Below are 53,532 nucleotides of genomic sequence, written 5' to 3'. Positions count from 1 at the left end.
TACGGTACGGGCTCACCCCAGACGCGTAGTGCTTGCCCGGCTTCTTCGTGAGAGGAACCGATCAAAACGGGACCAACCGACCTCAGCGGGTCGATCTCGATCATCAGCGGCCTCATGTCGCAGCCTCCCCATGCGCACGATGTACGGAGCAAACTTTTTCTGGGAAGGGTGTACGACACCACTAGCGGCTTTCAAGAGGGCTGCGTTCCGGGCGATGACAGAGCTTCCGATCAGGGCGAAAACCTCTTCCCCGACCCGAACGGTGGAAGATCATCCCGCATATATCCCGCAGGCCCTCGCCCTCTCCAACCATGATCCAGAAGTCGATCATGCCCTTCCATCCGTGGAAACTCTCCCACCTCGGCTCTTGACCCGCCCCCTCCGTCGTCCGAGACCATGTCGGCCATGTGGTTCTTCCGTTTCCTCGCCATCGGACTCCTCAGCGGGATCCCGATGATCCCGCTCCTGCACTCCCCGCGGGGTGACGGATTCGAGCACCTGCGCTTGAGCGCGATCATGACCCTGGAGTTCAGCTGGTTCCTGTTGGTCCCGATCTCGCTGGTGGTCGGAGCTTGGAAGACCTTCTCTTCCAGCGAGCGGCCCCGGCCGGCGCCTCCGGGCTTCGTCCTGGGAGGGATCACCTTCGCGTTCGGCGCCCTGGTCCTGCACCAGGCGATGGCGGCGTCACGATGGCTCAACGGTTCACCGTCCGGAGTCGGCGATCCGGACGGCGAGTACTTCATGGCAGCGTTCGCCGAACTTTCGGGTGTGGCGATCATGATCGTCGGCATAGTGATCCTGATCGGTCGGGCAGTCGCCATCATCGATTCCCGAGAGGCGAACACCCCGCCCGCCTTCTCATCCCGGCCACTGACAGGCCGACAGCTATGAGCACGCCCCTTGACGATCATCCCGGAGCCGGAGCGCCCCCGCCGGAGGCAATGGACGGCGAGGGGACGCGTCAGGCAGGCTTGATCGAAATCACGGTCGAGGCGCCGACAGCAGAACTCGGGTGAATGAATTGAGAAACCTGTTTGTATCGCTGGGCGAAGTACTTTCGTGGCTGTTCTCGCTGGCGGTGCTGTTCCTGGTGATCTACGGGGCGATACGGCTGGCGCTCAAGCATGATCGGAGGAGTCGGATTCCGCGTCCCCGGGATGTGGCGGATGCGGAGCTGCGGGAGCGGGTGGCGGCGGAGAGAGCGGCCCAGAAGGGCGAAGCGGAAGAGCGAGTGGCTCGCAGGCATGAGGCAGCAGGGTCCGACGGCATGTAGCGGCGGCGGGCCGCTGGTCGGTCGCCCTGGCGCTCGGCATCCGCCAGGGTGAGGCGCTCGGGCTCCGCTGGCAGTACGTCGATCTGGAAACCTGTGTGATCCGGGCGTGCTTCCAGATCCAGCGGGCCGAGTGGCGGCACGGCTGCGCCGATCCGCACCGGTGCGGCGAGAAGTGGCACCGCCGTCCCTGCAAGGAGAACTGCACGGAGTACGGGCACCTGCCCGGCTGCAAGCCGGACTGCGCGAAGCCGGGGCACAACCGCTACAAGCGGCCCTGCCTCAAGGACTGCACCGGCCACGCCGACAGTGGAAGACCATCCTCAAGCATGCCGGGGTGAGGGATGTCCGAGTCCACGACGCCCGGCACACCGCCGCGACGCTCCTCATCGAGCAGGGGGTGAACATCCGAGTCGCCCAGGAGGTTCTCGGCCACACGCGGGTCACCACGACCGAGCGCTACGCCCACGTGTCCACACCCCTGATGCGCGACGCCGGCGAGCGGCGCGCCTCGGCGCTGTGGGGAGACTCCTGAGCCCTCACTGGGCGCTCGTTGCAACTAGAACTGCAACTATGAGCCCTCTGGAGATCAGAAAAGGCCCTCTCCCCGAACGCGGGAGAGGGCCTCTGATCTGCGGAGGCTCGGGGATTTGAACCCCGGATGGGCGGTAAACCCAAACCGCATTAGCAGTGCGGCGCCATAGACCTGACTAGGCGAAGCCTCCTGGTAGCCGTGTGGCTCAGCACAGAGTACCGGCGATCGGGCAAGGCGGCAAAGCGATTGCCCAGCGCGTCGGCCACGCCCCTCCGGGAGGTTTATCCACCGCCTGTGGACAACTTCGTCCACACCTGTGGACAAAGCCGTGGACGTGCAGGTGGAGCTCAGGGTAAACCTGTGGATTCTCTATGTGTGAGACATGAAATCTCACCTGTCGAGCACACGAAGGCTCCTCGCCCGCCCGGGGAGGAGCCTTGCGTCGATCCCGGAGCTCAGGGATCCAGGAGATCAGGCGGCCGGGTTGGCCTCGCCCTCGATCTCGATCTTGATCTTCTTGCCGACGAGCACGCCACCGGTCTCCAGCGCCTGGTTCCAGGTCAGGCCGAACTCCTCACGGTCGATCTCGGTGGTGATGGAGAAGCCCCAGACCTCCTGGCCCCACGGGTTGGTGCCGGCGCCGCCGTACTCGACGGTGAGCTCGACCGGCTTGGTGACGTCGCGGATCGTCAGGTCGCCCGCCAGGGTGAACTCGTCCCCGGAGTGGCCGACGACGCGCGTGCTGCGGAAGGTCAGCTCGGGGAACTTATCGACGGCGAGGAAGTCGTCGCCGCGCAGGTGGCCGTCGCGGTCGGCCACGCCGGTGTTGATGCTCTCGGTCCTGATCGTGAGCTCGGCGGAGGACTCCAGGGGGTTCTCGGCGATCGTCACGGTGCCCGCGAAGTCGCCGAAGCCACCGCGGACCTTGCTCACCATCATGTGCTTGACGACGAAGCCGATGCTGGTGTGGGCGGCGTCGAGCGCGTAGGTGCCGGCGGCGGGGATCTGGAGGTTCTCCCAGGTGCGAGTGCTCATCGTGTTCTCCCGAGGGGTGCTTGCTGCGTGGACGTTTGCGTCAACATATTTCTACAGGAGGAATATTCCTCTCGTCAACTATCGTCCGATACAGTGTGAACGTGCTCCCTCTAGACGACCCCCGGCTGACCGCGATGGGCCTCCTCTCCGAGGTCTCCACCGGGCTGTCGGACAAGACGCTCCCCACCCTCGCGGCGGCGGGGCTCTCCGAGATCGACTTCGAGACCCTGATCCGCCTGGCGCGCTCTCCGGGGCAGCGCCTGCGGATGAGCGACCTGGCCGCGCAGACCACTCTGTCCACCAGCGGTGTGACCAGGGTCGTGGACCGGCTGGAACGCGAGGGCCTGGTCGCGAGGGAGGCGTGCGCCACGGACCGCCGGACGTCGTACGCGGTGATCACGGAGACGGGCCTGGCCCGTCTCGGCGACGTGCTGCCGCAGCACCTGGCGGACATCGAGGCCTGGCTCACCGGGCTGCTATCCCCGGACCGGCTCTCGGCCTTCCTCGACGCCCTCAGGACCATCCGCGACGCCGTACGGCCCTGCGCCACGGCGGGCGCCCAGGCCCCGCCCTCCGGAGAGGCCGGATCCTGCGAGCAGCCTCCCGGGCGGCCGCCCTCCCGGCGGCCCTCCGACGATCGCGGCCGATGACCCGGAACGCCCCGGGGCGGATCCCGACGACGGAGGGTCAGGACTGGGGCTCGAGCCGCCGCTCCTGGACCTCGAGGGCGCAGCGGAGCTTGGCCATGCCGCGCGAGACCGTGCTCTTGACCGTGCCGACGCTGACGCCCAGGGCCTTGGCGATCTCCGGCTCGGTCATGTCCTCGTAGTAACGCAGCACGATCGCGGCCCGCATCCGGGCGGGCAGCCCGTCGAGCGCCTGCTCCACCCGCTCGGGCAGCTGCCGCTGGACGCTGGGGGCGACCGGCTCGGGCACCTCCCCCGAGGGATACTCCTCCAGCCTGCGCCGCCGCCACCACGAGATGTTGATGTTGACCATCGCCCGGCGCACGTAACCGTCCAGGGCCGCGCGGTCCTCGATGCGCTCCCAGGCCAGGTAGGTCTTGGCCAGCGCCGCCTGGAGCAGGTCCTCGGCGTCGTTCGGGTTCCCGGTGACCCGGCGGGCGGCGCGCAGCAGCGCCGGTCCGCGAGCAATGACGTACTCGCGGAACTCGTCGTGGGTCCCCCCGGTCACCGCGATCACCCGTCCTGTGGTCAAGGTGTCTCCCGTGGCCAGAATCGCAGCCGGAGGGCCTGATCCGGCTGAACCGTAATCCAGGTTTCATCCCCTCGGCCGTAAAGATCGCACCAACCGCCCCACCGGCTGTCGAAAGACCGTTAGGCGCCGTTTTGCCCAGTCATGGGGGAGAGGCGTTCCACTGGGGAGGGAAATCCTGATACCTGGTCGGATACCTGACGGAATTATCAGGGGAAGCCGACAGCAGGACATCTCCCGGCATGTGACGCTGGCTGGACTTCCCGCCGAGAACAGGAGAACCACGATGCCCCAGCGGAGCGTCGACCGCCGCCGGGCGCTGGCCTCGGCCGCGCTCGGCCGCCCCCTCGCCGGCTCCGGCCCCGTTCCCGGCGACGGCGAGCTCCTGCACGCCGTCACCGGCACGGTCCTGGACGCCAGCCCGCACCTGATCATCATCGAGACCTCGGACGGCGAGGAGGAACGGCTCGTCGTCGCCCCCTGGGCGACCGCCTGGCGTGGGGACACCGTGGCCCCGGCCGACCTGCCCCCCGGCGCCAACGTGGTCATCAGGGCACTGAAGGCCGGCCGGGTCGTCGACCGGATCTGGGCCGACGCCACCCGGATCACCGGCGTGATCCAGGAGGTCGGTCCCGGCGCCCGGGACCGCACGGTCGAGCTCTACTGCGGGCCGCACCGGGGCATGCGGACCGTCGTCGTCCCCTACGCCGTCTCGGGGCGGCTGCGGGTCCGGCATCCGAAGTTCGAACCCGGCTACCTGTTCGACGCCGTCGGCGTCGTCGAGGACGGCGTGGCCCACGTCCGGCTGCCCACGACCTCGCAGCCGCCCTACCGGTGGACGTCCGTACCCGAACCGCCCCTCGCCTACGGCGGCGCGCAGCCGCACGTCTCGGGCACCGCGACCTGGTCCGACGGCTTCGACTTCGGCGAGCGGGGGGCCGCCTACCCGATGCTGGAGTCCTCCGACGCCGAGTGCGACGAGGTGGGGAGGTCCTGTGCGAGACTGCCGTACCTCGCCCTGGGGTCGGCGCTCGAGGTGCGCAACGTGTGCGCCGGCCGCACCTCGGTCGTACCGGTCGTGACGTGCGGCTGCCTCGCCGGCCGGTTCTGCGACCGGTGCCTGGAGTGCGGCACCTCCCCGCGCGGCCGGATCGCCGAACTGTCCCCGGCCTCCTTCGTGGAGCTCGGCGGGGAGCTGACCAAGGGTTGCTTCAACGCCCGGATCACTTTGGGATGACGTAGGTGACGACGCAGATGACAGAGACGCTGAGGACGATCGCCGCCGCCCAGCTCCCGGTGCTGAGCGTGCTGCTGGCCCTCGGTACGGTGGCCAAGATCCGGACCGCCCGGGGCGACAGGGGCCTGGGCGGGATGAGCGGGCTGGGGCCGGCCGTGCTGGTGCCCGAGCACTGGCGCGCGCCCGTGATGCTCGGTTGCGCGGCCGGGGAGGCGATCCTGGTGGGCGGGCTGATGGCCACCGGGCATCCCGTCTTCCGGTGGGGGACGACCGCGTTCTTCGCGGTGGCCACCTATGTCCTGTGGGAGTTGCGCCGCCGCCGCCCCGACGTGGGGTGCGGCTGCTTCGGCGAGGTCAGCGCGGTCCCGGTGGGCTTCCGCTCGTTCACCCGCACCGTGGTGCTGACGGCCATGGCGGTCGGGGCCGTGTGGGCCGGACCGGTGCCGGGGTGGTCCGTGCTGGCCGGGATCTCCTGGACCGAAGGGCTGGCGGTGGCCGGAGGGCTGCTGCTGGTCGCCGCGTTCTCCCCGGAGATCGAGGAGACCGCCGCCCGGTTCCGGCACCGCGCACCCTGCGAGGAGCGTCCGGCGGACGCCGCGACGGCCGCCGCCCGGCTCCGCTCCAGTACGGCCTGGCGGGCCTACGAGGGATCTCTGACCAGCGCGGAGCCGGCCGACAGCTGGCGGGAGCTCTGCTGGCGGTTCTTCGTCCATCCGGGCCGGGGCCCGGACGGGGAACCGGTGGACGTGGTCTTCGCCGTCTACCTGAGCGGCCGCAAGCCCGCGGTCAGGGTGGCGCTGGTCGGATCGGACGGGCGGGCGGTCGGGACCGTCCCGCCGCCGGAGCCGGTGACGACCGCTGACGGGGCCGGCGGCTCCCCCGCCCTCGCGGCACACGACCATTGATCTATATAAGGCTGTCTAGAGTCAAGGCTAGAGAACCGTAGAGAAAGCTAGGCCTACGGAACTGGGATCGGGTGGCCGGGACTCAGACCGGCTGGGAGCGCAGGAACCTGCCGAAGTGCGGGACGGTGAAAGCGATCAGCCCGCGTTCCGCGCTGTAGATCAGCCCCTTCTTGATGAGGCTGTCGCGGGCCGGGGAGAGGCTGGAGGGCTTGCGGCCGAGGATCTCCGCCACCTCGGCGGTCGCCACCGGCTCGTCCCCCATCGAGGCGATGGCGTGCATGTAGTCGCGCTCGGCCGGGGTGGCCCGTTCGTACCGGCTGCCGAAGAACCCGACGGCGAGCTCCTCCTCGGCCTCCGGCGCCGAGACCCTGACGTCCTCGGCGGTGATGGGGCTGCGCAGCGCCAGGTCCCAGGCGACCTTGCCGTAGGCCTGCACGAAGTAGGGGTAGCCGTCGGCCGCCTCGTAGAGCGCGTCCAGGGCCTCCCGGGTGAACTCCACCCCCTCGCTCTCGGCCGGGGCGATCAGGGCCAGATCGGCCGCCTCCCGGTCGAGCCGGTCGATCCTGGCGTAGCGGAAGAGCCGCTCGGAGTAGCTCTTGCTGGCCGACAGCACACCGGGCAGGTGCGGCAGCCCGGCACCGACCACGATCAGCGGCCCGCCGCTCTGGGACAGCTCGTGGCAGGCGGCGCAGAGCGCCGAGACGTCCGCGACCTGGACGTCCTGCATCTCGTCGATGAACAGGGCGATGCCGACACCCAGGTCCGTCGCGACCGCGGCGGCGTCGACGAACAGCTCGGTGAGGTCGATCTCCAGGTCACCGGAGTCGGCCCGGCCGCGCGCCGCGGGCACGTCGATCGCGGGCGACCAGTGCGAGGTGCCCTTGGCCGCGGACGCGTCGCGCATGGCGAAGGCCTTGAGCACGCCGAGGAACTCCTCGATGCGCTCGGGCGCCCGGTGCCGGGGGGCCAGCTCGCGGACCGCCATGTGGAGGGCGGCGGCCACCGGACGGCGGATCGACCTGTCGGGCCGGGCCTCGATCTTCCCGGTGCCCCACAGCCGCTGCATGGCCATCGACTTGAAGGTGTTGAGCAGGACGGTCTTGCCGACGCCGCGCAGCCCGGTGACGACCATGCTGCGCTCGGGACGGCCGCGGGCCACCCGCTCCAGCACGATCTCGAACTGCCGCAGCTCACGGTCGCGCCCGGCGAGCTCCGGCGGACGTTGGCCCGCACCGGGGGCGTAGGGGTTGCGCACGGGGTCCACGGTGTCGGACTCTATGACGGGATATAGGGGTCGTCCTAGACTTCGATAGAAAGTGCTACGGCGTCTCGCCCGTGACGGGGCGGGCGCCCTGGGGGCCGGGACGCACACCGCCTGCGGCGGGGTGGGGGCGTCGAGGGTCGCGGCCGCCCCTGGGAGCTCCGGCGTCGCGGGCACCACGGCACACCCCCTGCCTGCACGGACGGCACTCCGGGACGGCGCCCGGCGGACGCCTCGGACCAGCGACCGAACCCGTGTTCGATCCGATGCCCCAGACTGTAGCGCGCCGTCGAACACAGTGACGAGATTTCCCGGGAAAAGCCCGCCCCAAAGCTCGGCCACCGGTTCCCGAACCCCGCCGGTTCTGCACCCCGCCGGTCCCGTACGCGCCGGACGCCCCGAACCTTCCCCTCCCGGGCCCTCCCTCGCGAAGGCCGGACCGTGGATCTCCGGGCATGGATCTCCGGGCGGGGAGATCCAGGCCGTGGACCTCCGGACGGGGAGATCCAGGCCGTGGACCTCCGGATGGGAAGGCCCAGGCCGTGGACCTCTGGACGGGGAGGTCAGCCGGTGAGACCCCGCACCAGCGCGACGAGCGCCGCAGCACCGATCAACGCGAGGTAGCCGAGCACCAGCCGGGTGTCCCGGAGCAGGCACCTGCTCCGGGACAGTCCGGCGCGGCGCGCCCGCAGGTAGCCGGTGAATCCGAGCACCGCGAAGCCGAGCACCACCCATGCGCCGCCGAGCCAGGCCAGCAGCGCCACGGTCGCGTACACGCACAGCCGGAGCGGATCGTACGGCTGCGCGCCGCCCGGTCCCGTCCCCGGCCCTGCCCCGCCCGGTCCCGTCCCCGGCCCTGCCCCGGTCACGGAGTCCGTCCCCCGGCCCGGCGGTCGCCCGCCCGTCGCGGGATCCCCGCCGGCGGGAGCCGTGCGCCCCGTCAAGTGAGCTCCACCAGCGGGAGCCGTACGCCCGGGTCGGCCGCCGCCACCGCGGAGAGCCGCTGGCGGGAGAGCGCCGGCCAGGCCTGGACGGCGCAGAACGGGGCGCACTGGTCCTGGTCCGCACGGGTGCCGACGTGGACGCAGCACTGGACCAGCCGCTCCTCCAGCATCGTCGACATGTCCATGAACGGCTTCACGGTGATCCGGACCACCCGTTCGCCGAGCATCCGACGGAGCCTCCTGCGCCGGCCGGGCAGCGCCGAGGAGGCCAGCGCCAGCAGCGTGGACACGCCCAGGTCGCAGTTCTCGCAGATGTCCCGCCACAGGTCGCCGATCTGCGGGTGCGAGAGCGACGACTGCTCCGACAGCAGCCCGAGCAGCGACTCCTGTACGGCCCGGCGCAGCTCGCGCGGGATCTCCCGGTCGGCGATCCGGTTGGCCACCAGGCCGAGGTGCTCCTTGAGCCGGTCGTGGCCGATCAGGGCGGCCAGCGACCGCCACGCACCGGAGTCGTCGCGGATCAGGTAGCCGACCGAGCAGCAGTGCGGGTGCGAGCACGGCAGCGCAGTCAGGTCGCGCCAGGTGACGGCGCCGCCGGTCTGCGGGCCGAGGCGGGCGAGCACCCCGGTGTGGGTCAGCCGGTCGAGCGGGTCGATCGCCGCCGACCGGCCGGAGCCGAACTGCGGCTGCAGGGAGACGCCGCCCACGTAGGGGGTGTCGAGTGCGAGCCGTACCACGTCGCCGATCTCGCCGTCGTTGACGCCGAGGGCCGCGGTCATGACCAGGGTCGTGAAGATCTCCCGCTCCGACAGCCGCCGCACGGCCTCCGCCTTGAGGGCGCGCAGGTCCCCGCCCCGGTGGTGGCGCGAGGCCGCGGCGGAGGTCCCGTCGTACTGCAGGTAGACCTCCACCCGCTCGCGGTGCCCGGTGAGCAGGTCGAGCAGCGCGTCGTCGCGGGCGACGGCGATGCCGTTGGTGTTGACCAGGATCCGGGTGACGGGCCGGGCGGTGAGCTCGGCCAGGAGCGTCCCCAGCTCCGGATGGAGGGTGGGCTCGCCGCCGCTCAGCATGAGCACGTCCAGGCGGCCGTTCTCCCGGGCCAGGCGCTGGTCGACGTTGGCCAGGACGTCGGCGACCGGGACCACGCCGCGCAGATCGGGCGAGGAGCCGGCGAAGCAGGTCGGGCAGCGCAGGTTGCAGGTCTCGGCGATGTCCTCCAGCAGGATGCAGGTGTGCTGGGTCTGCATCTCCGGGAGCCCCCGCAGGTACGCCGCGGGAACGGGATCGAAGTTCCCGGGGGTGTCGGGGACGTGGGCCTTGGTGGGGGCGGTCCACTCCTCCAGGTAGGCGAGGATCTCCGGGTCCTCGTCGTAGAGGGTGCGCACCAGGCCGTGGACGCGGCAGCCGCGCTCCAGGAAGACCCGGCCGTCGCGGACGGCGAGGTAGCCGGTCAGCCGCGGCACGTCGTGCAGCGGGCGTTCGGGGTCCTCGTCGTGGCAGCGCGGGCAGAAGGCGTTGACGTAGCGGAGGATGCGGTCGCCCCGCAGCCCCATCCCGGTCGTCCCGGAGACCCCGGCGGTCTCGGCGGTCTCGGAGACCCCGGCGGTCTCGGAGACCCCGGCGGTCCCGGTCACAGGTAGACCCCCGGGTTTATGCCCGTGCAGAATCCCGCGCTGACGATCGAGACCAGCGCCCAGCCGGCCATGAGGCCGATCCCCAGCCCCTTGGACCAGGGTTCGCCCTTCCGGACCAGCAGGATCCCGCCGCCGAAGGTCCCCAGCGCCAGGACCACCGCCGCCACCCCGATGCCCACGGGCGATCCGGTGGAGAACGCGAGGAGCGCCATCAGCACGTTGGCCGCGATGAAGGCGAGGACGCCGACGAACGCCAGTGCCACGATCACCCCCGTGGAGTCACCGGACGGGGGCCGCCCCTCCCACCCCGGCGGAGGTCCCGCCGGACCGGGTGGAGGGCCGGGCTGTCCCGGCGGGCCGTACGGGCCCGGGGGCGGTGCTCCCTGGCGGCCGTACGGGCCCCGGGGCGGCTCCTCCGGCCCGCCCGGCGGACCGGACGGTCCCCTCGGACCTTGGGGCGGCTCCTCCGGCGGGCCGGGCGGTTCCTGGGGCGGCGTGGTCATGCTCGGGCCTCCTGTCTGCGGACGAGCGCGTCGTAGAAGCCCCGGCGGTAGCCGTACCGGAGCCTGAGGACGACCAGCAGCAGGCCCGGCGCGAGGAACCACTGCGGGCGGGTGAGGTCCAGCCAGACCGTCTCGTTCGCCCGGGTGAACTCCACGAGGAACCGGAAGACGGCGTAGGCCGCGACGTAGAGGGTGAACAGCTCGCCCGGCCGGGTGATCCGGCTCCGCAGCCACCAGAGCGCGCCGAAGGCCGCCAGCTGGAAGGCGGCCTCGTACAGGAACGACGGGTGCATGGCCTGCCCGGCCAGGCAGCCGGGGCAGGCGGGCGTGGCGGCGGGGGCGTGCACGCCCCACGGCAGGTCCGTGGGGCGGCCGGGGGCCTCGGTGAGGTGGCAGCCGATCCGGCCGACCGCCATGCCGAGCGCGACCGCGGGCGCGAACAGGTCACCGGTCCGCTCCCGGTAGCCGATCAGCCGCTTGGCGACGAGCACTCCCGCGTAGGCGCCGGTCAGCCCGCCCAGGATGCTCCGGGAGCCGAACATCCAGGCTTCCAGCAGGCTCGGGTTGAGCGCCGGGTCGAGGTGCTCGGCCCAGCCGGACAGCCGCATGCCGACCGCTCCGCCGACCAGCGCCCCGGTGACCGCCACCAGCGACTGCTCGGCCGGCGCGCCCCGGCGGCGGGCCTCGGCGACGAAGACCGCCGCGGCGGCCAGCACCCCCAGGGCGACGAAGAGACCGTGCACGGGTACGGGCCGTCCCGCGATCCCGATCACCGGCTCCATCCCGCCACAGTAGATGCGAGAACGTCTCCGGACCACCACCTCCGCCGAGCCGGAGACCGTGCCCGGGCGCGCCCGTACTCGCGTCCGGACGTGTCCGGGTTCGGCGGGACCGCATGCGGTGGAACCGTGCGACAGGACCGCATGTCGCGGGACCGTATGTCGCAGGACCGCGTGCAGCGGGACCGGAAGAGCGCACCGGCATCCGGCGCGACCGGTCGACTACGCTGATGACTTGTCGCGCCGGTCCGTTGTGAGGGGGCAGCAGGTGGGAAGCTCTCCGTCCATGACGCGCGCCCGGACCGCCCTCGCCATGACCGCCGCCTACCTCGCGGTGAGCGCCTGCGGCGGTTCCGAACCCGTCACCGCGCCCACGACGCCGCCCCCGCCGCCCAGCCCGCGCCCCTCGTCACCGTCCCCCTCGCCGACGCCGCCGTCGTCGTCGCCGACGGACTCGCCGACCGCGACCCCGTCGGCGTCCCTGTCCCCCCCGCCCGGCGGAACGGCCTCCCCGCAGGCGTCGCCGTCCGCCGGGGCCGCCTCACCGCCCCCCTCGCAGACGCAGCCCCCGGCCGAGCCCCCGGAGTTCGCCGCGAAGGTCTCCCGCGTCGCCCGCGAGCGCCTGCCGTACTCCTGGCGCAAGGGCTGCCCCGTCCCGGTCAGGGACCTGCGGTTGATCACGATGACCTACTGGGGCTTCGACGACCGGCCGCACACCGGCGAGCTGGTCGTGCACGAGGACGTCGCCGACGACGTCGTCACCGTCTTCGGCCGGCTGTACGGCTGGCGCTGGCCGATCTACCGGATGGTGCTCGTCGACGTCTACAAGGGCGACGACTTCGACTCGATCGACGCCGACAACACCTCGGCCTTCAACTGCCGCCCGGCGACCGGCTCCAGCAGCTGGTCACGGCACGCGTACGGCAAGGCCATCGACATCAACCCCCGCGAGAACCCCTACGTCTCCGCGGACGGTTCGGTCGCCCACCGGAACGCCCGCAGGTTCGCCGAGCGCCCGGTGAAGGCCCCCGGTGTGATCAACCCCGGCGACAAGGTGGTCCGCGCCTTCGAGAGGCTCGGCTGGGAGTGGGGCGGCTCGTGGTCCGGGATCAAGGACTACCAGCACTTCAGCAAGGGCGGCGGCTGAGATCCGGGTCGGCGCCGGGAGCACGCGGAGGTTCCGGCGCGCGGCTCCGAGGTCTTCAACCGGTTTATCGAACCCACGTCGACGTGGGCGAGCCTGGCGACGAGCGGTCCCACGCTCACGCCCGTCTCCATGCCCTCCATGTCGCGAACGACGCAGACGCCCAGGCACTGGACGAGGCCGTCCGGCGAACCGGTCGGCTCGGCTCCCATGATCCGGTGATTGAAAAGAGATCTCGGGACGAGAGGATCAGCGATGCCTTCCCGGCACGGAGGATCGAGAGGACGACCCGGATGAGGCGATGGATCACCACGATGGTCGGTGCGATGACCGTGTCCGTCGCGGTCACCGGATTCGGTATCGCCGCGGATGCCCAGGCGGCCCCGGTCAACCCGGCCGACGCGCTCAGGCGCCAGCTCGTCGAAGACCGGGGCGTGACCATGTCAGAGATCACCACCACATGGACGGACGGGAAGAAGCACAGGATTCGGGACAAGACCCGCGCCGAGTTCGGCGACGGCGGGGTGATCGCCACCGACTTCACGCACGGCACCGGATCCGACGCCTCCCCGTTCTCCGTACGGTTCCTCACGTTCAAGGGCCGGCTGTACTGTCGGGGCTGGATCTGCCCCGCCTCCGGGGGGAAGACCTGGGTCCTGTCCGACGAGGACGAGGCGACCCGTCCCTTCCTGGAGTCCGACGGGATCGATCTCGGTGATCCGGCCGCGTTGCACGCTGTACTGGCAACGACCGAGGCCACGCGCCCGGGAGGCGTCTACGACGGCACCCGGACCACGATCCACCAGGGGACGATCACCTACGCCGAGCTCTACAGGACGTCTCCCGCCTTCCGTGACGACTACGGCAGGAAACCGCCCACCGGCAGAGACGCGAAGACCGAGGTCTCGTGGCGGCTCTGGATCGGCAAGGACCAACTGGTACGCAGAGTCCAGACCTCTCGAACCGCGCGGCTCATCAAGGGCAGAGACCTCTGGGTTTCCCGGGTCGTTGACGCCCGCCTCACCGGATGGGGCGCCGAGACCGACATCCCCGTTCCTTCCGCTGACGAGACCGCGGGGCGAGCCGACTGGAAGAATCCCGGGGAAAAGCGCCCCGTTTCCTGAACCTCGCCACTTCGACAGCGCAGCGGGGAGCCGTGGACGGGCAGGAGTCGGACGCATCGGCGCCGAGGTCAGCTCCGGCGGATCTCCCAGACCACGTCGACGCCGCTCTCCGCGGGCGCCACCGGCTCCCGGGGCACCCGGCCGACCTCACGGTAGCCCAGGCGCCGGGGCACGGCGCCGCTCACGTGGTTCGCCGCGTCGTGTTTGATCACGATCCGCTCGATCCCCGGCAGGGCGAGCCCCTCGGCGGTGAGCGCCCCGGCCGCGGCCGTCATGTGCCCCCGGCCGGTGTGGCCGCCGTGCAGCCAGTAGCCGATCTCCAGGGCGCCGGGGCCGACGCGGGCCATCAGGCTGATGGATCCGACGACCGGGCCGCCGTCGGCGGGCCGGAGGACGTAGGCGAACTCGGTGCCGCCGGCCCAGCCCTCCTCCGCGCGCCGGATCCAGCCGAGGGCGTCCTCGACGGAGTGCCCGTCGTGGGCCCAGGGCATCCACGGCTGCAGGTGCGCGACGGACTCCTCGATCGCGGCCGCGACGCTCTCGGCGTCGGTCTCCCGCACCCGGTGGAGGACGACGGACCCGGCGGCGATCTCTTCGGGAGGGGATGCCTGTTCCATCGGAACATACTGGTAGAAGCACCCTCACCGGCGCAATCGGGATATCGGCGGACACGGACCCTCGGCACGGTCGGGGCCGCACGTCCCGCCGCCGGGACCGGTGACGACGTGCCCGCACGGACTCCGGACGCGGCCGGATCCCGCGCCCCGCCGTCACCCGCGGGGCACGCGTTCCGGGCCGGACCCCGCCGGGCAGTACCTCCGCCAGGGGGCCGCCGGTGTCCCCCAGGCCGGACGGTCGCACACGGTGACCGCTCCGACCCCTGGTAAAAGATCCGAGCTGAGGCATCATGGACGCTATGACGGTGGGGGACGGTGACGGCTGGGCCCGGTGCGACCGAGGTCACCGGCACTGGGGCGTGTACGGCGCGTCCGGACTGCTCGCCGTCCACCACGACTCCGCGGGCACCCCTCACGTCCTCATGCAGAAGCGCTCCCTGTGGAGCCACCACGGCGGCACCTGGGGCCTGCCCGGCGGCGCCCGCGACAGCCACGAGGACGCGATCACCGGCGCCCTGCGCGAGGCCCGCGAGGAGGCCGCCCTGCACGGCGACGGCCTCCGCGTGCAGGGCGTCTACCTGGACGACCACGGGGGCTGGTCCTTCGAGACGGTGATCGCCGAGGCCGACGGCCTGCTGCCCGCGGTCCCGGCCAGCAGCGAGAGCGCCGACCTGCGCTGGCTGCCCGCCGAGGAGATCGCCGCCAGGAGGCTCCACCCCGGCTTCGCGGAGACCTGGCCCGCGCTCAGGCCCGCCCTCGGCCCCCTCGTGCTCGTCCTCGACGCCGCCAACATCGTCGGCGCCCGTGCCGAGCACGGCTGGTGGAGGGACCGCGCCGGGGCGACCGCCAAACTGCTCTCCGAGGTCGCGGCCCTAGCCGAGGGCGGCCTGCACGCCGTACCCGGGCACGTGCCGCCCCTGGCCCGCTGGTTCCCCCGGATCGTCACGGTCGTCGAGGGCGCCGCCCGGGAGGTGACCGCGCCGCCCGGCCTCACCGTCCTGGCCGCGCCGGGCAGCGGGGACGACACGATCGTGCGGGCCGTACGGGAGACCTCCGGCTGGGAGCGCGTCCTCGTCGTCACCGCCGACCGCGCCCTGCGCGACCGCGTCACCGAACTCGGCGCCGACGTCACCGGGCCGAGGTGGCTGCTGTCGCAATTGTGAGCGTTCTCTTGGTGTGGTCGTCCTCCTGGCGTGGTCGTTCTCCCGGCGTGAACGGTTTCCGGTGTGGTCGTCCTCCCGGTGTGAGCGGTTTCCGGGGCGAGCGGTTTCCGGGGTGAGTGGGCCGCCGGGTCAGCGGGTGCCCGGCTGGAGGAGTCCCGACTCGTAGGTGGCGATGACCGCCTGCACCCGGTCGCGCAGGCCCAGCTTCATCAGGACGTTGCTCACGTGCGTCTTGACCGTGTGCTCGCTGACCACCAGCTCGGCGGCGATCTCCGCGTTGGACAGCCCCCTGCCCAGCAGGACCAGCGTCTCGCGTTCGCGCTGGGTCAGCCCGTCCAGCCCGGACGGCCCGGACGGGCTGCCGGACGGGACCGGGGCCGGGCGCGGACGCCTGCTCACCATGTCGTCGATCAGCCGCCTGGTCACGGACGGGGCCAGCAGCGAGTCCCCGGCCGCCACGACGCGGACCGCGTGGACCAGGTCGTCCCGGCGCACGTCCTTGAGCAGGAAGCCGCTCGCCCCGGCGTGCAACGCGTCGTAGACGTAGTCGTCCTGGTCGGAGGTGGTGAGCATGAGGACCCGGGTGGCGGTCTCCGCGCACACCGTGCGGGCGGCCTCGATGCCGTCCATGCGGGGCATCCGGATGTCGAGGAGCAGCACGTCCGGCCGGTGCCTGCGGACGGCCGCGATCGCCTCGATCCCGTCACCGGCCTCCCCGGCGACCGTGATGTCCGGCTGCGCGTCCAGGATCATCGCGAAGCCGCTGCGCACCGGTTCCTGATCGTCGGCGATCACCACGCTGATCGTCACCGGGTCACCTCCGCGGTCCCGCGGAAGGGGAGCCGTACGGACACCCGGAACCCGGTCCCGTCCGGGGCGGGGCCGAACGCGGCGGTGCCCCCGCAGGCCGCGGCCCGCTCGCGGATGCCGATCAGCCCTTCACCGCCCCGCTCGCGGATGCCGGTCCGCTCGCCGCCATCCCGTCCGCCGGTCCGCTCGCCGCCACCCCGTCCATCGCCGCCCCGTCCACCGCCACTCCGTCCACCGCTCCCCCTGCCGTCGTCGGTGGAAGGCGGCCTCCGCCCGTTCCGGGTTCGACCGTACGGCGAGCGGCCCGGCCTCGGCCTGGACGACCATGACGCTCACCGCGTGGGCGAGGACGTCGTGCATGTCCCGGGCGATCCTGGCGCGCTCGCGTTCCGCCGCGCGCTCCGCCTCGATCTCGCGCTCGCGCTCCAGCCGTACGGCCCGCTCCTCCAGCCCGGCGGTGTAGGCGCGGTGCATCGCCACGGCCCTGCCGAGCGCGTAGGCGGCGGCCCAGGTCACCATCCCCCGCACGAACGTGGGCACGGAGCCCACCGAGAGCAGGGAGCCGCAGAGGACGATCGCGGCCCCGGCGAAGCGCCGCCTGCGGGGACAGCGTTCGGCCACGGTGTAGGTGGCGACCGGCCAGCCGTACCAGATGGCTGGGCCGGGTTGTCCGGGTCGTTGAGGGAGTACAGGCCCGAGGCGGCGAGGGTGAGGACCAGCACCGCGAACGGGTACCGGCGGCGCGCGAGCAGCGGCAGCGCGGAGGCGAGGACGGGGAGGTAGTGGGCCACCGTCCACGGCCCCTCAGCGAGGCGGCGCGTCTCGTACAGGAACGGCACCGACTGGGCGGCGAGCACCAGGACGGTCAGCGCCACGTCTGGCACGACGGGAGGAAGCGCTCGCACCCGCCCGGCCAGGGAGCCGGTCAAGCCGTCGACCAGAGGGGAGAGGGACATGGCACCGGAGTATCCAGGACGGCCCGGGGCCGCCGACTCCCCGTGCAGGGGATCTCCTTCTTCGCCGCCCAGTTCGCCCTCGTCCCGCAGCTCGCCGTCGCCGGCCGGGTCAGGGCCTGGACGCCCGTCCTGGTCATGGCCGACCTGCTGCTCCCGTTCTTCGAGAAGGACCTGATCCCGCTGGGCGCGCTGTTCCTGCTCGTCTCCTTCGCCCCCCTCGCCCGCCGGTCCGCCGCGGCCGTACCCACGGCCCCCACCACCCCCGCCGCCGCCGTGTCCAGGTGAATGTTCCACGTGGAACATCGGGGCGCCCGGCGCGCAGGGAACGTCTGGCACGATGGGGACCATGTCTCATCTCCACACCGATCCGCCGCGGGCGTGGACGGATGAGGACGGACCGGTCCCGCCGGACTCCTGGGGCCGCGACCTCTCTCCGGGGCGCGCCCTCCCCTGGGGCTTCATGCTCGTCATCGTCCTGCTGGTCGTGGGACGGTTCGCACTCGCCCCCCACCTGACCTCGGCGGCTCTGCGGACCTGGGCGACGATCTTCGTGGCCATCTGCGTGCAGGCCCTGCCGTTCCTGGTCTTCGGGGTCGCCCTGTCCGCCGCGATCACCGCTTTCGTCCCGGCCTCGTTCTGGACCAGGGCGCTGCCCGGACGCCCCTCGGTGGCCGTGCCCGTCGCCGGGATGGCGGGCGCGGTGCTCCCGGGCTGCGAGTGCGCGTCGGTCCCGGTCGCCTCGGGGCTGATGGCCCGGGGGGTCACCCCGGCCGCCGCGCTCGCCTTCCTGCTCGCCTCACCCGCGATCAACCCGATCGTGCTGGTCGCGACCGCCGTCGCCTTCCCCGGCCAGCCGCTGATGGTCGCCGCCAGGTTCGGCGCCTCGCTGACCGTGGCGGTGCTCGTCGGCTGGCTCTGGCTACGGTTCGGCCGGAGCGAGTGGTTGCGGATCCCGTCCCGCCCGCACGACGGGGGCTCGAAGCTCGTCGCGTTCGGCGAGGCCATGCGGCACGACCTGCTGCACGCCGGCGGGTTCCTCATCGTCGGCGGCCTGGCCGCCGCCACGCTCAACGTGCTCGTCCCCCGCGAGTGGCTGACCGCCGTGGCCGCGATCCCCTGGCTGGCGGTGCTGGTCATGGCCCTGCTCGCCGTGCTGCTGTCGATCTGCTCGGAGGCCGACGCGTTCGTGGCCGCCTCGATGACCGCGTTCTCACCCACCGCGAAGCTCGCCTTCCTGGTGGTCGGGCCGATGGTCGACCTCAAGCTGATCGCGTTGCAGGCCGGCACGTTCGGCCGCGCGTTCGCGGTCAGGTTCGTCCCGTTGACCTTCGCGCTCGCCGTGCTGGTGAGCGCCCTGTGCGGATGGTTGCTGCTTTGACGTCCTCCCCCTTCCCGGCGTCCCCGTACGGCTTTCGATCCCTGTCCGGCTCGCGGTCCCTGTCCGGCTCGCGGTCCCCGTACGGCTTTCGATCCCTGTACGGTTTTCGGTCCCCGTGCGGCCCGGAGGGTGGGGTCCGCGCCCGGGAGGTCCGGTGAACCGCCTGTCCCAGAGCCTGGTCCTGGCTCTCCTGGGGGGCGCCGTGCTGCGGATCTCGGCTTTCTCCACGACCTACCTGAACTACGTGAAGCCCGGTTTCCGGCCGTTCCTGATCGGTGCGGGGGCGGTGCTGCTGATCCTCGGCGCCACCGGCCTGGTCCAGGCGTGGCGGATGAAGGAGGGGCAACGGGACGGGCCCGTGCACGACCACCGGAACGAGGACGGAGCCGGGGACGGGTCCATGCACGTCCCCGGCGCCGGAGCCGGGGACGGCGCCGGCCACGCACACCGCCAGGGGCACGGGCATGAGCACGGGCACGGCCATGAGCACGGGCACGGGCACGAAGGGCCGCGGGTCGCCTGGCTGATGTGCCTGCCGGTGTTCGTCATCTTCCTGATCGCACCGCCCGCCCTGGGCTCGTTCGCCGCCGCCCGCTCCGACGACACGCCCCGGCCCCGGTCGCAGGCTCTCAGCGCCTTCACCCCGCTGACCGGCGACGGCCCGGTGGACATGAAGATCGGCGAGTTCATCGGCCGCGCCTGGGACGACGAGAAGAGGTCCCTGACCGGCCGCCAGGTCCGGCTGACCGGCTTCGCCGTACCGTCCAGGAAGCAGGGCCAGTGGTACCTCACCCGCATGCAGCTGGCCTGCTGCGCCGCGGACGCCTTCCCGCTGAAGGTCGCGGTCAAGGGGGTCCCCGCACCGGCCGCCGACACCTGGGTCGAGGTGACCGGCACCTGGATCCCCCCGAAGTTCGAGAAGATGCCAAACGGGGTAGTCCATCCGGAGTTGTCCGCCACGGGTCTGGTGAAGATCGACGCCCCCGCCGAGCCGTACGAGGACTAGGAACGGGAGGGACCCGTGGATCTCGGCCTGGCCCTGGCCCAGTACGGCCCGTTCGCCTCCCTCGGCAGCGTGACGGCGGTCGCCCGGGCGGCGGAGGAGCTCGGATACGACAGCGTCTGGGTCGGTGACCGGCTGCTGACACCGCTGGCTCCGCAGGACCCGTATCCCGGCGGCGGCACCGTCCCGCCGCGGCACCGGACGTTCCTGGACCCGTTCGCCGTGCTGTCGGTCGCGGCGGCCGTGACCGGCCGGGTCCGGCTGGGGTCCAGCACCCTCAACGCCTGCTGGTACCCGCCCGCGGTGCTGGCCCGCTCCCTGGCCACGCTCGACCGGCTCAGCGGGGGGCGCGCGGTCGCCGGATTCGGACTGGGCTGGTCCCGCGACGAGTACGCCGCCGTCGGCGTGCCGTGGCGGGGACGCGGGGCCCGGCTGGAGTCGGCCCTGGACGCGCTGGAGGCGATCTGGTCGTCCGATCCCGTGGCGTACGACTCGGACCTCTGGTCGATCGCGCCGAGCGTCATCGGCCCGAAACCGGTCCGCCTCCCCGTCTACCTGGCCGGATTCGCACCCCCCGCGCTGGACCGGGTCGGCCGCCGGGCCGACGGCTGGCTCACCGCCGCACTGCCCGTCCCCGTGCTGACCGGCATGTGGTCGCGCGTCCGGCGGGCCGCGGAGCGGGCGGGCCGCGACCCCGACCGGCTGCGCATGGTCCTGCGGATCAACCCGCACGTCACCGAGGCCCCCGCGGCGGCGGAGGCACTGCCGCACACCGGGACCGTCGCGCAGATCGCGGGCTACCTGGCCGCCGCGGTCGAGGCCGGGGCCCACGAACTCCTCGTCGACCTCCAGCTGACCGCCGCCGACGACGACCACCTGCTCGAACTCGCCACCGCCTTCCGGGACGCCCTGAGACGCTGACGCCTGCACCCCGGGGTTCCGAGGTCCCGTGAAGCCCCGAGACCCTGAAGCCCTGAAATCCGGTGAAATCCCGAGGTCCCAAGATCCGGAGGCCCCGAGACCCCGAGGCCCTGAGGTTCGGATGGACCGGTGGTCTCCATCGCCGCTCGGGGACGAGCGGCGTTACGATCACCGCATCCGTTCCCACCGGCCCCGGAGACCGAAGTGGGCTACCCGCCGCAGTACGGCCCGCCGCCCAGGGGCGAGACGGGCCGCGGCCTGACCGTGATCGTCCTCATGGTCGCCGGCCTGATCATCGGGACGGTCATCGCCGTGCTCACGGTGCTGGACCCGTCCGCGGCGCAGGACTCCCCGCCGGCCTCCGCGAGCACCTCGGACGCTCCCGGCGACGCCCGCACGGAGGAGGCGGTACGGCAGGCCGCCCAGGCCGCGTTCGACGCCTACGCGGACGGGCGGTCCGGTGACTTCTGGGACCTGTGGAGCACCCGGGCCCAGGCGTCGATCACACGTGAGGAGTACGTGCGGCTGTTCCGGCTCTGCCCCCAGCTCGTCGCCGGTGCGGCGTTCACCGTCGCCGACGTCTACGTCACCGGCGACACCGCCCTGGTGTCGGCGAGCCGTACCGGGGACCCGACGCCCTACGACTACGACTTCGTCCGGGAGGACGGCTCGTGGCGGCACGTCCCGCCGCCGGAGGAGCAGGAGGAATACCGGGCCAAGGGCGTCGACCGGATCGTCGCGGAACGCCGGACCGCCGGCACCTGCGGCACCCCCGCTCCCACCACCTCCTCCGCCCCCTTCGCCCCCTCCGATCCCGCTTCCTCTGCTCCCTCCGATCCCGCTTCCTCCTTCACTCCCCCGACCGGCTGAACCCGGGGCCACCGACTCCTCCGCCCACTCCGCCTCCCCACCTTCCCCGGCCGGTCGAACCCCGGGGCCACCGCGCCGGAAAGGGCTGCCACGACGGGAATTCGGGGCTACTGTCGATGGCATGGCCTTCCCCCTGCCGTCACGGCGTGATGACGACAAGCCGGGCGAGTCCCGGTCCGGCGGGAGCACCGGCGCGGACACGCCGGGGATCCCGATGTGGCTGGCCCACCTGCAGCCCCGCGACGCCTCCGACGGCGAGGGCTCCGCCACCTCCGTCACCATCGAGCTGGACCGGGCCGACTACGAGGCGCTGACCCGCAAGGCGAGGTCGGACGGGAAGCGGGTCGCCGACGTCGTGCGCGCGGCCGTACAGCGGGAGATCGGCAACAAGCCGCACGTCATCGCTCTGATCCGCCGCTGGGATCTGAACCGCGAGGACCTCGACTCCGCCGCCGACGCGCTCGGTGTCGACCGCCTCTCCGACGAGGAGTGGAGCCAGATCAGCACGCGCCGGAGCCGGAGGATCTGACCATGCTCCCCGGTCGGGTCCTCGATGTCAGCGCGTTGATCGACATCGCCGTCGCCAAGACCAAGTACGCGCGGGCCGTCACCGCCACCTGCCTGAGCAGCGGCGGCGGCATCTGCGTGCCCGCCACCGCCCTGGCGGCCGTCTACTCCATCGCCCCGCTCTCCACCCAGGTGGAGCTGTTCGAGCTGGTCTCGACGCCCGGCGTGAAGGTCGACGACTTCACCTCCGGCAAGGTGGGCGACATCGCGGAGATCCTGGACGGCTCGCGGGACGTCACCGCCGGCCACGTCGTCTGGTGCGCCCGGAACACCCGGTGGCCGATCCTGACCGACCGGGGCGAGCAACTGGCCGTCTACGACCCCCACGTCATGATCGACTCCCTGCCGTAGTCCCGACCGGAGTACGGCAGGCGCACGGGCGGCGGACCCGGCAGGATCTTCGCTCACTCCTGGACCGGCCGAAGGCCTCAGGCCGATCGAAGTTCCCAGGCAGGGCGGAGCGCCATTCGAAGGCCTCGGACGGGTCAGAGGTCAGCCGAAGGCGAGCAGACGGCCGAGGACGCCGGATTCGAGGACGATGACCGCGCCGATCACGATGAAGACGGCGGGGACGAGCCAGTGCCCGGACCGCTCGACCGCGGCGACGACCTTCCGGTGGGAGCCGAGCCACGCCCCGGCCGCGCACCAGAACGCGGTCAGCACGGCGAAGACCGACACGGTGACCAGCCCCGAGGCGACGCCGATGGTCCGGAACACCGGGGTGTACACCGAGATGTTGTCCGCGCCGTTGGCGACGGTGACCCCCGCCACCGACAGCAGGCCGCTCGCGACCGCGGGAGCGGTCTCCTGCCCCGAGCGGGCGGCGCGGAGGGCTCCGGCCAGGCTCCACAGGCCGAGTCCCAGCGGGACCAGGCCGAGGAGTCCCGCCCACTCGTCGGGGACGACGGTGAGACCGAGCGCCGCCACGGCCGAGACCGCGACCAGCACCGCGATGCCGGCGTACTGACCGGCGACGATCTGCCAGGGCCGGGGCCGGCCTCCGGCACGGGAGGACAGGAACAGCACGGTCAGGACGATGACGTCGTCGATGTTGGTTCCGGCGAAGACAGCGGCGGCCGTGCCGATCGTCCCGAGAAGACCGTCCATGGCCGATCAGCGTAGGCGACACACGAAACAGTGGGTCCCCGCGGTCCGTCCGCGGGGACCCACCGTCCACCGGTTCCCGGTTCCCACCCGTCCAGGTGGGAACCGGGCACCGTCTCAGCGGCGCCGCTTCACCGTCTTGGTGGCGGTGATCTTCTTGGCGGACTCGACGCCGTTGGTCACGATGCCGCTCACCTGGACCTGGGCGCCGACCGGAAGGGCGGCCAGCGTGGAGGCGCTCCGGTTCAGGGTGATGACCGCACCGTCGGCGACGGGGATCGTGGTCTGTGCGAGGCGGCCCCTGACCAGGTGGGTCACGGCGACGGTCGCGGCGTCGGCGTCCACCGAGGCGACCACACCGTCCTGACGGAAGCCCCACGTGGTGGTCACCGCCAGAGCCGTGGCGGAACCCACGCTGTTGGTCACGATGCCGGTCACCTTCACCCGGGCGCCGGCCGGCACCTCGGCCAGCGTCGCGACGACACCGTCGATGACCACGGTCGCGTCCTCGGCCACCGGAATCACACTCTCCGCACCGTTGGCCGCCGTCACGGCGACGGTCGCGGCGTCGGCGTCCACCGAGGCGACCACACCGTCCTGACGGAAGTTCCACGTGGTGGTCACCGCCAGCCTGGTGGCGGTGCGGGTGCCGCTGATGCCGCTCCCGGTGACCTTGATGCGGGAGCCGACGGGTACCTCGGCCAGCGTCGCGGCGACACCGTCGACGGTCACGGAGGCGGTGGCGGCGACGGTGAGGGTGGCCTGGGAGGTGGTGCCGCCGGCGGCCGGGACGGCGACCTTGAGGATCGCGGCGTCGGCGTCCACCGAGGCGACGACGCCGTCGGTCCGGAACGTCACCGGCTTGACCGGGGCGGGGCGCCCCTTCGAGGCCGTCACCACGGCGGGAGCCGCCACCGCGAGCGCGGGCTGTACGGCCAGACCGCTGAGGGTCAGGCCGGCGGCGACGGAGAAGGCGAGCAGGTGGTGCTTGCGCATGAAGACGGGCTCCTCGGCTGGTGCGGTCGGACCACGACGATGCGCTCCGAACATGACCCGTTACGGTGCGAATCGGTTGCCCTACGGTTGCCGACGGTTTCTCACCTCAGATCCGCCGGTCGGTACGGCGGACGGTTCCTCATCGGATTCTCAGGCTCCCGCCATGGGCGTCTCATCCGGCCCGTCGACCATCGATGCAGGTCAACGAAGCGAAACCGAACAAGGAGTGTCATGAACCGCACCAAGCGCCTGGCCGTCATCGCCGGTCTCGGCACCGCCCTCGCCGGAGGACTGGTCGTTCCGGTGGCGGCCTGGGCCGCCGAGCCGACCCCTGCCTCCTCATCGACGGCCGGCACCGCGACCGACACCACGACCGGCGACGGACACCGCGGCGAGCACCGCGGACGGGGCGGTCACGGCTGGCGGGCCGCCGAACTCGCCGGGCTCCTCGGCGTCGACGAGGCCAAGGTCACCGCCGCGATGGAGGCCGTCCGCGGAGACCACGGCACCGGCAGGGAAGCCTGGCCGGGCGACCGTACCGCGATGGCCGAGACCCTGGCCGCCGAGCTCGGCGTGAGCGCCGACAAGGTGACCGCGGCGCTGGACACGTTGCGGCAGCAGCGCACCGCCGCAGCCGAGGCCGCCCTGGCCGAGCGGCTCAAGACCGCCGTCACCGCGGGCACCCTCACCCAGGCCGAGGCCGACGCCGTACTCAAGGCGCACCGCGCCGGCCTGCTGGGCGGCGGCCCCCGGGGCGGGGGAAAGGCGGCTGACGGCACCACCACCGAGTAGGGCTCCGGTCGGCAGGCCTGACCAGAGAACACCGGCCGGGGCGTGAACCGCCCCGGCCGGTTTCGTGTTCTCATCCGGGCCCACCGCCTCACGAGGCGACCGGTCTCACTTCGATGAGATGTCTGCTGGACCGGCTCGGGCGAGGACCGGACGGTCGGCCGATACGGCGCGCGCCCTCGTCGTCCGGCACGTTTCACAATCTAAAACATTGCAGGATCTGAAATTTTCTGACCGTCCCGCTCGTTCTGCCCATCGTGGACAGCAGCGACGAGCTCGGCCGGAGAGACCGGAAGAAGCTCGAAACCCGTGCGGCGCTGGAGCGTGCCGCCCTCAGACTGGTCGCCGAACGCGGTCTCGCCGATGTCACCGTCGAGGACATCGCCGGAGCGGTGGACGTCTCCTCCCGCACGTTCTTCAACTACTTCCCCACCAAGGAGGACGCCCTCATCGGCGGGGATCCGGCGGCCGCGGCCGACCTGCGCCGGAAGCTGGTGGCCGTGCCCTCCGCCGTACCCACGCTTGAGGCGTTGCGCCTGGTGTTGCGGGATGCGGCCGTGAGCATCCAGGAGCAGCGTGAGCAGTGGCTGCTCCGGCTCGGGGTGTTCGAACAGAACCCCTCGCTGCTGCCCCGCCTCGTCGCCGGCGGAGCCGAGACCGAGCGCTCCCTGACGGCCGCCGTCGCCGAGCGGTCCAGTGCCGGGTCGGCTGCCGACGGCCATGCCGAGCTCGTCACCGCCGTGGCCCTGACGGCCTTCCGGGTGGCGATGATGCGGTGGAGCGCCGCACGCGGCGAACCTCTCCTGGCCGACCTGCTGGACGACGTCTTCTCCCGGTTGTCCGCCGGACTGCCCGACCCCCGACCCCCGGCCCCCTCCGCCGGACTGCCCGGCCCCCGGCCCCCGGCCCCCTGACCGTCCTCTCCGAACGCCTTCTCCGGACCCGATCTCCCGAACACCCTCCCCGTACCTCTCCCGGACACCCCTCTCCTGAACCGCCCCGGCACTCCGCCGGGGATCGCGGACGTCTCCGACGCCGTACCGACCCCGACCCCTCTCTGAAAGATCGAGGAAGCATGACCGCCACCAGCGCGCAGCCCGAATCCGCGGCCGCGCCCCCCGGACCCACCTCCCGCCGGAAGGTCCTGCAAGCACTGTCCGGGCTGATGGTGGGCATGTTCGTGTCCATCCTGGCCTCGACCGTCGTGGCCAACGCCCTGCCGCGCATCATCACCGACCTGCAGGGTTCGCAGACCGTCTACACCTGGATCGTCACCTCGGAACTGCTGGCCATGACGGCCACCGTGCCGCTCTGGGGCAAGCTGGCCGACCTCTACAGCAAGAAGCTGCTGATCCAGCTCTCGCTGGGCCTGTTCGTGGTGGGCTCGCTGATCGCGGGTCTCACCCCGAACGTGGAGATCCTCATCGTCAGCCGCGTCGTGCAGGGCCTCGGCGCGGGCGGCATGACCGCGCTGGCCATGATCGTGATGGCGGCCATGATCCCGCCGCGCGAACTCGGCCGCTACGCCGGCATCTTCGGCGCCGTGTTCGGCGTCGGCACCGTCGCCGGACCGCTCATCGGCGGCATGCTCGTCGACACCTCGTGGCTCGGCTGGCGCTGGTGCTTCCTGATCGGCGTGCCGTTCACCATCCTGGCCATCGTCCTGCTGCAGCGCACACTCGACCTGCCGGTGGTGCGCAAGGAGGTCAAGGTCGACTACCTGGGCGCCTTCCTGATCACGCTGGGCGTCTGCACCCTGCTGGTGTGGTCGTCGCTGGCGGGCAACCAGTTCGAGTGGGCCTCCTGGTGGACCGCGGGCCTGGTGGGCGGCGGCCTGGCCGTCCTGGCGCTGGCGCTCTGGGTGGAGTCGCGCGCGGCCGAGCCGATCATCCCGCTCTCGCTGTTCAGGAACCGCACGGTCACCCTGGCCACCGTGGCCAGCGTGCTGGTCGGCGTGGCGATGTTCGGCGGCACGGTGTTCCTGTCGCAGTACTTCCAGATCGCGCTCGGCAAGTCCCCGACGGTCGCGGGCCTGATGAGCCTGCCGATGGTGTTCGGCCTGCTGGTCTCCTCCACCGTCGCCGGCCAGCTCATCACCAAGTGGGGCCGGTGGAAGGGCTTCCTGGTGGCCGGCGGCGTCGTCATGCTCGCCGGCATGGGCCTGCTGTCCACCATCGACGGGCAGACGAGCACGCTGCTGCTCTCGGTCTACATGGCGGTGCTCGGCATCGGCGTCGGCATGCTCATGCAGAACCTGGTGCTGGCGGCGCAGAACGACGTCCCCGCGCACGACCTGGGCGTCACCACCTCGACGCTGACCTTCTTCCGCAGCATGGGCGGCGCGGTCGGCGTCAGCGCCCTGGGCGCGGTGCTCGCCAACCGGATCACCACGCTGATGACGGAGAAGCTCGGCCCGCTGGCCGCGGGCGGCTCCGGCGGGGAGAGCCACGCCGTACCGGACATCTCCCAGCTGCCCGCGCCCGTGGTCCGCATCGTCCAGGACGTGTACGCCACGGCCACCGCCGACCTGTTCCTCATCGGCGTGCCGCTGACCGCGCTCGCGCTGGTGGCGGTGCTGTTCATCAAGGAGAAGCCGCTCAACACGCTGTCCGGCACGGAGCGGCTGGCCCAGGAGGAGGCGGTGCAGCTCCCGGCGCACTGACCCGGGTGCCGGGGGGCGGAGCCCCCCGGCTCACCCGCCTCGTTCCCCACCACACCCGTACGGCCTGACCGCCCCGTCAGCCGCCACCCTCATGGACCGGTGCGGCCGATGCGGCCCGCCCGCAGGACCGGCCGCCTGTCGGGGACGCGGTCACCGGCGGATCTGGCGGGTGATGGTGGGGTCGGTGATCGCGGTGTCCCCGGCCAGGAGCACGGCCTTGCTGAGGATGACCGCCAGCACCCGGTCGCCCTCGAACGGCAGGAACACCTGGCCGTCGCCCGTCTCGGCGGCCCGCCCGGGGACGATGCACAGATACCGGTCGTCGGGAGTCATCAGGATGTTGCCCGACCCGAGATGGATCTTGTAGGTCCGCAGGTCCCCGCGGACGTGCAGGAACCGGCCCTCGACCGTGCAGCGGTCGGCGATCGCCAGTCGCGGCACCAGCCGGGTCAGCAGGTCGCGGCGGGTCTGCGCGGTGCCCGACAGCTCGCCGAAGCTGTAGGAGGTCCAGTAGTCGCGGAAGCGCCCGTCCGGCCCGCCGTCCTGCCAGGTCGGGTCGTTGCCGACGCTCGCCACCCCGACGAACAGGTCGACGTCGCGCATGACCTCGCTGAGCACCAGCGGCGGCACCTCGTCCAGTGGGACCGGCCCGACGGCGGCGCCACCGCGTGTCCCCTGCCCGTACGCGCACCCGTCGCCGGCATGCGCGTGGTTGTCCGGCGCGGTGATCGGGTAGAAGCGCACCTGGTCGGTGGTGAGCCGCAGATAGGCCCCCGAGTCCGTGGTGTCGACGCCGTAGTCGTCGCCGATGCCCCCGATCCAGAACTCGGCGCGCAGCCCCCACCGCGGCAGCTCCCGGACCGCGGGCGGATAGGAGTCGTCGGCCATGATCCGCAGTCTGTTGCGCCAGCCGCGCAGCGCGGCCAGCGCGTGGAACTGGTGCTGGCGCAGGACGTGCGCGGCGTACCGGTTGGAGTAGACGCGGGTGTTCTCCTCCGCGGCGGTCAGCAGGTAGATCTCGCGGTGGGCCTGCTTGAACGGCTGGGTGATCCGGTGGCGTTCCAGCCAGTCGCGCCAGGCGAGCACCTCGGCCGTGTCCCGGCCGATCGGGTGCCAGAGCCGTACGGTCGCGTCCGCGGCCGGCGCCACCGGCGCGTCGTCCACGTCGCGCAGGGCTCCGTCGGCGTAGCCGTACGGCACGCCGTCGACCAGCCAGATCAGCCGCCTGCCTAGCGTGCCGACCAGCGGGTGGTCCAGGTAGCGCTCGCGCCAGACCCCGTACGGCCAGGACCGCTCCGCCAGGAACTGCTGGTCGAGCCGTTCGGCCTGGGCCGCGAGCATCTTGCCGATGTCCTTGGCCGAGGCCTTCAGCTCGGCCAGTTCCCCGGCGTGGTCCCGCCGTACGCCCGCGGGCGGCGACTTGACCGGCCGCCCGGCGGCGTTCCGCCAGGTGAGGGTGGTCCGGGTGCCGGTGACGGTCAGCTCGGCGACGGCCTCGCCGAGTCTCTCGACCCTCCGGCCCACCTCGGTGAGGCCGTAGACGGGTACGGCGAGCTCCTCGACCTCCTCGCGGGAGAGCCCGAGAGCGGCGGCGCGCGTGTCGAGCGCCGTGTTCAGGACCTTCAGCGTGCCCTTGTACGTCACCCGGGCGGACAACCGCGCCAGCTGGGCGAGCGCGGCCCCGCCGTCCATCAGGGAGAGCGCGTGCACGGCCGCGTTGGCGACCAGCGGGCTGCGCGGCCCGAGCCCGGGAACCTTGCGCAGGGCCGTCTCCACCAGCGTGCCTAGGGTCCGGGCCGAGTCCGGGTGTCCGGGCAGGAAGGCCAGCATCCAGGCCAGCCCTCGGATGCCGAACGCGTTGTGCGGGTCGAACTCCGCGTCGTCCATGTGACGGACGGGAATGCTCCTCGGCCGCCCGACCAGGGCGAGCCATCGGATGATCGTCGCCCGCGCGGGCTCGGGTCCCACCGCGTCGAGCAGCCGTCGCGCCCGCCGCTCCCAGGCTTCCGACGGCCTTGCGGAGGCGGCGGTCACCGCGTGCGCCGCCAGCGCCCGCCAGTCCTCCCCCAGCTCGGCCAGGTCGGCGAGCACCCGGTCGGCCCAGGGCTCGCCGGAGCTGAGGACCGGGTGACCGGGAGGGTCGACCAGGTCCTGGAGGGGCACCTTGCCGTATGCGGCGCGCGCCGTACGCCGGATCACGCCCAGCACCGGCCCCGGAAGCTCCCGGCCGGCTGCCAGCCACACGGTGGCGAGGCGGGCGAGGAAGTCGTGGGCGTAGTGCGTCTTGAACCCGGCGGCCCTGGAGAGGAGGGCCTCCACCGCGTCGAGGTGCTCCCCGAGCGGGACGTCTCGCAGGGCGACCTCCGCGAGGGTGTCGGACATGTAGCCGTCGCCGAGGTCCAGCCCGGCGAGGGCTGCCTCAATCCGGAACCCGTCCGGGCAGGTGGCGAGGGCGTCGGCCAGAAGCGTCCAGCCCCGCCCCCACATACCGTTGGGACCCTCGCGCACCACTTCGGTCACCAGCCTCACGGCGTCCCCGCCGTCCGCGAGCGCGCGGATCCGCGTGGAGTCGAGCGTCCTGCGGGACATCAGCCACCGACCAGGGGGACGAGCTTGAGGAAGATGATCTCGGTGCCCATCCGGAGGTCGAGCTCGGCGTCCAGCTCCTCCACCTGCCGGTCGTCGACCAGGACCAGGAACCCGTTGCGGCCGAACGCCTCCACCGCCTCGGCGAACTGCCGCTCGGCGTCCACCCGGCGCCGGGCCCGGGTGCGGTCGCCGTTCAGCTCCCGCTCGGTCTCGCCCGGCTGGACCAGCCCTCGGAAGGTCTCCGGCGGGGCCGCGTTGTACTCGGCGACCTCCTGGAAGACCCGGCGCCGGATCACCTCGCGCAGCGTGATCCGCTCCTCGAAGATCTCCAGATGCCAGGCCTCGCGCCGCTCACCCGAGGTCGTCTCGTCGACGAAGCTCACTCTCACCATGCCTGCGCAGCGTAGAGAACCCGTCCGACATTCACCGCAATCCCGAACAGAATCGGACTTCCACCTGATACCCGGTTCTCCTCGGACGGGTTCTCCTCCGGCCGGTTCCTCCCGGACGGGTTCTCCTCCGGCCGGTTCCTCTCCAGCGATCGAGGCGGATTCACCCCTCCGTCCCGGTTTCACCCCGCCCTGCGCCTCGCCCTGAAGTACCGTTGCCCGCCATGACCGACTTCATCTCCTTCCCCTTCTACGACCTGTTCCACGAGAACGGGCACATCCCGAGAGTCCGCGAGCAGCTCCCCCCGCTCCTCGCCGGGGTACGGCGGAGCATCCTGGAGATCGGTGCGGGAAGCGGCCTGGTCACCACGTCGCTGGCCGACTGGACCCCGGCGGAGATCTTCGCGCTGGAGCCCTCGGACGGCATGCGCGCGCTGCTGCTGTCCCGACTGGCCTCACGGCCGGAACTGCTGGAGCGGGTGACCGTGCTCTCCTGCGACGCGCTGAGCGTGGACCTGGACGAGCCGGTCGAGGCCATCGTGATGATCAACGTGATGTACGCCCTGGAGCCGGACTACCGCAGGCGGCTCTGGCCGGTGCTGGCGGACCGGCTGGAGCCCGGCGGCCTGCTGGTCTTCACCTGGCGCGCCGGCGGCCCTCCGGAGCCGCGCCCCCTCCAGGAGCTGGAATCACGTCGGGTGGGCCGGCACACCTACTCCGTCCTGTCGGAGGTCCTCGGGTCGGACGGGGAGGCGTTCGAGGCCCGCTACCTCTACCGGATCGCCGAGGGCGACAGGGTCATCAGCGAGGAGGAGATCACCGGGCACGCCTACCGTCCCGGATGGGACGTGATCGAGGGGGAGCTGACCGGCGCGGGTTTCGTCCAGGCCGACGCGCCTGAGGGTTTCCTCGCCTGGCGGCTCGCCTGAGGGTTTCCTCGCCCGGCGGCCCGCCAGAGCGCCTCCTCACCCGACGGGTCCATCCGAGGCCGAGCTCACCCCTGCTGCGGCCTGGTCCAGGAGGACCGCAGTTCGAGCACCTCACCCAGCAGGTGCCGCAGCTCGGGACCCTCGATCACGGCTGAGCGCGGCATCTGGCCGGGCCAGAGGTCGGTGAGCACCCAGAGCTCCTTGACGCCCACCTCCGCCCTGACCTGATCGTCGAACTCCTCGGGGACGTCGTCCGGCTCCTCGGCGCGGTACGCCACGAAGACGGGGAAACGCATCCCGCTCCCCTCCGGAGAGAAGCGCTCGGCGAACTCCACGCTCAGGGGGCGTCCGGAGACGCCCCCCAGCGAGACGGCACAACCCAGGAAGACATCGATGACCCCGTCCGGGTCATCGGTGACGGCGAAGCCCCCGCCGTTCGGGTGAACTGAGCGCATGACCGACCTGGATACCACAGGCTCAGCACCTGCCTCTCACCCGCTGCCGACCGGTGGGCACCGTGGACCGCCGGAGGCCCCGGCCGCTTCGGCCCCCGGAAGGGCCGTGCTCCCGGGCCCCTGACGAAAGTCAGGGCCGGGTCCGTCCGATCGTCCGCTGTGCGCCCGCCCCGCCGACTTCTAGCGTTCGTCGACGTGGACGAACGTCCGGGAGGAGAACGCGATGAGGATGTGGAAGGCCGCGGCGATCGCCTGTCTGGCCGGAGCGCTGCTCGGAACCGGCGCGACGGCGGCGAATGCCCTGCCGGACGCGGCGGAGACGGCCGGGGTCGCTGAGGCCACCGAGACCACCGAGACCACCGAGATCGACAAGACCGCTGAGGTCACTGAGGCCGCCGAGGTCGCCAAGACCGCCGGACCGAGCGCGACCACCGGACTGAGCGCGACCGCGATCGACCGCTACGTGCGCGGCTACCTCGAGCGGACCAGGCTGCCGGGTGCCCTGGTCGCGGTCACCAAGGACGGCCAGGTCGTGCACGCCGCGGGCTACGGCCGCACGGCCACCGGTGAGGCGATCACCGCGGACACGCCGATGCCGCTCGCCTCGCTGTCGAAGTCGTTCACGGCCCTGGCGGTGCTGAGGCTCGCCGACCAGGGCAGGATCGGCCTGGACGACCCCGTCCGGAAGCACCTGCCCGAGTTCACCATGGCCGACCCCCGCGCCGGGAGGATCACCGTGCGGGAGCTGCTCCAGCAGACCTCGGGCATGAGCGACCGGACCTTCCCGGAACTGACGCTCCCCGCACCGGACACCCTGAAGGACGCCGTCGCGATGCTGCGGGATGCTCCGCTCGCCGCCGAACCCGGCACCAGGATGATCTATCACAACCCCAACTACGCCGTCGCGGCACGGCTGGCCGAGGTGGTGGCCGGGGTACCGTTCGCCGACCACCTGGCCGCCGCGGTGTTCCGTCCGCTGGGCATGACGTCCACCACGACGGTGGACGTCACCACGGACCTGCCCCACGCGGGCGAGGGACACGTCCGCGCCTACGGCCAGGTCGTCAGGCGCTCCCATCCCAAGTGGTTCGTCAACGGCTCGTACGGCGTCGTCAGCACCGCCCGCGACATGGCCAGGTGGCTGATCGCGCAGAACGGCGCCGGCGGCGCCTTCCCCGAGGAGACGCTCAGGACCGCCCAGCGCGCGTCCGGCGTGGGCGGCAGCCACTACGGCATGGGCTGGGAGACGGGGAAGACCGCCGGAGGGGCGCCCGCGCTCCGGCACACCGGCTGGCTGCTCACCCACAACTCCGCGCAGACGCTCCTGCCCGAGAGCGGGTACGGCATCGCCGTCGTCACCAACACCGGGATGATCTCCGGTGACGACGCGGTCATTCTCACCGACGGACTGATCGACCTCCTCGAAGGGCGGACGGACGCGGGCGCCGTACCCTTCACCACGACCGCGGACCCCTGGCTGGGCGGCCTGACGCTGCTCAGCCTCGGGGCCGGCCTCGCCGGGGTGTGCCGTGCGCGCCGATGGGCCCGCCGCCGTTCGGGACAGGCCGCGTGGCGCCCGGCCGTACGGCTGGTCCCCTGGGCGCTGCCGATCGTGTTCTTCCTCGGTCTCGCCGACCTGGTCGGCTTCCTGATGCGCCGCGTGGGCACGCTGGACCAGATCTCCTATGTCTGGCCCGCGCTGTACGTCTGGGCGGGCGCGGGCGCCCTGGCCTCCGCCGCCGTCATCGTCTCCCGCCTCGTCCACCTCGTCCTCGCCCGCCGCCCGGCCGCCCCCACCGGGGGCCGTTCATCCGCTGAAGGCGCGTTCCCGATGCCGGAACCGGCCCGGCGGCGTCCCGAACCGGCGCCGGAAAGCGCTGGCGAAGGCGAACTCCGAGCTGTAGCCGACCTGGTGGGCGATCGACGCCAGCGGCGCGTCGGTCTCGCGAAGTAGCCGCGCGCCACAGTCGAGCCGCCAGTTGGTCAGGTACGTCACCGGCGGGAGCCCGACGAGCGAGGTGAAGCGGCGGGCGAAGGCGGTGCGGGACATGCCGACCGCGGCGCCGAGCTCCTCCACCGTCCACTTGTGCCGGGGGTCGCGGTGGATCCGGTGCAGAGCGGCCGCGACGGCGGGGTCGCCCAGCGCCGCGGGCGGCCCGGCGTCGTCGTGCCAGGCGCGCAGCAGGTAGACCAGGAGCAGATCGATGAGGGCCGGTACGGCGGCGCCCGCCCCCACCCCGGATTCCGGGCCGTCGGCCAGCAGGTCGACCACCGTGCGCATGGCGGAGTGCCGGTCGGAACGCATGTGGATCACATCGGGCAGGCCCTGCAGGAAGGGGTGGGCCTGCCCCTTGTCCGATCGGTAGGCGCCGCACACCACATCCGCGTACGACGTGGCACCGTCCTCGGGCGGGAACGCGTCCGGCACCGCGGGCAACTCGGCGAAGGGGCGGTCCGGGGTCCCGCTCAGCCCGTGCGCCGCGCCGTACGGGACGAACACCACGTCACCGGCGTCGAGCCGCACCGGAGGCGCGGACGGGGTGACGAGCCAGCCACCGCCGTCCAGCACCACGTGGAAACCCGTTCCGGAGAACGGCTCGAGCCGCCTGCCCCACCGGCCGGTGCCCCGGGTCCGGCAGAACGATTTCCGCCCGCCCCGCATGCTGCCGATCACGTCGCTGAAGAGGTCCACGCCATCCGTTCCGCACGATCTCGTATGGATCGGGTCCTTTCGCGCATTCTCCCATACATCCGATGATCCCTACGGTGAAGGCATGAAGGCGATCACTGTGCATTCGTTCGACGACGGGGGCGCCCTGCACCTCGTCGACCTCCCCGATCCCGTTCCCGGGGCGGGGCAGACGCTGATCGAGGTCGAGGCCACGGGCGTCGGGTACGTCGATGTGATGTCCCGCCGCGGGCAGTACCCCGGGTTCCCCGAGCCGGGTTTCGTCCCGGGCCTGGAGGTCGCGGGCGTCGTCAGGGGGACCGGCGAGCGGGTCTACGCCATGCTCGGCGGCGGAGGCGGCTACGCCGAACTGGCGGTGGCCGACGACGTCGTGGTGGAACTGCCGCCCGAGGTCTCCCCGGCCCAGGCCGTGGCGCTCGGCGCCAACGCGCTGACGGCGTCGCTGCTCCTCGACCGGGCCGGCGTGGCCCCCGGAGAGAGCGTCCTGGTCCGCGGCGCCAGCGGCGGCGTGGGCTTGATGGCCGCCCAGGTGGCGGCGCACCTCGGGGCCGAGGTGACCGCGAGCACCCGCTCGGCGGCGCATGCCGGGCGGCTGGCGGAGCTCGGGTTCTCCACCCGGGACGGCGAGGACGCCTCGTACGACGTCGTCGTCGACCCCGTGGCCGGTGCCGAGCTCGGCCGCCATCTCGGACGGCTGCGACCCGACGGCCGTTACGTCGTCTGCGGCGCGGCCGGCGGGCTGCCCGCCCCCGACTTCGCCGCCGGTCTCGTGGGACTCTTCCCGAACTCTCCGTCGCTGCTCATGTTCAGCCTCAGCTCGGTCGGCCCCGAACGCCTGCGGTCGGGACTGAAGACCGTCTTCGACCTCGCCGCCCGCGGCGTGCTGCGAGGCGTCGCCGACGCGGCCGTCCCGCTCGCGCAGGCGTCGCTCGCGCACGAGCGACTCGAGTCGGGCACGGTCTTCGGCAAGGTGATCCTGCGCCCTTGACACGGCGTAGTGACTCGCTAGGGTTGGGCGCCTTTGTTCTGATCTTCAGAGCATGTCCGCTCGTGCCCGAGGGTGTGCCCGTGCGCCGTTACCGTTTCGGCAGAATCGCCATGCTGTTCGCCGCCGTCTATGTGGCCGTGGTCGTCGTCGCCGGTGCCCGCGCGCTGGCCACCGGCGATCCCGAACTGCTGCGCGGGATCGTCACCGGGGGATGGGGCACCGACTTCGTACCCTACGTCTGGTGGGTGGAACTCCTCATGGTCGCGGGCGGCGTCCTGGAGGGCTGGGCCTACTGCAGATACTCCGCGGTCGGCCGGCCGGCGCGGCGGCGGTCAACGGCAGGCCGGTCCGGCTCCTGCGGGCGGCCCTGTACCTCGGCGTCGCCTGCACGCTGCTGTACCGGCTTCCGATCCCGTACCAGTGGTGGCTCGCCCTGCCGCTCGACCTGCTCCAGCTCGCCCTCGTCGGGCTGTTCTTCACGGTCCTGGCCGGCGTCCTGCCCCGATGGCTGCGGCTGCTCGGGCTCGTGGCGGGGCTGGCGAACACCGCCATGGGCATGGCCTCCACCGTCGCCTACGGCCTCGGCCAGTACGCCGTCTCGCAGTTCGTCTCCCCGTACCGGCTCGGCAACGTCGTCCACCTGCTGTGGCTGGTGCCCGTCCTGGCCGGCCAGGCCAGGGATCCGCGCTGGACCGGGGGCACCGTACGGCTGGGCGCGGCCTCGGCCCTGCTGGCGCTGCTGTCGTCGGGAGGCCATTCGATCATCTCGATCAGCTCGTTCGGCGGCGTAGACGTCGACTACGGCCTGGTACTGATCATGGTCCTGAGCATTCTGAGCGTGTTCGGGACGGTGTGGCAGGCCCGCTCCGCCCACGATCTGGGCGTCCCGGCGCCCGCGCCGTCCCCGGCGGCTCCGGTCCAGGTCGCCCCCGCGCGGGCGTGGCCCCTGGCCGCCGTGGCCGTGGTGCTCCCGCTGATCCCGGCGGCCGTCAACCTCGCGGACGGCATGCCCGCGTGGATCGGCCCCCGCGGCGCGGTCGACGATCTCTTCCACGGGCATGTGAGCTACCCGGCGACGGTGCTCTGGGTCGCCCTGGACCTGCTCATCGGGGTGGGCGCCCCGGCCGTGCTGATCCTGGTCGCGGTCGTGCGCAGGACCAGGCGGCTGCTCCGCGCCACGACGCTGGCCCTGGTCCTCGCCGCGGCGGCGGGAGTCGCCACCGCCCTCACGACGACGTCCGAAGCGGACTGGCGGTTCATCCCCACGATGGCCGAGCAGCGGCTGGTCCTGTACCCGGACGGGCTGTTCGCCCCGGACGACAGCGGGAAGATCCTCTTCGGGATCTCCCCGCTCTGGTACAGCGCCGCACTCGCCGCCTCCGCCCTCGTCCTGTTCCTGCTGTACCGCCTCCCGCCCGCCGCCCGCCGGCGCCGCCACGTGCTCGCGGCCGCGCTGGCCGCCTCCGTCGCCCTGTGCCTCCTGCCCGCGGCCGACCAGGCACGCGGCCGGGTCACCACGGCCGAGGACTGCTCGCCTCCCGAGCCCTGGGAGACGGACGGCGAGCCCGTGGCGGCCCCGCCGCCGACCGGCCCGCGCGCCTTCGTCTGCGCCGTACGCCAGCGGAACGCGCTGCCGTTCGCCACCACCGCGCCCGACCAGGTACTGCTCGACCACGGTCATCGCCTGTGCGCCGTCTACACCCGCAACGATCCGAGCGAGCTGGCCCGCCTGCGGGCCGCCGAAGGGGTGAACGTCCGCGACCTGAGCGGGGTGCTCGCCGGGATCTGCCCGGCCGCGAACGCGGAGATCGAGGCGGCGAAGGCCGCCGACGAGCGCGAGTTCAACGAGTCCATGGCCGAGGAACAGCGCAAGTGCGACGCCACTCCGCGCCACCGCCCGCTCATCAGACCCGCCAAGGCGATCCGCCTCAAGGAGCCGGAGTGGCCGGAGGCGGGGCTTGAGCTGTACGACGAGTTCCCCGCCGAGGGCAGGAGAACGACCTCCGGCCCGGTCGCCGCCGGGCCCGGCTACGTGGCGGTGGGCACGCATTCCGACTTCCACGTCTGCGTCACGCTGGAGACCTACACCCGCCGCCCACCGGTCGAGACCAGCGGCTGGGACAACGTCGTCGAGGTCGGTTACGACAACCGGAGCGGCGAGATACGCTTCATGGACGGCCTGAGCGGCACCGAACTGCCGGACCTGTCGCTCGACGGCCGCAAGGGGCACTACCGCATCCGCCTGCACCTGGCCTGGTTCCCGTGGAAGGGCGAGAAGTACGGCACCCAGCGGCTGCTGATCATGGCGTATCCCGGACCGGGCGACAAGGTCGTCACCTACCGCAGACCGCCGAAGCGGCGTTAGGAGCTGTTCGAGGTTCGGATCAGACGGGCCCTTTCGATACCGAAACGACCGGCTTTTGTCGGATTGAACTGCAAGACTCCGCGCATGCGTGATCTCGCCCTTTCAGAGGACAGCGCTTCTCCCGGTTCTTTCACGGCGAGGCGCTCCTCGGACACCCGACTCACGCCCGGCCTCGGCAGCTGGTCGGTGTGAGCACGTCCGAGCAGTTCAGTCTCCGGCCAAGCCCGGAGGAGTGGCGGTCGGCGTGGATCGCCCGCGGTGAACTCCTCGATCAGCGGTTCGATCTGCCTCCTGGGGTGTCCGAGGTGACCTTCGACCGGGCACTACTGGTGAACGTCGACTTCTCCGGAATGCGGTTCGCCGGCTTCAGTGTCCACGACAGCACGTTCGAAAGGTGCGACTTCTCCGGCGTCGCCTTCGAGGGGCTGTCACTGGGGCTCACCGGCGTGCACGACGCCGGCTGGCCGCAGTCGGTCTTCCGCGACTGCACCTTCCGACGTACCCGTCTCGCGCCGTCCACCTTCTTCGGCAACGTCCGCTTCGAGAGATGCCTGTTCGACCGGTCCCGGCTGCACGGCCAGACATTCACGTCCGAGGCCGAGTTCGTCGACTGCGTCTTCCGCGGCCGAGTACGGAACATCAACTTCTGGGGCCGTCCGGACGACCATGACCAGGCCGTGCTGGGCCGGGACCACAACGACTTCACCGGCAACGACTTCACCGGTGCCGAACTCGACTACGTGGCCTTCCACCACATCGATCTCCGAGCGCAGCGCTTTCCCGGCCTGCCCGGCTACGCGCTCCTCGACCGGATCAGCGAACGAGTGGAAGCAGTGCTGCCCCTGGTGGAGCACTGGCCGGACCCGCGCCACCGGGAGATGGCCCGCTTCAGCTTGGAGTTTCTCGCCGACCTCGCCGTGGAGCAGAACGACGACCAGGCGCTCGTCAGCCCGCTCGACATGGGGCGGAAGCTCCCGTCCGCACTCCGCGAGGAGCTGTTCGAAGCGCTCAGGCGCACGCCCAGCGATACATCCCCCGGCCGAGCCGTACCGCCTCACGCGCCAGCTCCCGCAGGGCCGTGATGCGCTCGATCTCGAACTCGTCGAGCAGTTCCTCGTCCGCGTACTCACGCAATCGAGCGTCGGCTACAGCCGCCAGCGCGGCCACGGTTTCGGGCGCCTCCCGCTCCACGCCCGCCGATTCGCCGTCGTCGGCGATGACCTCACTGTCACCGAACTCGCTGAGGTCACGTCCGCTGAGCTCGGCCGCCAGTGTGTCGAGCCCGTCCAGCCACCCCTTGCAGTCGACATACGGCAGGTTCGCTCCCGCCGGTCCAACAGGCAGGACCAGCCGGGCGGACTGCTCGGAGTCCGCGGTGAAGTAGTCGACGAGAACGCCCATGGCGGGCCACTCTACCGAGATCACCTACAGCGGTCATGCCGTCCCCTTCCGCGTCCGAGCCTTCTCCTCGCGCAACCGCTCGCACAGCCGGATCAAGCCCAGGGCGTGCAGCGTCCGCCTGCTCCGACAGCCCGGCACCGCGCACCCGGTGGCGTACCAGGTACGGCCCGTACGCCAGATCGTCCAGCCGGGCCAGGAGTGGCGCAGCAACTCGGCGAGCTCGGCCTGCTCCTGCCGCGTCATCCGTTCACCCCCGCGGCCTCGTACGGCGGCCGCCACCCGGCGGGTCCGGGCGGGTCCGATAGCCGGGAAACCGTTTGGTGGGCGGCGGGCTCACCGGGCCGCAGCCGGCCCGCAGCCGGCCCGCACCGCGAGGCAGCGGCCCACCGGGAATCGGACGGCCGACGTCGGAGGCCGGTCGGAGCGGCCGGGAGCGGACGGTCGCCGCCCGGGCTCGGGCCCGCTGCAGGGCCGCCGGGACGCGGGCCCGCGCCAGCCGTACCGCGCGCGCCTCCCGCGGCTCGACCGGGCGCCACACCGGTCCAGCCGGGACGGGCGGCCGGAACGTCGTCTGCGACTCGACCTGGTGCCACACCGGCTCACCATGGACGGGCGGCCGGGGCGCCGCCTGTGGGGCGGGCTCGGCCGTACGGGGCACGGGCACGGCCGGCACCTCCTCGACCGGCGCCTCCTCGGCGGCCACCGGCACGCACATGCTCGGCCGCACCCAAGCGGTCGCGGGCATGCCCTGCTCGTCCAGCCGGGCGGCGCGGATCAGGTCCTGGCGGGCGCGGATCTGCGCACCGGAGGGCGCCTGGTAGTCGTGTTCGTCGACGTGCAGGCACCCGTGGTCGTACGGCGGATGCCCGCAGACCGCACAGCCCATCGGCAGCGGCGGCCGGGAGGCGGAGAAGCAGGGCCCGCAGACGGGCTCTTCCCCGGCGTCCGGAGGGTTAAGGTGTCGCATGGGTCAGGACCTCGATTCCTGATCAAGGGCCCGGTACGGCGTTGCGAGCGCCTGCCGGGCCCGGCTTATGTGGGGGGTTCGGGCCGACGGATCGGCGAGAAGTCACGGTGCGGCTCCCACAAGCCTCCCGAAAGGGATGCGAACAGTTCACGGCCACCGTTCAGGAAGGCCCAAGCTGTCATGACAGATAGGTCGCTGTCATGACAGCTTGCCTCTGTTGTGTGCGAGTGGTCAAGCTGTTCGGGCAGATTGAGGAGCGAGCTCTGGGGCGTGGGATGGCGTATCTGTACGTTCAGGTCGCCGATGACCTGCGACGACGCATCCAGTCCGGAGAGTTTCCAGCCGGGTCCCAGATCCCGACCCGGGAGCAGATCAACAAGCAGTACAAGGTGTCGGCCGCTGTCGCGATCAAGGCGCTGAGCGTCCTCGTCACCGAGGGCCTGGTGGAATCCCGCCCGGGAGCCGGAGCGTATGTACTGCCACCCCGCGAGCGGCTGCAGCTGTCGCGGGAACGGCATCGCGAGGTGCGCGGCGGCTCGCCGTTCGCCGGTGACATGGAGACCCAGGGCAAGACGCCGAGATGGCGGGCTCACAGCCGATCCGATGCCGCAACGGCTGAGGTGGCGCGACGTCTCGGTATCGCTGAAGGCGATCCGGTCATGCGGACCGTCTACGTCTACACCGCCGACGACGAGCCGGTGCAGCGCGCCGTCTCCTGGGAGCCGTACGAACTGACCAGGGGAACACCGATCGCCTTCCCGGAGGACGGTCCCCATGGCGGCCGCGGGGTCAGGGACCGGATGGCCGTGATCGGCGTAACCGTGACGCACCGCCGCGAGGCGCTGTCCTCCCGAGGGGCGACGGTGGAGGAGGCCCGGGATCTCGGCATCGCGACCGGCGCGGTCGTGACCGTGTTGCGCCGGACGTACTTCACCGACGACCGGCCGGTGGAGACGGCCGACATCGTCGCCGCCGGGGACCGCACCGAGTTCGTCTACGTGCTGCCCATCAGCTGAGCCTCGCCTGTCGCGTCCGTGCCGCGGATGCGCCTATCGCCGGGCAGCGAGCAGCGTGGCGGTACGGTGAGCGTGTTCGGTGGACCTCACCGCGCGGCCGAGGGCCGGGCCGTGTTCTCGGGGACGGCCCGCAGCTCGTCCTCCAAATCCTCGACGATCCGCCGGGTGAGCGTCCGCAGCCGTGCTCTGCGCCCGGTCAGCTCCTCGGTGAAGGCCCGCGCCGTCGGACCCGTCCAGACCGCCTTGCCGGTGAACGCCGCATGCGCCGGATCCAGGGCCGCTTCCAGCCGCGCCGCGTGCATGCGCACCTTCGTCAGCGCCCGCAACAATTCCTCCCTGCGGGAGTTGGAGGCCATATCCGATGGTTCGGGGGCCAAACGCTTCCCCTTTCTCCTTGGAACGGCTTGCGCGCTCTCCCGGACGATATGAGATGGTGCGCTCAGACGGCCAGCTCTTTGGAGGATATTCCAATGCCCCGTTCCAGCCGAAGCCCTGCCGTACGGCTCGGCGTGACACTCCTGATGGCCGCTCTGGCCGTGGCGGGCTGCGGTGAGAGGGAACCGACGGCGGCCGAGGCCGGCGCGACCCTCAAGACGCACATTCTGAAGCTGCTCGACGAGGTGAGCGCCCAGAACGTGCAGGTCACCGATCCCGGCGGCAAGGACATCCCCTGCGGCGACGGCAAGGCCAAACGCACCTTCGCCGCAACGGCACCGGATTCCTATCAGGGGTCAGCGCCTTACACACTGAACGTCATGATGATAAGCACGCTGGGCGATATCGCCGATTACAAAATAACCGAGAGCACGGGGGCGATAGTCCACATGGAGAACGAGCCCACAAGGACAGTGGTCATTCTGGAGTCCGCGAAGGGCCGATACTCCGCACGAGGCGAGACCCAGTGCCTCAGTCGGTCGTGACCTGCGGGTCCGCATGGCTTCTCCCTCGGGTGTAAGACTCCCCGCTGGCGCCGTTGAAGTTCTTGGCCTGCCGTGCGGTCATCTCGCCGAGGGAGAGGAGATCACCCTTCCCCAAGCCGTTGTCGACCAACCACTGGTCGAGGGCCTTCACCCCCGCCGTGCCCTGCTTGAGAATCTCCTCGAACGGGCGCAGGCCGCCCTTCGGATCGGCGATGGCCCCGGCCGGAGGAACCTTCGGGACGAACCCCTGCTCTATGAGAAGCCGCACCGTCTCGTGACGTCGCCCCAGCGTCTTCGCCTCATCCGACTCCAGGAGCTTCTTCACCTGCTCCTCCGGACCCCGACCGTAGGTGTAGTAGCCGGAGACCCCGGTGGACAAGGCCGTCCAGGTCCTGGGGATGGCGGAGAACGGAGAGAGCAGCCCGACGACGCCCATGACACCGCCCGCCAGGAAGCTCTCCGCGTCCTCCGCGGTCTCGGAGCCCTCGTCTCCGGGTTTGAGCACCCGCACGGCGGCGGCCACCTCGGTGCCCCGGACGTTGCCCAGGGCCGTGAACAGGTTGTCCAATGGAACCGGGGTTCCACTGCTCCTGGCGGCGCTCGCCGCCTGCGGGAGAACCCGGTGGAGGAACGCGTCCATGCCCTGATCGAAGCGGAGCCGCGCGTCGGCGTCGCCCGCGAAGGTGGTCATGAAGCGGAAGGTGTCCTCCGGACTCAACCGGAAGGCGCCGCGCAGTCCCGGCGGCGGTGTCCACTCGAACAGGCCGGGAGTCGTCCGCATGGCGCTGTCCTTCGCCACGTCGGCGTCGTTGAGGTTGGCGCCCAGGGTGATCTCCGTGGCGTACGAGCCCGCGATCTCCGCCAGGTGGATCCGGGTCGCGTCGTTCAGCCGCCACCCGTCCGCCTCGGTCATCACGGTGTAGGCGAAGAACGCCGCCTCCTGACCGTGCTTTCCGTCCTGCTCGTCGTAGGCGCCGGAGGCCGCGGCCAGAAGCCGCCCGAAGGCGCCCGCCGTCTCCGGGATCCCCATCGTCCGCTCGTTGAGGTCCTTCAGGAACGCGGCCAGCTCCGGCCGGTCGTCCCACTTCTCCGGGGATCCCTGAAGCCGCCCGAAGGGCAGGGCGACGGTCGGCGGATCCGGGTCGGGTCCGAAGCGGGCCGCCGAACCGATCGCCAGGCGGGCCGCGGCGGGATTGTTCCCCAGCGCGTTGAGCAATCCCGCCAGGGCCGAGCCACCGATCCGGCTGCCGGACCGCAGCGCGGGCGCGGCGAGCCCGGCCAGCCACGCATCCGGATAGTCCCCGTGGCTCAGCAGCGCCGCGACCGCCTCCACATCCTCGGCGTCTCCGGCAGTCCCGGTCATCGCCTTCTCCGCGGCCTTCATCACCGCCGCGAACCCGGGCACCTCCGCCCCTCCGCCGACCGCGGTGGCGAAGGCCGTACCGGCCGTGCGGAGCGCGTCGGACCGCTCGTCGTCGGGCAACCGGCGCAGCGCGGCGTCCACCCGGCGGATCCCGGCCGGGCCGAGTGCGGCGAAGAACGCGGCGGTGAAGCCGGCGTCGTGCCGGTGTGCCTTCAGCTCCTCGAACACCGCGGCGATCTTCTCGGAGGCGTACGGCCCGGCGAACCGGAACTCGTCCGGGTCGATGGCGGCGAACCGCTCGCCCAGCTCGGTGCCCTGCCGCCGCGCCTCGGCGGGGGAGAGCAGCGACGCCTCCTGGTAGGGCCGCAGTCCCGTGCCGATCATCCCGGGGATCTCCGGTCCGGGGGCCGTGATGGTCGCCACTCGCTGGCGGAGCCTGGGCACCTGCTGCTCGGCCCAGCCTCCGATCTCCCGGATGGGGGCGAGCCCGGCGGCGGGCAGGTCGACGGCGGCCAACTCCCGGCGGATGTTCTCGGCCTGTTCGGCGATCACCTGCCCGGCCCGCTCCAGCTCGGTGATGAAGCCGTTCATCAGCGCCGGGTCGATCCCGGAGAACTCCGGCGCGAGCGGCCCGGTCCCCGGTGGCACAGAGGGCGTCTCCGTCATGCCGTCCATCATCGGCGACGGGGGATCGGGGCGCGAGCGCTCACGGGCAGGTCATCGGCCGATGACCGTTCGGGCGCGGCGGAGTTCGGCTTCGATGAGGAACCGGTGGTGCCGGACGGTGAAAGCGCCCTCGGACCGGATGCGCTCATGAAGAGCGCGTAACGGCTTCTCGTAGCGGTCGTGATCGAAATCAGGGACCTGCCACGAGACGGCGCGCAGGTGGAAGACCACGGCGCCGATGTCCTGGAAAGCGCAGTCGATCATCTCTTCCCGGGCGTCCAGGACATGCAGCCCGCATTCACGGAACCGCTCCTCCGCGACGGCCAAGGTCCAGCTCTTCGGATCCGTGGAAGGTGGTGCTCCCAGTGCGAGATTCAGCTCCAGATCATTGCGGCTGCCCACCTGCTGCGTGAGCAATCGGCCGCCTTCGGTCAGAACGCGCGCCGCTTCGGCCGCGTCGAGCGCACCGTGCCTGTTGAGTACGAGGTCGAAGGCGCCTTCACGTGCCGGGATGCGATCCGCCGTACCGGCCAGCACAGGGACGTTCATCGGTCTGAGCCGCTCGGCGGCGACGGCTACGTTGGGCTGCCACCCCTCCATGGCGACGGTACGGCGGGGCAGCGGAGACAGAAAGGCCAGGATCTCTCCCCCTCCGGTGTCCATGTCGAGCAGTCGCCGCGTCGTCGGAAGCAGCGCGGAGGCTCGCTCGGTGTAGGACCAGGACGGTTCTCCGCCGATCGTTCTGCCGCGTGACCAGCTGAAGTCCCAGCCGAGGGCGGATGCTCGAACGGCTTGATCTACGAGATCGTTGTAGCTGAGCACTCGATCACGCTAATGAGGTTCATCGCCGGCGGCCACTGGATTGCCGGCGCGGCCGGTTTTCCTGGACCGCGCGGCTTCCCGCACGAGACCGGCCCTCAGGCCGCGACCCGCGCGGAAAGGACCACGCGGGCCGCGGCGGCGTTCACCGCGGGATCGCCCACTCCGGCGCCCAGGTCCCGGGAGTGCCGTGGCCGGCCGCCGTGGCCGCGAGGTGGGCGCGGAGGACGGCCAGCGCGGGGTGGGGGTCGTCGCGGCGCCACAGGAGCGAGTGCGGATAGACGGGCGTGGGGTCGGTCACCGGGATGCGGCGCAGGCCGTGGCCGGCGGGCCAGACCAGGCGGGTCTGCCCGCCCATGAAGGTGGCCAGGGCCGGGGTGTCGGCGATGGTGTCCAGGAGCGCGTCGGAGCCGAAGTTGGGGCCGGTCGCCTCGATGGTGAGGCCGAACTCGGCGGCCAGGTCGTCGTAGTAGGCGGTCCACTCGGTTCCGGGGGCGAGGCCGGGCATCCAGATCCGGTGCCCGGCGAGCTGGGCGACGGTCACCGACCGGGCGGACGCCAGCGCGTGGGCGGGGCCGGTGAGGAGCTGGAGCGGCTCGTCGAGCACCCGGACCGACTCGATGTCCCCGGGAAGGGGCCGACCGGGCATGGCGACGGCGCGGAAGGACGCGTCGATCGCACCCGACCGGATGGCGGCGACGGCGGTCTCGATGTCGAACAGCATCACCACGTCGAGGTCGATCTCGGGGTGCGCGCGGTGGAAGCCGCGCATCAGGCCCGAGGCCGCGCTGCGCGAGGTGATCATGTCGACGCGCAGCGGACGGCGGCCGGTGTGCACGGAGGCGACCGCGCGCTCGGCGGCCCGGAGCAGCTCTCGGGCGTGGGGCAGGAACGCCTGCCCGTCGATGGTGAGCTCGGCACCGCGCGGCGTACGGGTGAACAGCCGCACGCCGAGGCTGCGCTCCAGCGCGGCGATCCGCTTGGAGACGGCCTGCTGGGTGACCGCCAGCTCGGCGGCGGCCTCCTGGAACCGTCCCGCGTCGGCGGCGGCGATGAAGGTCCGGACGGCGTCGAGGTCCATGCGGACACACCCTACGGGTACAACCACCGGTTGTGGACGGACCGTCTGATGGTTGTTTGATCCCTGGGCATGGCGCGCGCTTCGATGCTTCCGATCGCGGATCGGTTGTGCGAGTGAGCGGCGAGGAGCGTCGGGCATGCGGAGCGGGCACCGGTTGGGGCGGCGGTTCGGGTGGCTCTGGGGGGCGTACGGGACCAGCGCGCTCGGCACGTGGCTCGCCTTCGGCGCGTTCCCGCTGATCGCCGTCCAGGTGTTGCACGCCGGGCCTGCGCAGGTCGCGGCGCTGTCCTCGGTGGGGGCTTTGGCGGGCGCGGCCGTGGCGGTGCCGCTGGGCCCGTGGGTGGAGTTCCGCCGCAAGCGGCCGGTGCTGATCGGGACGGACCTGGTGCGGTTCGCGGCACTGCTGACGGTTCCCGCCGCGTTCGCGCTCGGCGTGCTCTCCTTCGTCCAGCTCCTGCTGGTCTCGGTCGTCGTCGCGGCGGCCGACATCACCTTCCGCGCCGCCTCCGGCGCCTACCTGAAGACGCTGCTGCCGGCCGAGCACCTGCTCGTCGCCAACGCCCGCTTCGAGTCGACGGCCTGGACGGCCACGGTCGTCGGACCGCCACTGGGCGGCGCCGCGATCGGGCTGCTCGGTCCGGTGGCGACGGTGGCGGCCGACGCGGTCAGCCACCTGCTCTCGGCCCTGGGCATCGGCGCGATGGGCGGCCGAGAGCCTCGGCCCGAGCGCCGGCAGGCCACGCGCATGCGGGCCGGCGACCTGCTCGACGGTTGGCGGTACATCCTCGCCGACACGACGCTGCGCCCGCTGTTCTTCAACACCGCCGCCTTCAACGGCCTGGTGATGGCCACCGACGCGCTGCTGGCCGTCCTGATGCTCGGCCGGCTCGGGTTCACACCGTGGCAGTACGGCCTCGCCTTCGCCGTACCCGCGATCGGCGGGCTGCTCGGGTCGCGGCTGACCCGACCGCTCGTCACCCGGTTCGGGCGGCACCGGGTCCTGGTCGTGGCCGGGACGCTGCGTGTGATCTGGCCCGTCGGGCTGGCCTTCCTGGGGCCGGGGACCGGCGGGCTGCTGCTGGTGATGGGCGTCGAGCTCGGGCTCATCTTCTGCTGCGGGGTCTTCAACCCCGTCTACGCCACCTACCGCCTCGAACGCACCGCGCCCGACCGGGTCACCCGCACGCTGTCCGCCTGGACGGTGACGACCAAAGTCTCGACCGCGCTCCTGACGGCCGTCTGGGGCGTGCTGGGCAGCCTGCTCGGCCCGCACACGGCCATCGGCCTGGCCGGAGTGCTCCTGCTGGCGACTCCGTTGCTGCTCCCTCGACGCACCGCAGCGCCCCTCACCGAGCGCCGCTAGGCGGTGCGGGCATCGTGCGTCGCGCGGTTGGCGAGGACTTCGTCCATGTGCGTCTCGGCCCAGCCCCTGAGGCCGCTCATCAGGTGGTGCAGGGACAGGCCGAGTTCGGTGAGCTCGTAGGAGACCGTGACGGGGACGGTGGGGGTCACCGTACGGGTGATGAGGCCGTCACGCTCCAGGGAGCGCAGCGTCTGGGTGAGCATCTTCTGGCTGACGCCTGCGAGCATCCGGGACAGCTCCGAGAAGCGCATCGCCCTCGGCCCACCCGGGCGGGCTGCGTCGTCCTGTCCCCGAGCGCGCTCACTTCGAGCGGCCCCGCCATCACCGCCGAGCGCGCACAGGATCAGGGCGACCCATTTGTCGGAGATCCGGTCGAGCAGCTTCCGGCTCGGGCAGACGTCCAGGAACGCGTTGTACTCGATCTTGGCCAGGGCTCGCTTCTCCGACGCCGCGGTCGTGGTCATCAGCTGCTCCTGTCACCTGCAGGTCACCAAGGCACCTTGAAGTGCCTACTTCCCATTGGAGAGTTACCTAATCAGTATGAAGTTAGGCGCCACAAGGCGTCATCGTCTAGATCGATACGGAAGACAAGAGATATGAGCACGCTCTCCCCTTCACTTCCCGGCGGCACCTGGGCTCTGGGTGATCTGACGGTCACCCGCTTCGGCTATGGCGCGATGCAGCTCGCGGGCCCCTGGGTCATGGGGCCGCCCGCCGACCGGGACGGCGCGATCGCCGTCCTGCGCGAGGCCGTCGGCCTCGGGATCACCCACATCGACACCAGCGACGCCTACGGACCGCGCATCACCAACCGGTTGATCCGCGAAGCGCTGCACCCCTACCCGGAGTCGCTGCGCATCGTGACGAAGGTCGGCGCGCGGCGGGACGAGCAGGGCGGATGGCCGACGGCGCGGCAGCCGGACCAGCTGCGCCGCCAGGTCGAGGAGAACCTCGAATCCCTCGGACTCGAGGCGTTGGATCTGGTGAACCTCCGGCTCGGCGACGCCGAGGGACCCAAGGCGGGCTCGATCGCCGAAGCGTTCGAGACCCTCGTCGAGCTGCAGAGGCAGGGGGTCATCCGTCACCTCGGTGTGAGCAACGCCACCGCCGAGCAGGTCGCCGAAGCCCAGGGCATCGCGCCGATCGTGTGCGTGCAGAACATGTACAACCTCGCCCACCGCCACGACGACGAGCTGATCGACCGGCTCGCCGCCGAACGCATCGCCTACGTGCCGTTCTTCCCGCTCGGCGGGTTCAGCCCCCTCCAGTCCGCCACGCTCTCCGCGGTCGCCGCCCGGCTGGACGCCACCCCCATGTCGGTCGCCCTGGCCTGGCTGCTGCACAGGTCGCCGAACATCCTGCTGATCCCCGGCACCTCCTCGGTCGCGCACCTGCGCGAGAACATCACCGGCGCCCGGCTCTCGCTGTCCGATGAAGACCTCGCCGAACTGGACAAGATCGGACGCGAGTGACTCTCTCCAGGGTCCACCGCACCCGGCCGGTGTCCGGTGAACGGGTCAGGGGCGGGCATCGGGTTAGCCCTCGGTCCACCGGCGGAGAGTCGCTTGCGCGACGTCCGCCACCGATCGTGGCGCAGGAGCTGTTGGATGATCGAGGGCTGCTGGACAATGCGCTGGTGAAGTCCGCGCATCCCCAGTCTGTTCTGGTCTTGTCCGAGCTCGCAAAGCGCGCGATCGCCGACGGTTCTACCGAGCGTGACCGGGCACGCTCGCTCACCGCTCCTGAGGTGCCATACGCCTGACAGAACAGTCAGTCGCGACGGATACCGTCACCCACCATGAACACCTCATACGGATGGTCTGATCTCTTCCCGGAGGAAGAGCCCGCGGCCGAAGGCCCAGACCAACCGCCATTGCCTCCGGGACACGGGCTCCACCCCCCGGCCGACGAATCAGAAGTCATTCGGCTCGAAGAGCGGTTGGGCGTGAACCTGCCGCCGAGCTATCGGCAGTTCCTCCTGTACTCCGATGGCTGGGGCGTCGAGGAGTACTCCCTGTGGCCGGTCGCGGAAGTCGGCTGGCTCCGTGACGTCGATCCCTCAACGGTCGAAGCCTGGTCGTCCAGAGACGATGTGCCCGACGACCTCTACTTCGTCTACGGAGAGGAGCAGAACCACCACGCCATCAGAAGGGAATATCTGCCCGACACCCTTTCAGTCGGGTTGTGGGATGGAGACCTTCTGCTCAACCCCCACGTCATGACCCCTGACGGCGAGTGGGAGGCCTGGCTCCTCGCGGCCTGGATGCCCGGCGCCAAGCGTCACAGGTCCTTCTGGGGCCTCATGAAAGACCTTTGCACCCCTTGAGTCCTCCGGCGCACCGGCCTGTCAGCCCGTGTCCGTTGCGGTCGGCACCGCCAGCCGTCGGCCGTCCCGACTGAGCGCGGCCAGGCCGATGTCCCACACGACCCGGTAGAACCACGGGGTGGACCCCTCGAAGCCGAACCATGTGCACACCCGTACCCGCTGCTCCACCTCCGCGTCGGCGGCGGACGCCAGACGGAAAGGCCGCACGACGCCGCAGTTCGGACGAGCCCTAGAAGGCCGGCCGGAGAGCCCGAGGATGTCCCGGCGACCTGGTCACGGCGCTTCTTCCAACTGCTTGCTGATCTGGTCGATCCGGCGGATTCGACCGTCGGGAGCCAGGCGGCCGAACATGTAGATCTCCGCCGCGAAGGTCTTGCCCTTGCGCATCTTGGTGCGCAAGGTCCACCGAGCGGCGATCCGGTCACCCGAGACCAGCATCTCGTGGATCTCGACACCAGCCTGGTCGTCAGCGACCATCGCCTCTCTGTCGACGTTCCTGCGGACAGGACGGGCATGATCGATCATGCGCTGCCGGTCGATCACGAGCCCGTCGTTGCAGTACTCGAAGTCCGGAACGAAGTAGCGGTCGAGGATCGCGCCGGGTTCCTCGTCGGAGACGGCCATGTCCCGCGTGTAGGCGATCAGGAAGTCAGCGAGATCACGCTCGGAGCCGATGCCCATGAAGTTTCCTTGAAAGGAGAGGGGTCTGCATCTACCGGTAGATCAAAAATACACCCCAGTAGGGTATTCCGCCATCAAATGTCCCGAGCCGACGGCTGGACGAGCGCCTATGGGCACCAGGAGCTCGGCCGCCCTGCGCGGCCTGCGCACACTCCGGGAGCGGCCCACTGAACTGCTCGGTTTGTCCCGAGTCGAAGGCCGCCGGGATGAGCAGGCCCCCACCCCAGCCGCCGGCGGGCCGGCGACGGCGAGCGGGTCCTCAGCGATCACCCCGGTGCCGGAGTGCCCCCGCCTGAGGCAAGGGGTCGGACCTGCCCGGGGTGCGGTGGACGACGATCAGTCTCCTCGCCCAGCCACCACGCGGCCCGTTCCTCCGGATGGAGGTCGTCTGGGAGCCGAGGCCCTCGCCGGAGACGTGAAAAGCGCCGGAGCATCGCGGCCACGGCAACGGCGACGAGCAGGATGATGCAGATCAGCAAGCCGATGAGCACGACCATGTTGTGCACGGCTTCGTACGCGAAATAGAAGAGGAGCTCGCCGAAGGAGAAGTCAAGGGGGCTGTCGTCGGCTCCGGTGGGAGTCAAGGCCGCTCCTCAGCTATGCGCGCCGTATGCACGGTGAGAATACATCGGGGATGGGCCGCTGTTCCGGACCTCACACGGGCGGCGTGATCTTCATCGCGACCATTCTGGCACGCGATCGCTCGCCTGTGCTTACGTGGTCGGCGTGACTTCTGATTCGGATATGGGCAGGCGTCTCGAACCTGTCGTGGCGAAGCCGGAGCCGGCGGTTGGGAAGGCGAAGTACATCACGCCGGCCCTTGTCCTGGGCGCGGTCCCCCTGCTGCTCGCCAACTGGTTCATCACCACCGCGATCCTTGGGCGCGACTGTGCCGTGTTGTACGAGGGCGGCAACATAACAGCATGCGGCGGAGGGCTCTCGGAGGAAGAGATGTCCGCCGCGTCAGGACTGGTCGCACTGGTGATGCTCGCCATCCAGATGGGGCTGATCCTCTTGGTGGGACGGCGCATCCGCTCCGGCCCGAAGTGAGCCCGTACGGCCGGCGACGGCGCACGTTGAGGCGGCGGGTGCGGGGTAACGGACACACCAGGACCGGCGCGTGAGCCGAGCGGGTTCGGTGCCTGTCGGTGGTGGCTGGCAGCATGCCGACATGACCATGCAGCCCCTCGACGTCTCTTGGCTCTGCGGCGAATACGGCTGGGAGTGCTACAGCTTCATCTATGTCCGTACCACGCCTGAGCAGGTGGTCGCCCGCCTCGGCGGTCGATGGGAGGACCTCACGCCGGGCCCCTTCCCCGGCGACCCGGATCACTACCCGGGCCATGGGGATCCCCTCGGCGTCACCTCCATCGGCGATTGGACGTTCGTTTTCGACCCTGACTGGCTCGGCACCCGCAAAGAGGTGATCACCAAGCTCTCCGAGGGCACCCGCCTGGTCTCCCAGGCCGCGCTCGGCGTCAAGGACCTGGACTACTTCTACTGGTGCGAGGACGGCGAGATCAGATTCGCCTGCGGCGACGAGGACGACTACTTCGAGGAGACTCCGGCCGAACTGGTCGACACGATGGCGGAGATCTACAGGCTCTACCCATCGTTTCCCAGCTTCTACCGAGGGCCGGCTTTCCTGCTCGTCGAGCACCTGACCGGGATCAGAGCGACGGAGCAACTACTGAAGGGCTCCACGCTGATGTGGGGCGTCGTTCCAGAACAGGCCAAGCCATAGCGTTGGTCGACGGTGAGCCTGCTTCTCCTGTACGGCGAGCACCCTGCCCTCGTGTGTACATACGCGACGGTCACCGGGACTTCCACCCTGATCTCTGCCAACGTACGCGGGCGCAATGACGGTGTCCTGCTCTTCGTCGAGGAAGGGCGCCTTTCGTGCCTGGAGGTCTACTCCATCTAAGACGAGCCGGCCCTGCTTCCGCGACCCGAAGACCTCTTCGTCGACCCGCCGGTCTCAGGAGAGTGAGACCTCTCCGGTTGGAAGCCGACTCAGATATGGGTGATCGAGTAGTAGAACCAGTAGGCGAGGAGCGCCATCAGGCTCACGCCGGCGAAGAAGACCCCCAGGGCGATTCCGAAGAATCTTCCGCCCGGCCCGCGGAATCTCAGGAAGGTTCCGATGAGCGTTCCGAGCACAGGGAGCCCGACCAGGACCAGCACCGGAACGAGCAACGGCCGTAGACCGTGCTCATTCACCTCGATCATGACGCGGCGAGCAGGCATCACCATGAGAATTGCGCTCAAGAGCAGGAGGATCGAAGCGAAGGGCTTGTAACTGTGCCGGTCCTGCCCGGAAGAGTCGGCGATCACAGTGCCGGATGCTGGCATCGCCGCGGTGCAGCGTCAAGCTTGAACGGTGTCAGGGCACGTGGGACACGGAGGTAACCTCGCCGCGGGTGGTCTCCGGCATTGCGCCGCCCCTCCCCGCAGGGGTACGGCTCGGCGAGCCGAGTCGTAGGCGATCGGGCACGACGTCGGGGAGCTGGACAGCACCGGGGACCGCCCTTCTACCCGCACATTCCCGCCCGGGCTGATCTTCCCGTCTGCCTCGCCCCGCCCGAAGGGCAACGGGCCGATGACGGAGAGGCAAGCCCGTCTTCGTGTGTCCCTCAGCCGGTAGCCGTTCCTCGATCATCGGATGCCAACGGTCACAGCCGGGCTTGAGTCGGGGGAGTCGGCCTGCTGGGCTCCGCCTGGGATGAAGCAGGCGGGACGATCAGGCTCCACCTCAGCCGCTTACGACTCTACGGGATCGTCCGGACGATCATCCCGGAGCTGAGTGCCCCCGCCGGAGGCTGGGATTTTCCGTTGTTGATAGATGGTCAGGGCCGCGGCGGCGATGACGAAGCCGACGCCGACGATGGCCAAAGCCGCTAGCTACCCCGTGGCGAACGCGATGAAGCCCGATGTGACCAGGGTGAGAAGTCCCAGGCTCAGGAGCGCCAGGAAGCCGTAGGACATGTTCTCTGGATCACTCATGCGGGTGATCGTATGGGGTGCCGCGTTGATGGCGACAGAGTGCGATGAGGAATCGTATGGCCGGCCTGTCCGGTCGGCGCGGGGCTGGGCGGTGGCGCGG

The 53,532-nt window shown here is 71.3% G+C and carries 63 protein-coding genes, 1 tRNA gene and 1 pseudogene (1 of these 65 only partly in view); 33 read left to right on the top strand and 32 right to left on the bottom strand.

The features are described 5' to 3' along the window. A protein-coding gene (locus IEZ07_RS11055) for a hypothetical protein (RefSeq protein ID WP_191894630.1) crosses the window boundary here: on the bottom strand, positions 1-104 show its 5' end (the start). It extends 403 nt beyond the left edge of the window; 104 of the gene's 507 nt are visible here — the first part of the coding sequence; the start codon lies at positions 102-104; its stop codon lies off the left edge, out of view. A gap of 301 nt (positions 105-405) precedes the next feature. Between IEZ07_RS11055 and IEZ07_RS11050 the strand changes: the two genes are divergently transcribed. The 4 genes from IEZ07_RS11050 (at position 406) to IEZ07_RS35590 (ending at position 1,805) form a co-directional block, all read left to right on the top strand. After that, a complete protein-coding gene (locus tag IEZ07_RS11050) occupies positions 406-891 on the top strand; it encodes a hypothetical protein (RefSeq protein ID WP_191894629.1) in 486 nt (161 codons plus the stop codon). A gap of 121 nt (positions 892-1,012) precedes the next feature. After that, the gene (locus tag IEZ07_RS11045; RefSeq protein WP_191894628.1) at positions 1,013-1,273 is read left to right on the top strand and encodes a hypothetical protein; all 261 of its coding nucleotides are present in this window, start codon (positions 1,013-1,015) and stop codon (positions 1,271-1,273) included. A 95-nt stretch (positions 1,274-1,368) separates the two neighbouring features. Then, entirely contained in the window at positions 1,369-1,611 is a 243-nt protein-coding gene (locus IEZ07_RS35595; RefSeq protein WP_204054706.1) for a hypothetical protein, read from the top strand. Beyond that, complete coding sequence (locus IEZ07_RS35590) at positions 1,608-1,805, top strand: tyrosine-type recombinase/integrase (RefSeq protein WP_204054705.1); 198 nt, start codon at positions 1,608-1,610, stop codon at positions 1,803-1,805. Before IEZ07_RS35595 ends, IEZ07_RS35590 begins: the two co-directional genes overlap by 4 nt. 100 nt (positions 1,806-1,905) lie before the next feature. Here the strand turns inward: IEZ07_RS35590 and IEZ07_RS11035 are convergent. After that, positions 1,906-1,995: transfer RNA gene (locus IEZ07_RS11035), tRNA-Ser, on the bottom strand. Positions 1,996-2,276: 281 nt separating this feature from the next. Further along, complete coding sequence (locus IEZ07_RS11030) at positions 2,277-2,840, bottom strand: YceI family protein (protein WP_191894627.1); 564 nt, start codon at positions 2,838-2,840, stop codon at positions 2,277-2,279. 101 nt (positions 2,841-2,941) lie between these two features. Here IEZ07_RS11030 and IEZ07_RS11025 point away from each other — a divergent pair, with 101 nt between their 5' ends. Continuing rightward, complete coding sequence (locus IEZ07_RS11025) at positions 2,942-3,490, top strand: MarR family winged helix-turn-helix transcriptional regulator (protein ID WP_239320976.1); 549 nt, start codon at positions 2,942-2,944, stop codon at positions 3,488-3,490. 37 nt (positions 3,491-3,527) lie between these two features. Here the strand turns inward: IEZ07_RS11025 and IEZ07_RS11020 are convergent, their stop codons facing one another. Continuing rightward, complete coding sequence (locus IEZ07_RS11020) at positions 3,528-4,058, bottom strand: SigE family RNA polymerase sigma factor (RefSeq protein WP_230880733.1); 531 nt, start codon at positions 4,056-4,058, stop codon at positions 3,528-3,530. A gap of 283 nt (positions 4,059-4,341) precedes the next feature. On the opposite strand from IEZ07_RS11020, the gene IEZ07_RS11015 reads away from it, so the two are divergent. Beyond that, entirely contained in the window at positions 4,342-5,292 is a 951-nt protein-coding gene (locus tag IEZ07_RS11015) for a hypothetical protein (RefSeq protein WP_191894626.1), read from the top strand. Positions 5,293-5,309: 17 nt separating this feature from the next. Next, positions 5,310-6,197, top strand: a complete 888-nt coding sequence (locus tag IEZ07_RS11010) for a MauE/DoxX family redox-associated membrane protein (RefSeq protein WP_191894625.1) — start codon at positions 5,310-5,312, stop codon at positions 6,195-6,197. A gap of 82 nt (positions 6,198-6,279) precedes the next feature. Here the strand turns inward: IEZ07_RS11010 and IEZ07_RS11005 are convergent, their stop codons facing one another. From IEZ07_RS11005 to IEZ07_RS35585, 6 genes are all read right to left on the bottom strand, one after another. Further along, positions 6,280-7,461, bottom strand: a complete 1,182-nt coding sequence (locus IEZ07_RS11005) for an ATP-binding protein (protein WP_068897855.1) — start codon at positions 7,459-7,461, stop codon at positions 6,280-6,282. 560 nt (positions 7,462-8,021) lie between these two features. Then, on the bottom strand, positions 8,022-8,327 hold the full coding sequence (locus IEZ07_RS11000; RefSeq protein WP_239320973.1) for a hypothetical protein: 306 nt from the start codon (positions 8,325-8,327) through the stop codon (positions 8,022-8,024). 71 nt (positions 8,328-8,398) lie between these two features. Further along, positions 8,399-10,036, bottom strand: a complete 1,638-nt coding sequence (locus IEZ07_RS10995) for a radical SAM protein (RefSeq protein WP_239320970.1) — start codon at positions 10,034-10,036, stop codon at positions 8,399-8,401. Further along, positions 10,033-10,305, bottom strand: a complete 273-nt coding sequence (locus tag IEZ07_RS10990) for a hypothetical protein (RefSeq protein WP_204054702.1) — start codon at positions 10,303-10,305, stop codon at positions 10,033-10,035. The genes IEZ07_RS10995 and IEZ07_RS10990 overlap by 4 nt, the downstream gene beginning before the upstream one ends. 230 nt (positions 10,306-10,535) lie before the next feature. Continuing rightward, positions 10,536-11,321 (bottom strand): prolipoprotein diacylglyceryl transferase, encoded by a 786-nt coding sequence (locus IEZ07_RS10985; protein ID WP_191894624.1) that lies wholly within the window; start codon positions 11,319-11,321, stop codon positions 10,536-10,538. A 321-nt stretch (positions 11,322-11,642) separates the two neighbouring features. Further along, positions 11,643-11,999 (bottom strand): hypothetical protein, encoded by a 357-nt coding sequence (locus tag IEZ07_RS35585; RefSeq protein WP_301549316.1) that lies wholly within the window; start codon positions 11,997-11,999, stop codon positions 11,643-11,645. Position 12,000: 1 nt separating this feature from the next. Here IEZ07_RS35585 and IEZ07_RS35580 point away from each other — a divergent pair, with 1 nt between their 5' ends. Next, positions 12,001-12,465 carry a M15 family metallopeptidase gene (locus IEZ07_RS35580; protein WP_301549317.1) on the top strand — a complete coding sequence of 155 codons (465 nt, stop codon included), beginning with the start codon at positions 12,001-12,003 and terminating at the stop codon, positions 12,463-12,465. 290 nt (positions 12,466-12,755) lie between these two features. Next, the gene (locus IEZ07_RS10975; RefSeq protein WP_191894623.1) at positions 12,756-13,586 is read left to right on the top strand and encodes a hypothetical protein; all 831 of its coding nucleotides are present in this window, start codon (positions 12,756-12,758) and stop codon (positions 13,584-13,586) included. A gap of 68 nt (positions 13,587-13,654) precedes the next feature. Here the strand turns inward: IEZ07_RS10975 and IEZ07_RS10970 are convergent, their stop codons facing one another. Next, entirely contained in the window at positions 13,655-14,203 is a 549-nt protein-coding gene (locus IEZ07_RS10970; protein WP_191894622.1) for a GNAT family N-acetyltransferase, read from the bottom strand. Between the two features lie 299 nt (positions 14,204-14,502). Between IEZ07_RS10970 and IEZ07_RS10965 the strand changes: the two genes are divergently transcribed. Then, complete coding sequence (locus tag IEZ07_RS10965) at positions 14,503-15,366, top strand: NUDIX hydrolase (RefSeq protein WP_191894621.1); 864 nt, start codon at positions 14,503-14,505, stop codon at positions 15,364-15,366. A gap of 129 nt (positions 15,367-15,495) precedes the next feature. Here the strand turns inward: IEZ07_RS10965 and IEZ07_RS10960 are convergent, their stop codons facing one another. From IEZ07_RS10960 to IEZ07_RS35570, 3 genes are all read right to left on the bottom strand, one after another. Then, on the bottom strand, positions 15,496-16,176 hold the full coding sequence (locus tag IEZ07_RS10960) for a response regulator (protein ID WP_191894620.1): 681 nt from the start codon (positions 16,174-16,176) through the stop codon (positions 15,496-15,498). A 129-nt stretch (positions 16,177-16,305) separates the two neighbouring features. Beyond that, the gene (locus IEZ07_RS35575) at positions 16,306-16,716 is read right to left on the bottom strand and encodes a histidine kinase (protein WP_204054700.1); all 411 of its coding nucleotides are present in this window, start codon (positions 16,714-16,716) and stop codon (positions 16,306-16,308) included. Then, entirely contained in the window at positions 16,689-17,132 is a 444-nt protein-coding gene (locus IEZ07_RS35570) for a hypothetical protein (protein WP_204054699.1), read from the bottom strand. Before IEZ07_RS35570 ends, IEZ07_RS35575 begins: the two co-directional genes overlap by 28 nt. Before the next feature lie 42 nt (positions 17,133-17,174). Between IEZ07_RS35570 and IEZ07_RS10950 the strand changes: the two genes are divergently transcribed. The 7 genes from IEZ07_RS10950 (at position 17,175) to IEZ07_RS10920 (ending at position 22,222) form a co-directional block, all read left to right on the top strand. Continuing rightward, entirely contained in the window at positions 17,175-17,417 is a 243-nt protein-coding gene (locus IEZ07_RS10950) for a hypothetical protein (RefSeq protein WP_191894619.1), read from the top strand. Positions 17,418-17,478: 61 nt separating this feature from the next. Beyond that, entirely contained in the window at positions 17,479-18,510 is a 1,032-nt protein-coding gene (locus tag IEZ07_RS10945; protein WP_191894618.1) for a permease, read from the top strand. 154 nt (positions 18,511-18,664) lie between these two features. Further along, entirely contained in the window at positions 18,665-19,516 is an 852-nt protein-coding gene (locus IEZ07_RS10940; protein ID WP_191894617.1) for a TIGR03943 family putative permease subunit, read from the top strand. Between the two features lie 15 nt (positions 19,517-19,531). After that, a complete protein-coding gene (locus tag IEZ07_RS10935; protein WP_191894616.1) occupies positions 19,532-20,434 on the top strand; it encodes a TIGR03619 family F420-dependent LLM class oxidoreductase in 903 nt (300 codons plus the stop codon). A 204-nt stretch (positions 20,435-20,638) separates the two neighbouring features. Beyond that, complete coding sequence (locus IEZ07_RS10930; RefSeq protein WP_191894615.1) at positions 20,639-21,304, top strand: hypothetical protein; 666 nt, start codon at positions 20,639-20,641, stop codon at positions 21,302-21,304. A gap of 121 nt (positions 21,305-21,425) precedes the next feature. Then, the gene (locus IEZ07_RS10925) at positions 21,426-21,833 is read left to right on the top strand and encodes a hypothetical protein (protein WP_068897844.1); all 408 of its coding nucleotides are present in this window, start codon (positions 21,426-21,428) and stop codon (positions 21,831-21,833) included. Positions 21,834-21,835: 2 nt separating this feature from the next. Further along, on the top strand, positions 21,836-22,222 hold the full coding sequence (locus IEZ07_RS10920) for a hypothetical protein (RefSeq protein WP_189239950.1): 387 nt from the start codon (positions 21,836-21,838) through the stop codon (positions 22,220-22,222). A 141-nt stretch (positions 22,223-22,363) separates the two neighbouring features. On the opposite strand, the gene IEZ07_RS10915 is transcribed toward IEZ07_RS10920, so the two are convergent. Both IEZ07_RS10915 and IEZ07_RS10910 read right to left on the bottom strand, forming a co-directional pair. Then, positions 22,364-22,978 (bottom strand): cadmium resistance transporter, encoded by a 615-nt coding sequence (locus IEZ07_RS10915; RefSeq protein WP_191894614.1) that lies wholly within the window; start codon positions 22,976-22,978, stop codon positions 22,364-22,366. Between the two features lie 114 nt (positions 22,979-23,092). Continuing rightward, entirely contained in the window at positions 23,093-23,971 is an 879-nt protein-coding gene (locus IEZ07_RS10910) for a hypothetical protein (RefSeq protein ID WP_191894613.1), read from the bottom strand. A gap of 231 nt (positions 23,972-24,202) precedes the next feature. Here IEZ07_RS10910 and IEZ07_RS10905 point away from each other — a divergent pair, with 231 nt between their 5' ends. From IEZ07_RS10905 to IEZ07_RS10895, 3 genes are all read left to right on the top strand, one after another. After that, positions 24,203-24,763, top strand: a complete 561-nt coding sequence (locus IEZ07_RS10905) for a hypothetical protein (RefSeq protein ID WP_191894612.1) — start codon at positions 24,203-24,205, stop codon at positions 24,761-24,763. A 254-nt stretch (positions 24,764-25,017) separates the two neighbouring features. After that, complete coding sequence (locus tag IEZ07_RS10900; protein ID WP_191894611.1) at positions 25,018-25,674, top strand: acyl-CoA-like ligand-binding transcription factor; 657 nt, start codon at positions 25,018-25,020, stop codon at positions 25,672-25,674. A gap of 161 nt (positions 25,675-25,835) precedes the next feature. After that, a complete protein-coding gene (locus IEZ07_RS10895) occupies positions 25,836-27,422 on the top strand; it encodes an MDR family MFS transporter (RefSeq protein WP_191894610.1) in 1,587 nt (528 codons plus the stop codon). 150 nt (positions 27,423-27,572) lie between these two features. Here IEZ07_RS10895 and IEZ07_RS10890 read toward each other — a convergent pair whose 3' ends face one another. Continuing rightward, positions 27,573-30,011 carry a DUF4132 domain-containing protein gene (locus IEZ07_RS10890; protein WP_191894609.1) on the bottom strand — a complete coding sequence of 813 codons (2,439 nt, stop codon included), beginning with the start codon at positions 30,009-30,011 and terminating at the stop codon, positions 27,573-27,575. Continuing rightward, entirely contained in the window at positions 30,011-30,403 is a 393-nt protein-coding gene (locus IEZ07_RS10885; RefSeq protein WP_191894608.1) for a hypothetical protein, read from the bottom strand. Before IEZ07_RS10885 ends, IEZ07_RS10890 begins: the two co-directional genes overlap by 1 nt. 221 nt (positions 30,404-30,624) lie before the next feature. On the opposite strand from IEZ07_RS10885, the gene IEZ07_RS10880 reads away from it, so the two are divergent. Continuing rightward, positions 30,625-31,329 carry a class I SAM-dependent methyltransferase gene (locus IEZ07_RS10880; protein WP_191894607.1) on the top strand — a complete coding sequence of 235 codons (705 nt, stop codon included), beginning with the start codon at positions 30,625-30,627 and terminating at the stop codon, positions 31,327-31,329. A gap of 65 nt (positions 31,330-31,394) precedes the next feature. On the opposite strand, the gene IEZ07_RS10875 is transcribed toward IEZ07_RS10880, so the two are convergent. Continuing rightward, entirely contained in the window at positions 31,395-31,784 is a 390-nt protein-coding gene (locus tag IEZ07_RS10875) for a hypothetical protein (RefSeq protein ID WP_191894606.1), read from the bottom strand. A 223-nt stretch (positions 31,785-32,007) separates the two neighbouring features. Here IEZ07_RS10875 and IEZ07_RS35565 point away from each other — a divergent pair. Continuing rightward, positions 32,008-33,090, top strand: a pseudogene (locus IEZ07_RS35565) (serine hydrolase domain-containing protein); the annotation flags it as partial. A 501-nt stretch (positions 33,091-33,591) separates the two neighbouring features. Here the strand turns inward: IEZ07_RS35565 and IEZ07_RS10870 are convergent. Then, the gene (locus tag IEZ07_RS10870; protein ID WP_191894605.1) at positions 33,592-34,476 is read right to left on the bottom strand and encodes an AraC family transcriptional regulator; all 885 of its coding nucleotides are present in this window, start codon (positions 34,474-34,476) and stop codon (positions 33,592-33,594) included. Positions 34,477-34,558: 82 nt separating this feature from the next. On the opposite strand from IEZ07_RS10870, the gene IEZ07_RS10865 reads away from it, so the two are divergent. The 3 genes from IEZ07_RS10865 (at position 34,559) to IEZ07_RS10855 (ending at position 38,908) form a co-directional block, all read left to right on the top strand. Beyond that, complete coding sequence (locus IEZ07_RS10865; RefSeq protein WP_191894604.1) at positions 34,559-35,461, top strand: quinone oxidoreductase family protein; 903 nt, start codon at positions 34,559-34,561, stop codon at positions 35,459-35,461. A 241-nt stretch (positions 35,462-35,702) separates the two neighbouring features. After that, positions 35,703-37,826, top strand: a complete 2,124-nt coding sequence (locus IEZ07_RS10860; RefSeq protein WP_191894603.1) for a hypothetical protein — start codon at positions 35,703-35,705, stop codon at positions 37,824-37,826. Positions 37,827-38,122: 296 nt separating this feature from the next. Beyond that, complete coding sequence (locus tag IEZ07_RS10855) at positions 38,123-38,908, top strand: pentapeptide repeat-containing protein (RefSeq protein ID WP_191894602.1); 786 nt, start codon at positions 38,123-38,125, stop codon at positions 38,906-38,908. On the opposite strand, the gene IEZ07_RS10850 is transcribed toward IEZ07_RS10855, so the two are convergent. Genes IEZ07_RS10850 through IEZ07_RS10840 form a run of 3 tightly spaced genes read right to left on the bottom strand, consistent with a single transcriptional unit; the run spans position 38,835 to position 40,194 of the window. Beyond that, positions 38,835-39,227 carry a hypothetical protein gene (locus IEZ07_RS10850; protein ID WP_191894601.1) on the bottom strand — a complete coding sequence of 131 codons (393 nt, stop codon included), beginning with the start codon at positions 39,225-39,227 and terminating at the stop codon, positions 38,835-38,837. The genes IEZ07_RS10855 and IEZ07_RS10850 overlap by 74 nt on opposite strands. A 33-nt stretch (positions 39,228-39,260) precedes the next feature. After that, the gene (locus tag IEZ07_RS10845) at positions 39,261-39,470 is read right to left on the bottom strand and encodes a hypothetical protein (protein ID WP_191894600.1); all 210 of its coding nucleotides are present in this window, start codon (positions 39,468-39,470) and stop codon (positions 39,261-39,263) included. A gap of 4 nt (positions 39,471-39,474) precedes the next feature. Continuing rightward, positions 39,475-40,194: a hypothetical protein gene (locus IEZ07_RS10840; protein WP_191894599.1), complete on the bottom strand. Its 720-nt coding sequence runs from the start codon at positions 40,192-40,194 to the stop codon at positions 39,475-39,477. A gap of 227 nt (positions 40,195-40,421) precedes the next feature. On the opposite strand from IEZ07_RS10840, the gene IEZ07_RS10835 reads away from it, so the two are divergent. Next, positions 40,422-41,210, top strand: coding sequence for a GntR family transcriptional regulator (locus IEZ07_RS10835; RefSeq protein ID WP_204054698.1), 789 nt, complete (start codon positions 40,422-40,424; stop codon positions 41,208-41,210). A gap of 86 nt (positions 41,211-41,296) precedes the next feature. Here IEZ07_RS10835 and IEZ07_RS10830 read toward each other — a convergent pair whose 3' ends face one another. Further along, entirely contained in the window at positions 41,297-41,566 is a 270-nt protein-coding gene (locus IEZ07_RS10830; protein ID WP_191894598.1) for a hypothetical protein, read from the bottom strand. Positions 41,567-41,680: 114 nt separating this feature from the next. Here IEZ07_RS10830 and IEZ07_RS10825 point away from each other — a divergent pair, with 114 nt between their 5' ends. Beyond that, positions 41,681-42,130 carry a hypothetical protein gene (locus IEZ07_RS10825; RefSeq protein WP_191894597.1) on the top strand — a complete coding sequence of 150 codons (450 nt, stop codon included), beginning with the start codon at positions 41,681-41,683 and terminating at the stop codon, positions 42,128-42,130. Here the strand turns inward: IEZ07_RS10825 and IEZ07_RS10820 are convergent. The 3 genes from IEZ07_RS10820 to IEZ07_RS10810 all read right to left on the bottom strand — a co-directional run bounded on the left by IEZ07_RS10820 (position 42,117) and on the right by IEZ07_RS10810 (position 46,059). Beyond that, positions 42,117-44,159, bottom strand: coding sequence for a hypothetical protein (locus IEZ07_RS10820; protein WP_191894596.1), 2,043 nt, complete (start codon positions 44,157-44,159; stop codon positions 42,117-42,119). The genes IEZ07_RS10825 and IEZ07_RS10820 overlap by 14 nt on opposite strands. Before the next feature lie 51 nt (positions 44,160-44,210). After that, positions 44,211-44,981, bottom strand: coding sequence for a methyltransferase domain-containing protein (locus tag IEZ07_RS10815; RefSeq protein WP_191894595.1), 771 nt, complete (start codon positions 44,979-44,981; stop codon positions 44,211-44,213). Between the two features lie 142 nt (positions 44,982-45,123). Then, entirely contained in the window at positions 45,124-46,059 is a 936-nt protein-coding gene (locus IEZ07_RS10810) for a LysR family transcriptional regulator (RefSeq protein ID WP_191894594.1), read from the bottom strand. Positions 46,060-46,195: 136 nt separating this feature from the next. On the opposite strand from IEZ07_RS10810, the gene IEZ07_RS10805 reads away from it, so the two are divergent. After that, positions 46,196-47,422, top strand: a complete 1,227-nt coding sequence (locus IEZ07_RS10805; RefSeq protein ID WP_191894593.1) for an MFS transporter — start codon at positions 46,196-46,198, stop codon at positions 47,420-47,422. On the opposite strand, the gene IEZ07_RS10800 is transcribed toward IEZ07_RS10805, so the two are convergent. Next, positions 47,419-47,886 carry a winged helix-turn-helix transcriptional regulator gene (locus tag IEZ07_RS10800; RefSeq protein ID WP_191894592.1) on the bottom strand — a complete coding sequence of 156 codons (468 nt, stop codon included), beginning with the start codon at positions 47,884-47,886 and terminating at the stop codon, positions 47,419-47,421. The genes IEZ07_RS10805 and IEZ07_RS10800 overlap by 4 nt on opposite strands. A 132-nt stretch (positions 47,887-48,018) precedes the next feature. On the opposite strand from IEZ07_RS10800, the gene IEZ07_RS10795 reads away from it, so the two are divergent. From IEZ07_RS10795 to IEZ07_RS10785, 3 genes are all read left to right on the top strand, one after another. After that, on the top strand, positions 48,019-48,894 hold the full coding sequence (locus IEZ07_RS10795) for an aldo/keto reductase family oxidoreductase (protein WP_191894591.1): 876 nt from the start codon (positions 48,019-48,021) through the stop codon (positions 48,892-48,894). A gap of 116 nt (positions 48,895-49,010) precedes the next feature. Then, positions 49,011-49,184: a hypothetical protein gene (locus tag IEZ07_RS10790; RefSeq protein WP_191894590.1), complete on the top strand. Its 174-nt coding sequence runs from the start codon at positions 49,011-49,013 to the stop codon at positions 49,182-49,184. Between the two features lie 36 nt (positions 49,185-49,220). Beyond that, positions 49,221-49,748, top strand: coding sequence for an SMI1/KNR4 family protein (locus IEZ07_RS10785; RefSeq protein WP_191894589.1), 528 nt, complete (start codon positions 49,221-49,223; stop codon positions 49,746-49,748). Positions 49,749-49,769: 21 nt separating this feature from the next. Here IEZ07_RS10785 and IEZ07_RS10780 read toward each other — a convergent pair whose 3' ends face one another. The 3 genes from IEZ07_RS10780 to IEZ07_RS10770 form a co-directional block, all read right to left on the bottom strand. After that, positions 49,770-49,955: a DUF6183 family protein gene (locus IEZ07_RS10780; protein ID WP_191894588.1), complete on the bottom strand. Its 186-nt coding sequence runs from the start codon at positions 49,953-49,955 to the stop codon at positions 49,770-49,772. Between the two features lie 66 nt (positions 49,956-50,021). Continuing rightward, positions 50,022-50,429, bottom strand: coding sequence for a nuclear transport factor 2 family protein (locus IEZ07_RS10775; RefSeq protein WP_191894587.1), 408 nt, complete (start codon positions 50,427-50,429; stop codon positions 50,022-50,024). A 266-nt stretch (positions 50,430-50,695) separates the two neighbouring features. After that, positions 50,696-51,013: a hypothetical protein gene (locus IEZ07_RS10770; protein WP_191894586.1), complete on the bottom strand. Its 318-nt coding sequence runs from the start codon at positions 51,011-51,013 to the stop codon at positions 50,696-50,698. A gap of 142 nt (positions 51,014-51,155) precedes the next feature. Between IEZ07_RS10770 and IEZ07_RS10765 the strand changes: the two genes are divergently transcribed. Together IEZ07_RS10765 and IEZ07_RS10760 are read left to right on the top strand one after the other, a co-directional pair. Continuing rightward, entirely contained in the window at positions 51,156-51,479 is a 324-nt protein-coding gene (locus IEZ07_RS10765) for a hypothetical protein (protein WP_191894585.1), read from the top strand. A gap of 121 nt (positions 51,480-51,600) precedes the next feature. Then, on the top strand, positions 51,601-52,173 hold the full coding sequence (locus tag IEZ07_RS10760; RefSeq protein WP_191894584.1) for a DUF6461 domain-containing protein: 573 nt from the start codon (positions 51,601-51,603) through the stop codon (positions 52,171-52,173). A 269-nt stretch (positions 52,174-52,442) separates the two neighbouring features. Here IEZ07_RS10760 and IEZ07_RS10755 read toward each other — a convergent pair whose 3' ends face one another. Next, positions 52,443-52,763, bottom strand: a complete 321-nt coding sequence (locus tag IEZ07_RS10755; protein ID WP_191894583.1) for a hypothetical protein — start codon at positions 52,761-52,763, stop codon at positions 52,443-52,445. Positions 52,764-53,532: the final 769 nt, after the last annotated feature.

Origin of the sequence: Planomonospora parontospora, assembly GCA_014647935.1 — a bacterium.
GTDB classification, from domain to species: domain Bacteria; phylum Actinomycetota; class Actinomycetes; order Streptosporangiales; family Streptosporangiaceae; genus Planomonospora; species Planomonospora parontospora.
The sequence above is the reverse complement of the archived record's forward strand: the minus strand, read 5'-3'. Positions and strand labels throughout refer to the sequence as shown.

Coding starts and splice junctions, on each gene's coding strand:
- IEZ07_RS11050 (WP_191894629.1), top strand. CDS start 406: ATGTGGTTCTTCCGTTTCCTCGCCATCGGACTCCTCAGCGGGATCCCG.
- IEZ07_RS11030 (WP_191894627.1), bottom strand. CDS start 2,840: ATGAGCACTCGCACCTGGGAGAACCTCCAGATCCCCGCCGCCGGCACC.
- IEZ07_RS11015 (WP_191894626.1), top strand. CDS start 4,342: ATGCCCCAGCGGAGCGTCGACCGCCGCCGGGCGCTGGCCTCGGCCGCG.
- IEZ07_RS11010 (WP_191894625.1), top strand. CDS start 5,310: ATGACAGAGACGCTGAGGACGATCGCCGCCGCCCAGCTCCCGGTGCTG.
- IEZ07_RS10985 (WP_191894624.1), bottom strand. CDS start 11,321: ATGGAGCCGGTGATCGGGATCGCGGGACGGCCCGTACCCGTGCACGGT.
- IEZ07_RS35580 (WP_301549317.1), top strand. CDS start 12,001: ATGACCTACTGGGGCTTCGACGACCGGCCGCACACCGGCGAGCTGGTC.
- IEZ07_RS10975 (WP_191894623.1), top strand. CDS start 12,756: ATGAGGCGATGGATCACCACGATGGTCGGTGCGATGACCGTGTCCGTC.
- IEZ07_RS10970 (WP_191894622.1), bottom strand. CDS start 14,203: ATGGAACAGGCATCCCCTCCCGAAGAGATCGCCGCCGGGTCCGTCGTC.
- IEZ07_RS10965 (WP_191894621.1), top strand. CDS start 14,503: ATGACGGTGGGGGACGGTGACGGCTGGGCCCGGTGCGACCGAGGTCAC.
- IEZ07_RS35570 (WP_204054699.1), bottom strand. CDS start 17,132: ATGTCCCTCTCCCCTCTGGTCGACGGCTTGACCGGCTCCCTGGCCGGG.
- IEZ07_RS10945 (WP_191894618.1), top strand. CDS start 17,479: ATGTCTCATCTCCACACCGATCCGCCGCGGGCGTGGACGGATGAGGAC.
- IEZ07_RS10925 (WP_068897844.1), top strand. CDS start 21,426: ATGGCCTTCCCCCTGCCGTCACGGCGTGATGACGACAAGCCGGGCGAG.
- IEZ07_RS10920 (WP_189239950.1), top strand. CDS start 21,836: ATGCTCCCCGGTCGGGTCCTCGATGTCAGCGCGTTGATCGACATCGCC.
- IEZ07_RS10915 (WP_191894614.1), bottom strand. CDS start 22,978: ATGGACGGTCTTCTCGGGACGATCGGCACGGCCGCCGCTGTCTTCGCC.
- IEZ07_RS10910 (WP_191894613.1), bottom strand. CDS start 23,971: ATGCGCAAGCACCACCTGCTCGCCTTCTCCGTCGCCGCCGGCCTGACC.
- IEZ07_RS10905 (WP_191894612.1), top strand. CDS start 24,203: ATGAACCGCACCAAGCGCCTGGCCGTCATCGCCGGTCTCGGCACCGCC.
- IEZ07_RS10895 (WP_191894610.1), top strand. CDS start 25,836: ATGACCGCCACCAGCGCGCAGCCCGAATCCGCGGCCGCGCCCCCCGGA.
- IEZ07_RS10890 (WP_191894609.1), bottom strand. CDS start 30,011: ATGTCCCGCAGGACGCTCGACTCCACGCGGATCCGCGCGCTCGCGGAC.
- IEZ07_RS10885 (WP_191894608.1), bottom strand. CDS start 30,403: ATGGTGAGAGTGAGCTTCGTCGACGAGACGACCTCGGGTGAGCGGCGC.
- IEZ07_RS10880 (WP_191894607.1), top strand. CDS start 30,625: ATGACCGACTTCATCTCCTTCCCCTTCTACGACCTGTTCCACGAGAAC.
- IEZ07_RS10875 (WP_191894606.1), bottom strand. CDS start 31,784: ATGCGCTCAGTTCACCCGAACGGCGGGGGCTTCGCCGTCACCGATGAC.
- IEZ07_RS10865 (WP_191894604.1), top strand. CDS start 34,559: ATGAAGGCGATCACTGTGCATTCGTTCGACGACGGGGGCGCCCTGCAC.
- IEZ07_RS10850 (WP_191894601.1), bottom strand. CDS start 39,227: ATGGGCGTTCTCGTCGACTACTTCACCGCGGACTCCGAGCAGTCCGCC.
- IEZ07_RS10845 (WP_191894600.1), bottom strand. CDS start 39,470: ATGACGCGGCAGGAGCAGGCCGAGCTCGCCGAGTTGCTGCGCCACTCC.
- IEZ07_RS10840 (WP_191894599.1), bottom strand. CDS start 40,194: ATGCGACACCTTAACCCTCCGGACGCCGGGGAAGAGCCCGTCTGCGGG.
- IEZ07_RS10830 (WP_191894598.1), bottom strand. CDS start 41,566: ATGGCCTCCAACTCCCGCAGGGAGGAATTGTTGCGGGCGCTGACGAAG.
- IEZ07_RS10825 (WP_191894597.1), top strand. CDS start 41,681: ATGCCCCGTTCCAGCCGAAGCCCTGCCGTACGGCTCGGCGTGACACTC.
- IEZ07_RS10820 (WP_191894596.1), bottom strand. CDS start 44,159: ATGACGGAGACGCCCTCTGTGCCACCGGGGACCGGGCCGCTCGCGCCG.
- IEZ07_RS10810 (WP_191894594.1), bottom strand. CDS start 46,059: ATGGACCTCGACGCCGTCCGGACCTTCATCGCCGCCGCCGACGCGGGA.
- IEZ07_RS10805 (WP_191894593.1), top strand. CDS start 46,196: ATGCGGAGCGGGCACCGGTTGGGGCGGCGGTTCGGGTGGCTCTGGGGG.
- IEZ07_RS10800 (WP_191894592.1), bottom strand. CDS start 47,886: ATGACCACGACCGCGGCGTCGGAGAAGCGAGCCCTGGCCAAGATCGAG.
- IEZ07_RS10795 (WP_191894591.1), top strand. CDS start 48,019: ATGAGCACGCTCTCCCCTTCACTTCCCGGCGGCACCTGGGCTCTGGGT.
- IEZ07_RS10785 (WP_191894589.1), top strand. CDS start 49,221: ATGAACACCTCATACGGATGGTCTGATCTCTTCCCGGAGGAAGAGCCC.
- IEZ07_RS10775 (WP_191894587.1), bottom strand. CDS start 50,429: ATGGGCATCGGCTCCGAGCGTGATCTCGCTGACTTCCTGATCGCCTAC.
- IEZ07_RS10760 (WP_191894584.1), top strand. CDS start 51,601: ATGACCATGCAGCCCCTCGACGTCTCTTGGCTCTGCGGCGAATACGGC.